The following is a 57,671-nucleotide window of genomic DNA, read 5'->3' on the forward strand; positions in this document are numbered from 1 at the left end:
GCCCAAGACCTTCGAGGGTTTCGACTTCTCCAGGATCCAGGGCCGGGACGCGGCCGCGCTGGGCAAGCTCCCGTCGCTGGCCGACCTCTACGCGCACCGCAACGTCGCCTTCGTCGGGCCCGGCGGCATAGGGAAGACGCACCTCGCACAGGCCTACGGGCGCGAGTGCTGCATGCGGGGGCTCAAGACCTACTACATAAAGGCGACCGAGCTCAGGGACAGGTTCCAGAAGGCCGTCCAGCGGGGAAACACCTCGCGTGTCGTCTCCTCGCTCGTCAAGCCGTCGTGCCTCATCGTTGACGAGGTGGGAAGATGTGTCTACGACAGGCCGTGCACCGACCTGTTCTTCGATGTCGTCGACAGGCGCTACGAGAAGGAGGGGCCGAACGCGATGGTCCTTACGAGTAACATCGCCCCGAGCGGGTGGGATGAGTTCTTCACGGGCGACGACACGCTCCTCTGCGCCCTCGACAGGCTGTTCGACAAGGCGTCGGTGTTCGTGATGCGGGGCCCGAGCTACCGCGGCAGGGGGCTTGACGCCTACTCGGTGGAGGCCGTCCCCCAGGCGGTGAAGGTGAGGGGGATCCAGCCCGAGGGGATGTAGGAATGCGATAGGAAAGTCATAGATGCGGGCGTGTTGGCTAAAATGGGTCGGCCGGGATTGGTCAATCTCGGCCGACTATATTTGGCTAAATTATTCCGACGCTAACAAGGTCCGGCACGGCAAACTGCACGTAACCCCTCTGTGGTGCCTGAATAACCTCTCTTTGTAGCAACTTGGCTCTAATAGAGCTGATCTCATTGGTCTTTTTACCCATGCGCTTAGCAATCTCGGACGATTTAGTCTGCTGCTTATCCTCGCACATGGCCAAAAGGTATTTGATATCGTTGAGCCCCAGTCCAGAAATCGCGGGCTCGTGAACAACATCGTGAAAACGGGCCTCTGCCAGCGCAATACCTTCGGTTACGTCGCGCTCGCTCACAATGGCACTTTTAGCACGATGCAAGTTGGCGCGCTGCCAAATGGAATAACCGACCAGTTGCACCAGATAGGCATAGCCCTTAGTGGCCTTAGCGGCTCTCGACAGAAGATCGTCCTCTATGGTCAAACCAGTCGCGACAAAGCTATCGCCCATAGAGAGCGCTACCTCCACCTGGTTGATAGGCGCCAGATCTTCGGGGAGGGCACGACGCAAGAACGTAAGCGCCTTGCCGTTAATAAGATCCATAACGCCGGCGGGTAAGCCGGCAAAGGCAAGTGCGATATCTACTTATATCGGATAATATCGAGTTATATAAGCGTGTATAAACTTATCGCGAAAGTATCGACCTTTCGTAATTCGTCTTAATAAGTAGTCCAACGTTACTTTCTTCCAAGCTCGTAGCGAAAGAAAGTTAAGGACTTCCTAAAAACCATTGCCTTAGACCGAGAAATACTCGCTCTCGCTGCTAAGATTCGACCCCAACCACGGATCGCCCGTCAAGAAGAGCTCCGGCCAGCGCTTCATGAACAGCGCCTGCTCGCGCTTCCAACGACACATCTTTTCCTCGTTGGCCTCTTCCCTGCCGCGCGAGGTGAACTCGTAGTGGTACAGCTCGGCATAGGGCGTAAAGATGGTGCAGTAGCCCGCCTCCCACACGCGCAGGCAAAAATCTGCATCGTTAAAGCCGACGGCGAATTCCTCGTTATAGCCTCCGACCTGCTCAAATACGTCGCGGCGGACCATCTGACAGGCGCCCGTCACGGCACTAAAGTTACCGGGGCGCACAGCGCGGGCAAGATAGCCCTCGCGCTTAGCCGAGAAGTCCTGATTGGCATGAGCAAGTGCGCCGCGCACGCCAACCAAAATGCCAGCGTGCTGCACCAGATGATCGGCAAAATAGAGCTTGGCACCCACCACGCCCGCATCGGAACGCTGCAGATAACCCATCATCTCTTCAATAAAGTCCGAGCTTATGACCTCGGTGTCGTTGTTCAGCAGCAGCAGGTAGTCGCCCTTGGCGTGCTCCACACCAAAATTGATGATCTGGGAGTAATTGAACTCGCCCGGCCAGTACACAACGCGTGCGTCACCCTTGCCTTCGGATGCTGCAGCCACGCGCTCCGGCAGGGTTTCGTAATACGCAAACGTCTCCGGGGCCTCGCTGTTGTTCTCCACCAAGACGATCTCGTAATTGGTATACGTGGCCTTCTGGGCGATCGACATCACGCAGGCATCGAGCGTCTCAACGTGGTCCTTGGTGGGGATCACAATACTCACCAGCGGCGCAGACTCCGGCAGCGCATAGCGCATGCGGTAAACAAACGGCGTCTCGGTCTCCTCGACCGCTCCATGAACGCCCAGTGCGTTAAAGTGGCGCTGAAGCGCAAGGCGCCCGGCCTCAACCGCATACGGCTTGCTATCGGCAGAACCGTCGGCGGTGGAACCAGGGTGTACGCGCCAGTGATACAGCACGTGGGCAATATGCTCAAACCGTGCGCCCGATGCAAGGCAGCGAAGCGTCAGATCATAATCCTGGGCGCCCGCGACGTCTTCTGGCGACATGCCAATGCGATCGATAAGCGCCTTCTCCACCATCAGAAAATGCGTCACGCAGTTATGGCTATAGAGCAGGTCAACGTTGAGGCGCGTCTTAAAGACCGGCTGACCCCACTCCCCCGTTTTCTGAAACATGTCCTCGTCACAAAACAGGACCTGCGGACGCTCCCCCTCTGCCGCCTTGTTCAACGCGGCGACATAGCGGAACAACGCATCCGGCTCCAGAATATCGTCATGGTCCAAAAATGCGATGTAGTCGCCCGACGCCTGTTGAATGCCAGCGTTGGTGTTGAGCACAATGCCGCCGTTGCCAGGCAGCTCAATACGATGAACCCGCTCGTCATTGGCGGCGGCCGCAAGCTTGGCCACCGCATCCCATTCGGGCGAGGCGTCCATAAGCAGCAATTCCCAGTTGTCATAGCTCTGGGATACCACAGAGTCCAGCAGCTCACGTAGGTAAACCTGATCGGTCTTATAGCACGGCACCACAATGCTCACGAGCGGTCGGTAGGCGAATGCCGCCGCTGCAACGCACTGACACGCCAAGTCGCCCGGCTTCGCGCGATGCTGCTCAAACCAGCGTCGATAGGCCGCGTCATCCGCACGCGCATCTTTCATGCGGTTCCAACTGTCGTCGACCATGCCATTGTACAGACGACCATCCATGGCGCAAAATCCGCTCTGGGTTAGGCCCGTGGGATCAGCCGCAATCGCGACAAAATCGCGTATATCCTCGGGCATCTCAACGCTCAGATACGTTTTATTGACGCGACATCCGTTTTGCTGGAGAACATCGACCTGCGACTCAAACACATGCACGGTGGCATCAATCGCATTCATGTGCGTATCGAAGATCTGGAGCCCAGGGACGCACTGGGGATCTCCCGCCCACTTGACCTCATAGCGCCAGACAGCGCCCTCATCTGCCGGTAAATAACGAACGGCATCGATCTCGTAGCGACCGCAGCACTCGCCGCGCTGCGCATCGCGAACGAGCGCGCACATCGCAGACTTTGCTTTGTAGTTAATCTTAGATTCCAGCTTGGCAATACAACTATCAAGGCGAATGGAGCCCAGCCTTTTGCCGCCGGGCGCAAATGAGACATCAATTGTAGAGCCGTCCATAAACGGAAGCACCAAAACGACGAGTTCGCGCTCATAATCGGCAACGGAGGGACAAAGCGCAAGCACGCGGCCATGATCGACCGGCAGTGCCAAAGACGGCACGCAAGCGCGATTGGTCGTCGCGCGAACAAAGGCCTGGGAACCCTCCTGCTCAATAAGCCCCGCGATATCCTGGCCGACAAAGCGAAGCAGGACAAACAGACGACCCTGACTGCGGCAAAGCGCCAAACGCTTGATACTCATCTACACTTCTCGCTTTCCCAGAGCGTTCGCAGCCATGCGCTTGCACGCGCCCAGGCGCCCAAACCTCAAGACGTCGTAATCGAACATGAGTTTTTTGCGCGAACGAGCAGCAGGAGCCTTACCGACAAGCGCCGCACGCACCATAGCAGCAACAGAAGGAGCGCATTGTGCGAGCGCAGCATCGCTGCCCACGGCAGAACCGGCAAGCGCCGTGGCAACGGCAGCAAACACCTTGCCGCAGTCCGTACCCAACAGCCTGAGCGCATCGTACAGCACCAGATCGCAGAGGAAGTACGCCAGGTCATCGGCATGCTGGGCATCGAGACCGTCGCGTTGCCAGTCAGCCAGCACCGCGGAGTAAATCTTCACGTGCTCCAGCAAGCGCGTCTCGTCGTCGTAGCGCATGGTGTCCATGAGCGAACCTTTGCGTGCCACGCGATAGTCGTACAGCTTGTTCGAGATAAGCGCGGTCTTACGCGAACGACCGTACACGGCAAAATCGAAGACCTGGTCCTCGCCATACCTAACGGTTTCATCGAACACGATCCCGCTACCCAGCAAAAAAGCGCGCTTGCAAGCGGTGCGCCATGCAAAGGGGCGAGACGCTTCCTTAAACAGCAGGTCGGAGCTATAGCCCACAAACGACACGTCGCGAGGGCTCAACACATAGTTAAGCCACGGATACCCCGCCTCCAAGGGATACGGATTTGCGCCAAAGGTCAAAACGTCGCAATCCTCACGCTCAAAGGCATCGACGATCACACGGCATGCATCGGGCGTAAAGCGGTCGTCGGAATCCAAAAACGCGACGATAGGCGCCGTGGACGCAGCGATACCCGCATTTCGGGCGCTCGACAAACCACCGTTGGGCTTATCGACCAGCTTAAAGCGCGTATCCTTTTCGCAATAGGCAGCGGCGATGTCGCGCGAACCATCCGGCGAGCCATCGTTAACCAGCACACCTTCCCAATCGGACATATCCTGCGCGAGCAGGGAGTCCAGGCACCATGCCAGGCATTCCTCCACCTTGTAGATGGGAACGACAACGGAAATCTTTGGGGTAGCCATGGTCACGCGCTCCTACTGTGCCGTCGGCACGTCATCGGGATGCGGGTTATCACCGTAGGTACGCTGATACGTCAGCACACGCCAAACCAGCGGCAGACCGCCAATCTTAAAATAATGCTTAAACGTATTGAGCTTGCCCGGCTTCTTAAAATCAAAACGCGAATCGATATAAGCACGGGGCGACTTGATCATCAGTCGCAAATCGGTCTCGCCGCGCGGATCGAAGAGCGACAGGTCAAAACGACCGGCATCCCAGTCGGCCTTGAGCTCGGGAGATGCCTTCTCCCAAAACTGCTCGCGCAACTCATCAACCAGGCGCTCATCATTCCAGCGATACGTATCGACCTTCATGCGCATTAAAATGCCCTGAAGCCGAGCCTTAAGCTCGGGGCGTTCATCCAAAAAGCGCTGCATCTCGGCATATTCGTCGCACACGCAAAACACCTTGTTGGGCGAATTAACGGAGCTCTTCTCGTTATCCTGGCGATAGCACAAAATGGGGTCCGCAATAAACGCGGCACGCTCGGCGCATGCCCAGACCTTAAAGTTAAAACCCGCATCCTGATACGAGGCACCCGGCGTGGGAAGGAACCGAATCTGATTGGCGTTGAGGAACTCGCGTCGATAGATGGCAGACCAAATGGAAGGCTTGCGGTAGAAGATGCCCGGGCGATCGACGGGGCGATACGCGGCGCCCGTCATATGCTCGTCGATAATCCCAAACAGCTCACGGCGCTCGCTGGGCGCAGACCAGTACAAGTAAAAGTCGCCCTTAACGACATCGGCATGCTCAGCGTCGGCCTTGGCGACCAGCTTTTGGAGCGAATCCTCAAACATAAAGTCGTCGGACTCAAGGATGCCCACGTACTCGCCGCGTGCCATCTCCAGGCCGCGATTCATCGAGTCGCCGTAGCCGCTGTTGGCCTTGTCGATCATCTTTACACGGGGGTCGCGCTCCATGTACTCGCGGATAATATCCGGCGAGCTATCGGTAGAGCCATCGTTGATGCAAATGATCTCAATGTCCTTGAGCGTCTGCGCCACGGCGGAATCGAGGCACTCGCGCAGGTAGCGCTCAACATTGCAGATGGGAACAAGCAGCGAAACTTTAGGGGTATCAGAGTTCTGCAAGAGAACCTCCTGTTGAATAGCGTGTAACAGGGTTATTTTAGCAGCCGAGTTGCGGCGGGCGGCAGCGCCCAGAATTAGATAAAGCGTTCAAGGCAGGCCTTAAGACCGCGGGTCGAAAGATAGAACAACGTGGCGTCTGCCATCGAAACGCCCGAGGTCGCCACTACGAGCTTTTGGGCAACACGGCGAACGGCGCCCTTAGCAGGCATATCCGCCCACTCCGATCCCAAAAACGTCGTGAAATCCATATTGACGCGACCGGTCACGCGACGGAAACCATCGGCGTCCAAGCGCGCCAGGTCGAACACAATGAGGTCCAAAAACCAAGTGATCAGCTCGCCGGGACACAAGTCCAAAAGACCGTAGGCAGCCCAATCCTTCAAGACCTCCTCGAGCATCCTCATATGGGCGTCGAGCTTTTTAGCGCGGGCCTCGGCGCTGTTGAACTCGTGCGTTGCCGAGTCGTTCTCCATCACGTAGTGGTAGAACTTGTCCGGCATGACAACGGTCTTGCGGGCAAGCGCATAGGCCGCAAATTGGAAGACGACGTCCTCGCCCAAGGCCAAGCCGGGAGCAAAGCGAATGCCTTCGCGATTGAGCAGCTCGCGCGAAAAAGCCGCACGGCACGCATACGGCTGCGCATTCGCATGGAACAGCAGCTGGGGATCACGAGCGCCGAAGGTACTAGCTTTGGGACCCATGAGTTGCTGGACGCGTTTGGGTGCGGCGTCGGACGGCTCGCAGACGCCGCCAAAAACGGCAACCTCGGCATCCGACGAGGCCATGGCCTGTAGCACGCGCTCGACTGTCTGGGCGTCGATGTAATCGTCGGCGTCCACAAAGAAGATGACCTCGCCCTCGGCCGCATCGATACCGGCATTTCGAGCGCACGAGACGCCCGCGTTTTCCTGGTCAATCACCAGCACACGGTCGTCGGCCTGCGCAATTTGACGCAAGACGCTTAGCGTGCCATCTGCGGACCCGTCGTTAACGCAGATAACCTGAATCGAGCGCTCCGACTGCGCCAAAAGCGAATCGAGGCATCGCTGAATGGAGCGCGCCGAGTTGTATACGGGAACGACAATAGTCGCTTTGGGAATCGAGGCCTCTCCCATTTCGCCTACCCCCTCAGCGATTCGATAAGGAAGGCGGCGACCACGCCTGGGCCTCCAACCGAGGCGTAATACTTAGCACGCCCCAAGGCACCATCCGTCGCGAAACTCGGATGTTCGTCAACCCAGCCCTCAGGATCTTTGAGGATGGCAGCGAGATTCGCGCGCTTCCACGGCTTGAGGTCGTCCAGCGAAAACTCCCCCGCGTCCAAGGCCGCCTGAAATTCCTTGGCCATCTGCACCAGGAACTCCTTATAGAACTTAGGCGCCAGGCGCACGTAGTTCCACATGTACGAATCGTACTTAATGAGCTGATTGAACTTGAGCATGCGGGCGACGTCATCACTTGCGTGATCGCGGGCATAATCCTCTCGGATCCAACGCTCGATCTCGGCATACTCGGTATTGACGCAAAAGACCTTGGCCGAAGAATTGACCGAAGAGCTCTCGTTGTCCTGACGATACGAAAGCACGGCATCATGCAGGTAAATAGCCTTATCGGCACACGCGATCACCTTAAAGGCGAATGACGTGTCCTGAAAGGATGCCCCCGGAGTCGGCAGGAACTTGATGCCGTTGCGCTCAAGAAAATCGCGGCGGTACACGGCCGACCAAATCGACGGCTTCTGCTTAAAGAACTGCGTCGTGTCGCTCGGATGCACCGGCTTGTCACAGTCCCTTGCCTTAAACATCTCGTGCAGCGAGCGGCGCTCCTCGGGCTTAGACCAGTAGAAGTCAAAATTCGCCTTCGCAAAGTCGGCGTTACTGCTCTCGGCTGCCAAGACCAGCTTCTCCAGCGCATCAGGCGCCATAAAGTCATCGGACTCTAGAATGCCCACGTACTTGCCGCGCGCCATATCGAGCCCGCGGTTCATGGAGTCGCCGTAGCCGCTGTTGGCCTTATCAATCATCTTCACACGCGTATCGCGCTCCATGTACTCGCGGATGATATCCGGCGAGCTATCGCTAGAGCCGTCGTTGATGCAAATGATCTCAATGTCCTTGAGCGTCTGCGCCACGGCGGAATCGAGGCACTCGCGCAGGTAGCGCTCAACGTTGTAGATGGGAATAAGCAGCGACAGGACGGGGCTGCCAGAGGAATTAGTAGACAAATGTGCTCCTTAGGAAATACCTGTCGTTAATGGTATCAAAGGGTCGTCCCGCCCGCGGGCGTTTATATAATCTATGGAGCCTCTTACGGGCAAAGCAGCCCCACGCCACTCGTCGCGCACATATCAGGTTCCTGCGTTTTATTCAAACCTTGCCAACATGGCGCAGCGACCCTTTACAATAGGTGCCGTCCAACGGACGCATTCGATAGCTTCCGCGCAGCGCTCGCCCGCCGCGCGTGAAAGGATATATTCCCCATGACTTCTACCCTTCCCGCCCCCATCGACAAGCTCGCCATCGTCGTCGTTACGTACAAGCGCCAGGAACTCCTGGCCAACTTGTTCGACTCCATGACCGAGCTCACGGCAACGCCTTGGCGTATCGTGATCGTCGATAACGAAAATTCGCGCGAGACCGAGGCCATGTGTGCCGCATTCAACGAGCGCCTCGCCAACCTGTGGGGCATCGACGCCGATCAGCCCGACGCGCAGGGCGGAACCGACCGCGTCATCTACGCCCCGCAGCTCGAAAACGGCGGCGGCGCGGGCGGCTTTTCCGCCGGCACCAAATGCGCCTACGACCTGGGCGCCCAGTGGTTTTGGGTCATGGACGACGACGTGCTCGTCATCCCGGAGGGCATCGAGCGCCTGGCCAAGTGGACCGACCGCTACGACGTCATCCAGGGTTCGCGCCTGGACTTTGACGGCGGCGCCTTCTTTTGGCAGTACCAGCTCATCCTTTCGCTTGGTATCCCCAACCCCATCGCTAAGTGGGACCTGGGCCCCGAGGGCTACCGCGCCATGAACCAGTTGTGCTTTGAGGGTGGCCTGTTCTCACGCCGCGTTGTCGACAAGATCGGCCTGCCCGATGCGCGCTTCTTTATCTACGGCGATGACGCCTGCTATGGCTATGTCGCCAGCCAACACTTCCCTGCCGTCGTAGTCGCCGATGTGGTGCTCAAGCGCGCCCGCGCCGTCTCCAACTGGGATATCGCCGGCAAACGCCAGCTCAACTCCACCAGTGACACCAATCGCTACTACATCATGCGCAACCGCGGCTACTTGGCCCGCTACATGCAGATCTACGGTGATTACCACCCCATTTTGTTCCGTTTGGGCAATGTGGCGACCTTCTGCAAGGAGTTTATCCGCCTTGCCGCCGTCGACAAGTGCTTTAAGACCGGCATTCCGGCGCTGCGCCGTGGCATGAAGGATGCCCGCAAGATCGTACGCGACCCCAACTGGAAGCCCATGCCGCCCATGAAGGAAACCGAGTAAAGCCGGCCCTCCTATAACTTCTGACATGAGACGGCAACTCGTTGTCCATCAAAGCCAAACCCCCAACGCACGCGGCCCACGGCAGGACGTGGCACGCGAATGTCGTCGAGACCGCTCCGCTCGATATCGAGCAATGCCTGTACTGACAGAAGCTCTAGGCCCAACGCATCGACATCGGGGTCGTACAGCATGCTGACCGAGATAAGCGGGCGGCTATCCAATATGCCAAGTGTATCCACCGCATCAAAGGTATTGGCGGTTGGAAATACTTGGAAACCCCCAAACTCCGAACCGTGCGCTCGTTTTGTAACGGGATCGGCATACCCAGGCAACCCAAAACAAAGACCCTGCAGTGCCAAACGAAAAGCCAGCAGCAAATCCGACACGTCTCCATCGACGCCCAAGTCATTAATAATTACGCCCAAAGCTCGCCTAACTGCACGCTCGTCCCCGCGGCAAAGACCCTCTTGGAAGTCATCGATAGTCTCGGCACTCTCGGCAGCGCACTCGAACCATTCGATAATCACAAGACGCAGCGCATACCGGAGTTCGTTATTGGGAAGGCGCAGGGCGCGGGGCAGACTGCCGTCCGTCTGGTGATCGGTCGCATCTGTCGTCAGGAGTCCACTCAAATACAAATCGGTCCAAATACCTTCCGCTGTCCCGGCATCAGGCTTCACGGCGTCTATGCACAGCGGCGCCTCAACACAGCCATACGGATTAAGCAAATCAAACATTGCCGCAAGCCATCTCAAATCCCAGGCGCCCACAGTCTCGTTCAGACAATCGGCATAGCAACATAGATCAAAGCGCGTTGGCGGCAGGCAGCCCCGAGCCAAGAACTCAACCACACGAGCCGAGTTCGAACAATAGAACCCGCCAAACCGGTAGCCTTCGAACCATTCGCGCGCGCAAGCCAGTCTGTCGCTCTGACCAGTGCAATCTAGCAGCGCCCTGTTTTCGGCATCCGAAAAACCAAACCAGCGATCGCACCAGCTCGACAAGGGAGAAGCCAAACAATACGGGCAGCTGCGATGCGCAAGTGCCGCCTGTGCGGGGCCGGGTCGCTCCCCCATCAAGCAAACCAGCCGCAAAGAATCGATCGAGGAGACAATGACGTCAAAGAGCAGGCGGTCAAGCAACTCGACAAACCACGAGCCATAGGCGCCCTTCGCCTGCATATGATTCGTAAACGCCGCGTCATACCCATCAACCAGCAGCACAACCTGTTCATCACATGCCATACGGAGGAGCTCGATTAACACGCCAAGAGCCGAATCGATTTCATCAGAACCGGCAACACCGCGCGCTACGCGCTCGATATGGCGCACGTCGCCGCGCGCTAAATCGGGAACGTCCAGCAGCGGCAACAGACGAGCGCACTCACGAGCGACGACATCGCGCATGGCGGCCTCGGCATCGGCGCCTCGATAGGAGGAAGTAGAAAAATCCAAAACAATGACCGGATAGCGTGCATACTCATCACGATAGATGCCATCTTCTGCGTCCCATATTTGGCTACCGATGAACAGATTCACGCTCGACGAGCCGGGCACAGGACGCTCCAGATAACATTTGAGCATGGAGAGGTTCATACTCTTGCCAAAACCATGAGGCCGACAACAGAGCGCCACAGTCGATTCGCAATCTAAGATATCGGCAATAAACATGGTCTTATCAACTAAAACACAATGATCGGCGGCGTCGGCAAAATCATGAATATCAATCGGCAGAACAGCATTTCCGCCGGGATTGAGCAACTTTACGTCAAAGGTGTTATCAATATCATACATTGCCTGTTCAGACACCGTTTTATCTCCCCTTTTATAATAACGATGCCATTTTAGCGACCATCTTGATAACAATTTTATTGTTCAACAAATGATTCGGGTAACGGTAGAAATGACTCCATAAGGGGGGCATAACAAAACGATTCGCAACAAATAGGGGTCCGGTGCTATCGCATCGGGCCCCTATTTGAATCGCTAAGGCAAAACGCTCGCTGAGAGCCTACTTTTGGGCGTCTTTCTCCGCAGCGTCTTTGTTTTGCTGATCAAGTTTATACTTACCGCTCACAATAGACGTAGCGCCCAATGTGGCCAAGCTCGCGCTGGCAAGGCTCGCCATCAAAATCAAGTCACCCGTCTTGGGCATGCTGCCCTTAGAGGACTCAGTCGTCGTGGCTGAGGCAGTCACAACCTTGGTCTTACCCTGGTTCTTGTCGGCGCCATCATCAGCCAGGCCCTTGGACCCATTGTCGTCCGCGTGCTTGCCATCCTTACCAAGGCGGGGATCTTTCGATTCCGCACCGTCGACTTCCGTGCCCTTGTCGGAATCAGACCCCTTAGAACCCTCGTCCTTCGAATCGCCCTTAGCTTCTTCGGTCTTTTCCGTAGCGCCCTGGTCGGAGCCATCCTTCTTGGAAGACGAGCCGCTGTTGATGCCAGACATCAGCGAGAAGCCAAACATGGAGCCAAGCTGTTCGCTCGCAGAGGGTTTGCCATTCGTCGACGAGTCGCTCGAGCCGGCAGTCGATCCACCGGCGGAAGAACCAGACCCTGCCGCAGCATCTGCGGAATTCGAAGGCGAGGCAGACCCCGCGCTGCCGGCCGAAGCGACATCGCCATTTCCATCGCTTGCTCCGGCATCGTTCGAAGGAGCATCGACGGTATCCTCGTCAGCACCATTGGTATCGGCACTAGACCCAGAGGGAGCAACGGGAGCGGCGGGCACCTGGCTGGGTGCCGGAGTCACGGGCTCGGGCTCAGGCTCGGGCTCAGGCTCGGGCTCAGGCTCGGGCTCGACCGGCGGCGTCGCCGCGGCCTCGTCCTCGGTAATATAGACCAGGCAATCCTTAAGCTCGTTCTTGTAACGGTTCTTCCAGCCCTCGTGATATTGCGGCTGGCTCGAGTACTTACGGGCAACGTTATTGACCACGCTGCTGGAAAGCGCCGTCACAAATTCACGGTCGGTCATATCGTTTGTAAGATTTGCCCAGCGGAAAAAGTCCTGGCAGCCATAGGTGCCGCACATGTTGGTGATGCTCCACACCATACCCTTGACGCAATCGGCGCGGCCAGAGATATCAATACCAAGCGCGCTCTTGAGCCAGGCCTCGGTCACCGCGTAATAGGAGTTGTATGCATATGAATCTTGCAGCGCCGAGAACTCAGCCGGGTCGGCGTTATAGGCGCCCTGGAAGGCCTCCTGTGCAATGCGGCCCAGCTCCGTCAGCTGACCGTTCGAATACATGGGGTTGCTTGCGTTGGAGATATCGCTCCCGCGGTCAATTGCAGACTTAAGCATGCCGTACTTGGCAGGATTGTAGTTATAGACCTGCTTCATAAACGGGACGAGCGACCAACGACGGTCGAATTGGTAATAGCCCAGCGCGTTATAGCCGTCGCCATACGAAAAGCCCTGGTTATAGTTGCCGTGGCTCTCATACTTGGTAAAGTACTTCATCTCGCTGGTCACATTGACAAACGAGACGCCTTGGACCGACCTCAGCACGCCCGAGAAAGACTGCTGGGTATAAAGGCCCTTATCGATATCGGTGGCATCCGAGGCAACGCCCGGCGTGGGCTCATCCGCAGCAGCGGGCGTGGGCGCGGAAACGGCGCCAAACGAAAGAGCCAGCGTCAATCCGGCAACAATCGCAGAATTCTTGGGCTGCATAAGATCCTCCTTGCATTGGTGTAGTTAAAGTGCAGTTTGCAAAGATAGATTTAAGTATCGCAGCAAGACCGATGTCGTACAACAGCAACTCGACAAACGGTAACGCCCTCCGCGAAATCTTGAGGAATTGCGCTCGAGTTACAGCTTGATATCGAAGTTAATCTCGGGCACGGCCGCCAAGTCGGCCAACGTCACGCCGTCGACGTACTTTTCAATCACGTCGTCCAGACCGCGCCAGAACTTCACAGTAGAGCACAGATCGCTGCGAGTACAGTTGTTGTCGATGCCATCGCATGCGACGGGCGCCGTGCTGCCCTCGACGGCACGCAATATATCGCCGGCACGCACCTCGGCCGGGTCCACGGCCATCATGTAGCCGCCGCCCTTGCCGCGCATACTCTTGAGCAGGCCCGCCTTCATAAGCGGACGGACCAGCTGCTCCAAATACTTTTGCGAAATATGCTCACGGTCGGCAATCTCGCGCAGGGCGATTTTGCCCTCGGCGTCACCGAGCGCCGCGATATAAATCATCAAACGGAGGGCATAGCGGCCCTTAGAAGAAATGAGCATACCTACCCTCCCGGTGCGCTTGAGAAAAAATCATCAGCAGAGTTTGCCCCAGATGCCAAGCGTGTGGGACAGACGATCCCGACTATTATGTCCCACATCTGAAAAGTCGAGTGGATTAGTCGGGTTTTCCCTTGACTAACGCCGAACCCATAGTAACTTTATTCCGAGAAGATTCCTAGGGTTTAGTACACCTATGAGTACACCATAAACAGAGAGGGACAGCATGAGCGCAAATCCGCTGCTTTCCATCGAAGGTCTGACCGCCTCCGTGGACGAGAAGACCATCCTCCACAACGTCAACCTCAACGTCGCCGCCGGCGAAACCCATGTGCTGATGGGGCCCAACGGCGCCGGCAAGTCCACCCTCGGCCACCTGGTCATGGGCGACCCCGTCTACACCGTGCAGAACGGCCGCATCGTCTTTGACGGCCAGGACATCACCGAGCTCACCACCGACAAGCGTTCGCGCGCCGGCCTGTTCCTGAGCTTCCAGGCTCCGGTCGAGATCCCGGGCGTGCCGCTGTCGAGCTTTTTGCGCGCCAGCATCGCCGGCCGCCCCGGCCTGGAGATGAAGGGCAAGGAATTCCGCCGTCGCGTCAAGGAGCTCGCGGCCGAGCTCAACATGGATACCGCTTACCTCAACCGCGAGCTGGGCGTAGGCTTCTCGGGCGGCGAGAAAAAGAAGGTCGAGATGCTCCAGCTTCTGCTGCTGCAGCCCAAACTCGCCATCCTGGACGAGACCGACTCCGGCCTGGACGTCGACGCCCTGTCCACCGTCAGCCACGGCATGGACGCCTACCGCAAGAGCTGCAACGGTTCCATGCTCATCATCACGCACAACACGCGCATCCTGGAGCACCTAGATGTCGACCGCGTCCACGTTATGGTCAAGGGCCACATCGTGCGCGAGGACGACGCCTCGCTGATCCCCTGGATCGACAAGAACGGCTTTGAGGCCTTCGAGCGCGAGGCCGCCGAGCAGCGCGCCCAGGCCGAGGCAGCCGCTGCCGAGCAGCAGGCGTAAAGGGGCGACGCAATGACCAAGAACCGCACCGAGGTCGCGGACATCGACCGCAGCCTCTACGACTTCACCTATGGTGAGGAGGGATTCGAGCGCCTCGACGCCGGCATCACGCCCGACATCGTGCGCGAGATCAGCGCCAAAAAGGACGAGCCGCAGTGGATGCTCGACCTGCGCCTCAAGTCCCTCGAGATTTTCAACCGTTTTCCCGACCCGACGTGGGGCCCCTCCATCGAGGGCCTGGACATGGACAACATCGTCACCTACGTCAAGCCCAACACCGACCAAAAGCACGACTGGGAGTCGGTGCCCGACGACATCAAGAACACCTTTGAGCGCCTGGGCATCCCCGAGGCCGAGCGCAGCTACCTGGCGGGCGTCGGCGCGCAATACGACTCCGAGCTCGTCTACCACAACATGCAGGACACGGCGTCCAAAATGGGCATCGTCTACTCCGGTATCGAGGAGGCCCTGCACGACCCGCGGTGGGAGCCGCTCATCCACGAGAAGTTTATGACGCTCATCCCGCCCACCGACCACAAGTTTGCGGCCCTGCACGGCGCCGTATGGTCGGGCGGCTCGTTTGTCTACGTGCCCAAGGGCACCAAGCTCGATTTTCCGCTGCAGAGCTACTTCCGCCTCAACGCCAAGGGCGCCGGCCAGTTTGAGCACACGCTCATCATCGTCGAGGACGATGCCGACCTGCACTTTATCGAGGGCTGCTCCGCGCCCAAGTACAACGTGGCCAACCTCCACGCCGGCGCTGTGGAGCTCTTTGTGGGCAAGCGCGCGCACCTGCGCTATTCGACCATCGAGAACTGGTCCAAGAACATGTATAACCTCAACACCAAGCGTGCGCGCGTGGACGAGGACGGCGACATCGAGTGGATCAGCGGCTCCTTCGGCAGCCACGTGGGCTACCTCTACCCCATGAGCGTGCTCAACGGCCGCCGCGCCCGCTCGAGCTTTACCGGCATCACCTTTGCCGGCGCCGGCCAGAACCTCGATACCGGCTGCAAAGTCGTACTCAACGCGCCCGATACCTCGGCAACCGTCGAGACCAAGGGCATCTCCAAGAGCGGCGGCATCCAGACCTTCCGCAGCTCCATCGTGGCCACGCCCAAGGCCGAGGGCTCCAAGGCAACCGTGAGCTGTCAGTCGCTGATGCTCGACGACCAAAGCCGCTCCGATACCATCCCCGCCATGGACATCCGCGCCAAGAATGTCGACATCGGCCACGAGGCCACCATCGGCCGCATCGGCGACGATAAGGTGTTCTACCTGATGAGCCGCGGCATCTCGGAGGAAGAGGCCCGCACCATGATCGTCAACGGCTTTGCCAACCCGGTCTCCAAGGAGCTGCCGCTGGAGTACGCCGTCGAGATGAACAACCTGATCAAGCTCGAGATGGAAGGAGCGATCGGATAATGAAACAGACCATCAACACGCCGAACGCATTTACGTCATCCGAGCTTCTGCAGTGCGACGTATCGGGAGCGACGAGCCCGACGACGCGTACTAAAGGTACGCGAGGAGGGTCGGAGCCCCGAGACGGCGTGCTGCAGGAGATCGGGGGCGTCAACGCGATGCCGGCCGCCACATGGGGCTGGCTCAAGATGAACCAGACTAAGCTCGAGCTTTCGGACGAACTTGCCTCCGCTCCCGCCGAGGCCGTTGAGGTCGAGGGCCTGGACGAGCAGATCCATGGCGCGGCCGACGCCTTCGACGCCGCCATGGAGGCCATGGCCGAGCGCTTCCCCGAGCGACGCACCTCAGCCCCCGGCGACGCCGCCGACCGCGCCCGCATCACACCCGAGACCGAGCTCGACGTGCCCGCCACTTCCGTCTACCAGGCCGGCGCCATCAAGCTCGAGGAGGAACTCTCCCCCGCCGAGGCCTTCGAGACCGGCATGGGCGAGGCCGCCTACACCTATCTGGCCGACCATGCCACCAAGCGTATCGTCATCGACGTGCCCGCCTACGGCCGTGCCACGGTCACCGTGCGCGTGAGCGGCGTCGATGCCGCGGCTGCCATCGCCGCCATCGATGTCGTCGCCCGCCCGCAGGCAACGCTCGACCTGCAGATCGCCCTGGACTCCCCCGTTACCGGCGAGGGCGTCGTGGGCTCCGTGCTGCGCGTGTGTGCTCACGAGTACGCCACCGTCAACGTGACCTGCACGCAGACGCTCGACGATAGCTGGATCGCGCTCGACGACACCGGCCTGTTCCTGGACGAGGGCGCGCGCGTCAACGTGCAGCACACCGTACTGGGTGCCGGCGCCAGCGCCACCGGCCTTGCCGGCGACCTGCTGGGCGACACCGCCAAGGTGACGATCGATACCGATTACCTGGGTGCCCGCCAGCAGGTACGCGACTTTAACTACGAGCTTCGTCACCGCGGCCGCAAGACCGAGTGCGAAATCGATGCCAACGGCGTGCTGACCGGCACGTCCAAGAAGGTCTACCGCGGCACTATCGATCTCGTGCATGGCTGCAAGGGTGCCGTCGGCACCGAGCGCGAGACGGTGCTCTTGGCCAACAAGGGCGTCGACAACAAGACCGTTCCCGTCATCCTCTGCGACGAGGACGACGTCGCCGGCAACCATGGCGCCACCATCGGCCACGTCCGCGACGAGCAGCTGTTCTACCTCGCCTGCCGCGGCCTTGACCAAAATGCCGCCGAGGACCTGTTCATCCGTGCCAAGCTGGAGGACGCCGCACTTTCCGCCGCCGACGAGCGCACCCGCGCCGCCGTCGTCCGCCTGGGCAACAACCTGATCGATAACTTTGAGGAGGAGCTCGCATGATCGACACCGAGCACGTTAAATGCGATACCTGTACTGCCCCCGAGCCCATGGAGTTCGACGCCAGCGATGAGGCCTCGCGCGGCTGGCCTACCGTCGACATCGAGACCAACCCCTACAAGGCGCAGTTCCCGCTGTTCCAACAGCACCCCGAGATCGCCTTCCTCGATAGCGCCGCCACCGCGCAGCGCCCCGCCTGCGTGCTCGACGCCGAGCGTGACTTCTACCAGCGTATGAACGCCAACCCCCTGCGCGGCCTGTACTCGCTGTCCGTCGAGGCCACCGAGGCCATCGCGAAGGTGCGTCAGCAGATCGCCGATCTCATCGGCGCCTCCCAGGCCAATGAGATCGTCTTCACCCGCAACACGAGCGAGTCGCTCAACCTGGTCGCCAAGAGCTTTGCGCCCACGGTGCTCGAACCCGGTGACGAGGTCGTCATCACCATCATGGAGCACCACTCCAACCTGATTCCGTGGCAGCAGGTCTGCCGCGAGACCGGCGCCAAGCTCGTCTACCTCTACCCCACCAAGACCGGTCAGCTCACGACCGAGGAAGTGCTTGCCAAGGTTGGCCCCAAGACCAAGATTCTGGCCGTGGGTCAGGTCTCTAATGTGCTGGGCGTCGAGAACCCGGTCAAGAATCTCGGCAAGCTCGTGCACAAGTACGGCGGCTATCTGGTCGTCGACGGCGCGCAGTCGCTGCCGCACATGCCGGTCGATGTGGCCGATCTGGGAGCCGACTTCTTTGCCTTTAGCGCGCACAAGGCCATGGGCCCCATGGGCATCGGTGTGCTGTGGGGCAAGATGGATCTGCTCAACGCCATGCCGCCCATGCTTACCGGTGGCGAGATGATCGATTCGGTCACCGAGCAGGACGCCGCCTGGGCGCCCGTCCCCGAGAAGTTCGAGGCCGGCACGCAGGACGCCGCCGGTATCTTCGCCACGGGCGCGGCGCTTGATTACCTGGTCAATACGGTGGGCTACGAAAACATCCAGGCACGAGAGCAGGCACTCGTCCACTACCTGATGGGCGAGCTCATGCAGCTCGACTTTGTCCAGATCATCGGCTCCATCTATTGGGACAACCACCACGGGGTCGTGAGCTTTAACGTCAAGGGCATCCACCCTCACGACGTCGCGAGCATCATGGACATGGACGGCGTCTGCATCCGTGCCGGCCACCACTGCGCGCAGCCGCTGCTCACCTGGCTGGGCGTCGAGAACCTTGCCTGCTGCCGCGCCAGCGTGGCCTTCTACAACGACAAGGCCGATATCGATAAGTTCATCGCCGGCCTGTATCACGTTTGGAGCACGTTCAATGGGTAATCTGTACACCTCCACCACGTTTATGGAGCACAACTCCCACCCCGACTACAAGTACGAGATGGATGCCCCCACGCACGAGCACGACGGCATCAACCCCAGCTGCGGCGATGAGCTCACCCTGCAGCTGCGTGTCGAGAACGATGTGATCGAGGAGGCCTCGTTTACCGGGCACGGCTGCGCCATCAGCCAGGCCAGCGCCGACATCATGGCCGACCTCATCACGGGCGAAACGGTCGAGGAGGCTCGTCGTCTGGCAGGGCTTTTCCTCGCCATGATCCGTGGCGAGGAGCTCTCCGAGGAAGACCTGGAAGACTTGGACGAAGCCGCTCAGCTCCAGGACATCTCACACATGCCCGCCCGCGTCAAATGCGCCGAGCTCGCCTGGCGCACCCTCGACGGCATGCTCGAGGGTCAGGCTAACCAGTAACGGATGCCCCGAATCCAAGGTTTTTGATTGCCGAGCCGCCCGATACGGGCGGCTCGGCTTTTTCATAACGAGCGCACGCGCAGCCACGCTTCCGGCGCCCAATCTGTCATTTATCGCACGGCCAACCGCAAGCACAAGCGTTTTTCACAGTACCAAAGGCTTGCCACAGGGCCACGGGGCACGCCGAGCAAAACGCCAGGCACCGTCCTACTAGGCTCCGGCTCGCCTCCTGCCTGCCGCAGACGGGTCCCATAGGGTGCGGCGTGCATTTTTGCGAGTATTCAGCACGCCAAGCTATGTGCATACAAATCACGAGCATAAATTAGCGCCTTCGGGCGCGTATATATTGCGTTTTAGAACAGGCATTACGGTCTACGGGGACGCAAACGCGTGCTTCGGGGCGTATTGGCAGACAAATAATTGTCTCGGGGCCCGCAAGTTGCAAGGTTATAGCAGTTCCGACAGCACTACGATGCTGAAAACTCCGCTTTTTGCACGGCGTGGACGGGGGTAGGCACGGGCAAAACCGGACTGAGCTATTGTTTTATGCAAGACGGCAATCATTCTATGCATATTTAGAAGTGTAGTTAACGTCCAAGCATTTAGAATGATGGTCCCAGTGGGCAGACAGCCCTATCCCAGGCTGTCATCAGTCCGCACCGCCGTTCGAGCACGGGCGCGCGCAATACGAGAAGCGGTACTTTTGCTTATCCCCGTATACCGCTCAATCTGGCGCACCGTAAAACCAGCATCGTGCAAGCCAAGAATAACGATATTGCGCTGCGCCGGCGGCGCCGCTTTAACCCCCTGGAGCGCAACCCCGCATCCCTTCGCCAACTCGTCGGCAAAGGCGCGCCGCCCCAACTCCATCTCTACTAAATCGCGCATCGCCGGATCTCCTCCGTCGGGCATCGAAAGCGAATAGGCAATAAAGGCTTTGGCAGAACCAAAAAGCTCAAGCACGCAAGAAGGATCGGAAAATCCCCTCATAGCATCTGCCTCGTCACCGTCGTAAACGCGCAGATGCTCCGCAAAGCTGCTCCAGGGATACCGCTCAATTAGGTTGATGCCCGCATCCTGCGGATCGGCGTGAACGGAGCGAACAGCCTCCATCACCTGCCGGTCGGTATCGAGCGAACAGCGCTCAAAACGTTCCCGGAACAGGCAGCCCGAACGCCCGGTACGCTTATTAAACCGACGAGCATACGTCAACAGCAGGCGTTGCATGGCTGCACTCATGTTGTCCTCATAATCCAAAAGTACCAGATCCACATGGTCGCCCATGAGGCACCACGCCACAATCGTTACCTGGGCATCGCGGCAGCAGTCGCGCATCAGCTCCAAAAACTCCCACCGGTCCTCGTCGCTCTCAAAGATCAGCTGACTGCCCATACCGCGGGCACAGACATGGTAAAAACCGGTGATCGTTTTCCAAACACGCTGCATGGCGCTCCCTTCGCCGGGACCTGCTTACTATCCAATACATCACGATTGAAACGTGCCATCAAAACATTCACGCAAAATGGCATCCGTCGACGGTAAAAGGCGGCAAACCAACGGCGAATGGCATCATAACCACAGGCTAGACACCGCAACATGGACAAGAACTAACCAAAAACTTGACCAAAGCTGACCCCCTATAACGTATCGCATAACCGCAACCAAGCTTGTTAAATCGTTTCAATTGAAAGTTCCGCGCTTCTCGTTACGAAAACTGCGCCGTTCGCCGAATATTCCGTGCATTTCGCGGTATTATAGGGGTTGCATGTCATGTCCCTTTCGAAGGGTCGCCCGGCAATCACCAGCCACGACCTCCAGACGGGACGCCAACACGATAGAGAGGAGAGGCATGCAGTACTCACAGGAAGTGGAGAACATGTGCCCCGTTGCCAAGGGTGCATACCACGGCCCCGCACCCATCCCAGAGGAGGGCAAGTGGGTCCAGGCTAAGGAGATTTCCGACATCTCCGGTCTTACGCACGGTGTGGGTTGGTGCGCACCTCAGCAGGGCGCCTGCAAGCTCACGCTGAACGTCAAGGACGGTATCATCGAGGAGGCCCTCGTTGAGACCATCGGCTGCTCGGGCATGACCCACTCTGCTGCCATGGCTTCCGAGATCCTTCCCGGCAAGACCATCCTCGAGGCCCTCAACACCGACCTCGTCTGCGACGCCATCAACGTTGCTATGCGCGAGATCTTCCTGCAGATCGTTTACGGCCGCAGCCAGACCGCGTTCTCCGAGGGCGGCCTGCCCGTGGGCGCCTCCCTCGACGACCTCGGCAAAGGCCTTCGCTCTCAGGTCGGCACCATGTTCGGCACCAAGGCCAAGGGCGCTCGTTACCTCGAGCTCGCTCAGGGCTACGTCACCCGCATGGCTCTCAACGACAAGAACGAGATCATCGCGTTCGAGTTCCTGAACCTCGGCAAGTTCACCGACGCCGTCAAGGCCGGCAAGACCCCCGAGGAGGCCATCGCTGGCGCCATGGGCCACTATGGTCAGTGGGAGAACGCTGCCAAGTACATCGACCCGCGCACCGACGAGGAGACTCACTCCGTCGCCAGCGTGTTCCCGGTTCACGAGTAGAAAGGGAGGGAAATAACTATGACTGTTACGTTCGAAGGTTACGAGCGCCGCGCTGACAAGATCAACAAGTGCCTCGCCGACAACGGCATCGCCTCCCTCGAGGAAGCTCTGCAGATCTGCACCGACAAGGGCTTCAACCCGCGTGAGATCGTCAACAACACCCAGTCCATCGCCTTCCAGAACGCCGAGTGGGCCTACACCCTCGGCTGCGCTCTCGCTGTCAAGCGTGGCGCCAAGAACGCTTCTGAGGCTGCCGCCATCATCGGCGAGGGCATCCAGGCCTTCACCGTTCCCGGCTCCGTCGCCGAGGACCGCAAGGTCGGTCTGGGCCACGGCAACCTGGGCGCTATGCTGCTCTCCGACGACACCGAGTGCTTCGCCTTCCTGGCCGGCCACGAGTCCTTCGCTGCCGCTGAGGGCGCTATCGGCCTGGCTCTGAACGCCAACAAGGCTCGTAAGAAGCCGCTGCGCGTTATCCTCAACGGTCTGGGCAAGGACGCCGCCCAGATCATCGCCCGCATCAACGGCTTCACCTACGTGAAGACCCAGTTCGACTACTACACGGGCGAGCTCAAGGTCGTCGAGACCATCCCCTACTCCGATGGTCCCCGCGCTGCCGTTAACTGCTACGGCTCCGACGACGTCCGTGAGGGCGTTGCCATCATGTGGCACGAGAACGTCGACATCTCGATCACCGGCAACTCCACCAACCCCACGCGCTTCCAGCACCCCGTCGCTGGCACCTACAAGAAGGAGCGCATCGAGGCTGGCAAGAAGTACTTCTCCGTCGCCTCTGGTGGCGGCACTGGCCGTACCCTGCACCCGGACAACATGGGCGCCGGCCCTGCCTCTTACGGCATGACCGACACCATGGGCCGTATGCACTCCGACGCCCAGTTCGCCGGTTCTTCCTCCGTGCCTGCGCACGTCGATATGATGGGTCTCATCGGCATGGGCAACAACCCCATGGTCGGTGCCACTGTCGCCTGCGCTGTCGCCGTCGAGGAGGCCCTCAAGGCCTAATCGCGCCCGCGCGATGCTCATATAGTTGAGCTTTGGAGCCGCTATCCACCCGGGTAGCGGCTCTTTTTTATTCCAAAACAGCCAATCGCTTTGGATTGCTCCACGAAAACGGCCCATCTACTACGTTTAACCCGCGCAGGTCGACCATAGCCGGGTTTTTGAAAATCAATAAGCCGTCTACCTGCGGTTTTAATTTTGTAATTCTCGGTATGGTTGGGGGTGACCGCTCAGACGTAGTAGATAGGCCCATTTCGTGGCGAGCGGATCGACCCGAGGCGCAGGACAGCTCGTAAAGCCCCGTCTCAAATTGACTACTCCAAAATAAATGTCCGATATATCAGTTGCAGCGAAATATGAGATGCCCGGAGACGAAGCCAGCGAATGCGTATGACGTCCACCTGCCATATTCGCCCTTTACCGAATAGCGCGGCCTTTGCATCGCATTAGTCGATCACCCGTGCGAAAATGCGCCGGACGAGAAAGGAATCCCATGGAATCGACTGATGTACTGGTAATAGGATCTGGCATTGCGGGCCTTTGTGCCGCCATAGAAGCGGCACGCGCGGGCGCGACCGTTGCCGTCGCAAGCGCCGGCAAGACCATGAGCGGATCGAGCTTTTTCCCGGGCACCTGGGGCCTTGGCCTTATTGGCCCCATCGACGAAGACGACGAACAGGACCTCATCGACACCATCCAAGCCGTCGGCGGCGGCGTCGCCGACCCTACGCTCGTCCAGACGTTCGTCCACGGTATTCCCCAGGCCATCCAATGGCTCGAGCAGGATCTAGGTGTTGAGCTCCAGCGTCCGCAAAGCGCCGAGAGCGCCCAGCAAAAGCAATTTATCCCCTGCTTCGACCATAAGACACGCAATTGGCGCGGCCTCACCCGCAAGCCCCTTGAGGACGCGTGTGCGGCCCAGATCAAGTCTCTCGGCATTCACCTGCTCCCCAGCCACGAGCTTATCGACCTTGTTGAGGATACAACCGGAAAGATTATCGGCGCCGTACTCTACGACCGCACAAACGAGCATCTCGTGCCTATGGCAGCCAAGGCCACCATCATCGCTGCGGGCGGCACGGGTGGCCTGTTCGAGCGAAGCCTCACTTCCGCCGACGTGCTCAGCTCCTCGCAGGCCATCGCGCTGGCACACGGCGCAACGCTCACTAATATAGAGTTCATGCAGATGATGCCGGGCTTCATCGAGCCCAAGCGCAACCTTGTCTTTAACGAGAAGACCTGGCGCTACGTACATGTAGACCAGCCGGTCGATATCGCCGACGACAAGCTGGACGATCTACTTGAGCAACGCTCCGGATATGGTCCCTTCACCTCGCGCTTGGCCTCCCGCGCCATCGATCTTGCCATCGATCAAGCGGGTGCTGAAGGTCTGGCGCTCCACTACGACTTCCCCCGCGAGGACGTCCCCGAGTTTGTGCAGACCTTTGCCACCTGGCTACAAAACGAGCACGGCATCGCGCCGACCGACGAGATGCGTGTGGCGATGTATGCCCACGCCGCCAATGGCGGCATCAAAATCGACAAGACCGCGTACACGGGCGTTGAGGGCCTCTATGCCTGCGGCGAGGCGACAGGCGGCATGCACGGGGCCGATCGCATTGGTGGCCTGTCAAGCGCCAACGGCATCGTGTTTGGGCGCATCGCGGGCGCCTCGGCAGCCCAAGCAGCACAGAATGCACCTGAGGTGGCCCCAAAGGCGGATGTCGCCCTCCCCCAGCATGGCATTGCCACAACAGACGCCGAGCGCCTGACCCGCGGCCTTAAGCACACGATGAGTACCTATTGCATGATCAACCGCACTGAAGGGGGCCTATCCAAGGCACTACACGAGCTTGAGGGCTTGAAGACGGAGGCAACGACCTTGAGCACGCAGAAAGCCCAGGACAGCGAAATCGCAGCCCTCGCCCGCCTGCAATCGCAGATTCAGCTGGCAGCGGAAATGGTCAAAGCCATGCGCAAACGGACCGAAAGCCTCGGATCGCACTATCGAGCGGACTAAACTAGACACCCATCTAAAGCAGAACACAACTAATCGATATCTATGGGCCCCGTGAGCTCGAGGTGGCACGGGGTCCATTCGTGTCCGCACGGCAGCGTATCCTTATTCTGAATACAGAGCAGGCAAAGCCCGCACAGACAATAGACCAGCGGGGAGAAGATATGGACAGTCGTGATATCGAGAAGTGCCGTGTCAAACTTGATAGCAACGCCAATGTGGAAGCCGACGTTGAGTATTGGCTCGCACGAGATTTAATGGAACCCATGGGGTACACTCGATGAGAGAACTTCGCCGAAGTTATTAAGAGGGCAAAAGTCTCGTGCGAAACAAACAAAACTCCAGTTGATTCCCATTTTCGTGATACCACGAAAATGGCAACAGCCGGTGTCGCCACTCGCGCGGTTAAAGACTACAAACTTACTCGCTATGCATGCTATTTAATCGCACAGAACGGAGATTCAAACAAGCCAGAGATCGCGCTCGCCCAGGCATACTTTGCCGTGCAGACGCGCCGCCAAGAGCTCATGGAACAGCGCTTCGCAGAGATTCAGCGCTTGCAGGCGCGCCACTCGCCATCCGATTCAGAGAAACAGCTCTCGGGTATTGCGTTCAAACGCGGCGTGGACTCCAAAGGATTCGCGATCATCAAGTCGAAGGGCGATGAAGCGTTATTCGGCGGCAGAAGCACGGCGGAAATGAAGCAGCAGCTCGGCGTACCCAAGAGGGCAGGCTCGACTTGTAAAGCGTCTGTGCCCTTTCGGGTTCGACCCCATGTATGGTTAACAAAAAGCGACTAGCCGAAGCCAGTCGCTTTAACATGCTTTGGTGGGCCGTCAGGGGGTCAGCCTGCTACGCAGGCGGCCGCTGCGGCGCTTCGCGCCTTGCGCGCTGCGCTGGTAAATGCTCACGCATTTCCTCGGCTCCGCGCCCTTTCGGGTTCGACCCCATACAAGGTCAACAAAAAAGCGACCAGCCTAAGCCAGTCGCTTTAACGTGCTTTGGTGGGCCGTCAGGGGGTCGAACCCTGGACCTTGGGATTAAGAGTCCCCTGCTCTACCAACTGAGCTAACGACCCAAAGCTAAAGTCCGTAGTAGCGGACTTTAGAGGAGATATCGTGTGGTGGGCCGTCAGGGGGTCGAACCCTGGACCTTGGGATTAAGAGTCCCCTGCTCTACCAACTGAGCTAACGACCCGATATCAACACGAAGCAAGAACTGGGGTGGGTAAAGGGACTCGAACCCTCGACCTACGGGACCACAACCCGTCGCTCTAGCCAACTGAGCTACACCCACCGTGTCCTGTGCGCTTCGCGCTCGACTATTATTGCAAGGAACGCCACGCGACGCAAGACCCAATTTTCAAGAATTTTGAAAAGAGTTTTTCGGATCCATTTCGAGCAAATCCCACCGGTTCCATAGGAGTAAACTTGCCCCGCCCCGATGTTCGAAAGGACAAGCATGAAAGAACTCTCCAATCGCACGGCAACGTTTACCGATTCGGTCATCCGCCGCATGACGCGCATCTCCGATATGTACGGCGCCGTCAACCTCTCGCAGGGCTTCCCCGACTTTGATCCCCCAGCGCAGCTGCTCAAGAGCCTGGGCACCATCGCCACTGATCCCAAACCGCTCTACCACCAGTACTCCATCACCTGGGGCTCCCAGGCCATGCGCGAGGCGCTTGCCGCCAAACAGGAGCACTTTATGGGCATACCGATCGACCCCAACCAGAACATCGTGGTCACTTGCGGCTCCACCGAGGCCATGATGGCTGCCATGATGACGGTCACCAACCCCGGCGACAAGGTCGTCATCTTCTCGCCGTTCTACGAGAACTACGGCGCCGACACGATCCTTTCGGGTGCCGAGCCCATCTACGTGCCGCTCAACCCGCCCACATTCGACTTTGACCGCGAGACACTCGAGGCGGCCTTCCGCGACAACGACCCCAAGGCCATCGTCCTATGCAACCCTTCCAATCCCTGCGGTAAGGTCTTTACACGCGAAGAGCTCACCTTTATCGCCGACCTCTGCAAAAAGTACGACGCCTACTGCATCACCGACGAGGTGTACGAGCACATCGTCTACGCGCCCCACGAGCACGTCTATATGGCCACGCTGCCCGGCATGTTCGAGCGCACTATCAGCTGCAGTTCGCTATCCAAGACGTACTCCATCACCGGCTGGCGTCTGGGCTACACCATCGCCCCGGCCCAGATTACCGAGCGCATCAAGAAGGTCCACGACTTCCTCACTGTGGGCGCCGCCGCTCCCCTGCAGGAAGCCGTTGTCACCGCCCTCAACTTCGACGACAGCTATTACCAGGAGGTCCTCGATCTCTACACAGCCAAGCGCGATCTGTTCTGTCAGGGGCTCGATAGCATTGGTCTTGAGCATAACGTGCCGCAGGGCGCCTACTACGTCATGATGGACATCTCTGAGTTTGGCTATGACAGCGACCTCGACTTCTGTGAGGACCTCGCATCTAAGGTGGGCGTGGGCGCCGTGCCCGGCTCGAGCTTCTTCCGTGAGCCCGTCAACCATCTGATTCGCCTCCACTTTGCCAAACGAGACGAGACGATTAACGCGGCGCTGGAGAACCTCAAGTCGCTACGCGATAAAATCAAGCCTCGCGGGCAACGACGGCCCGGCAACTAAAGCACCCAAAGAAGCCCCGCACCGCACGCGCGTTGTGGGGCTTCTATTTATAGCGCTTTCTTAATTTGTTTAAAGCGCTATACTTTAGTCACGGAGCAACTCGTCCTAGGGGGAGGAATACTATGGCAGAGCAGCAGCTTATCGGAGCGCTCGAGGCCGGCGGCACCAAGATGGTCTGTGCCACGGGCTATGCAGACGGTACGGTCCTGGAGCGTGAGCAGATCGCAACCACGACCCCGCAGGCGACCGTTGAGGCCGTCAACGCATGGTTTGCAAACAAGGGCATCGCCGCGCTGGGCATCGGCGCCTTTGGCCCCACCGCAGTCAACCCTGCCTCGCCCCAATACGGCAAGATCTTGGAGACGCCCAAGACGGCATGGCGCTACTTTGACCTGCTGGGCACCATCCAAAACGAGCTCAATATTCCCTGTGACTACGACACCGACGTCAACGTCGCCTGCTTGGGCGAGGTCACCTTTGGCTGCGCCCAGGGCCTCACCGACGTGGTGTACCTGACCATCGGCACCGGTGTGGGCGCCGGCGTGCTCTCGGGCGGCCAGCTCGTTCATGGCATGATGCATCCCGAGGCAGGCCATATCCTGGTCACACGCGATCCGCGCGACACCATCGGCGAGCACAGCGGCTGTCCTTTCCACGACAACTGCCTCGAGGGCCTCATCGCAGGCCCCGGCATTAAAAAGCGCTGGGATGGCAAAAGCGCCGGAGACATGGCCGATGACCCGGAGGCCATGGACCTGCTCGCAGGCTACCTGGCACAGGCGCTCGTGACCTACACGCTGTGCTATGCGCCGCAAAAGATCATCATCGGCGGCGGCGTGGCCGACCACACCCCCATCGTGCCGCTCGCCCGCAAAAAGTGCGCCGAGATGCTCAACGGCTATATCGTCACGCCCGAGGTCAACGACATCGATACCTACATTGTCAACAACAGCCTCGAGGGTAAGCAGGGCATCATGGGTTGTCTGGCCCTTGGCGCACAGGCGCTCCAGTAAAGGGTGCACCAACGACACACGGTATTGCCGAGCTCGTATAACGCGCAGACAACGCTATCGCGCCCTGCAGGGCCCCCAAACGCACAAGGCCGCCTAGGACCAAGCAAAACGTCCTAGGCGGCCTTTTTGGTGCATACAAGCGATCGGAGGAGATATCGGAGCACGACGCCGGTAGCCGCTCCGCAGCAGTCAATCATCACGTCGGTAATCATGCCGGCGCGCCCCGGCACAAATAACTGAATCGTCTCGTCGATTGAGGGGACCAGCAACAGAAAAACCACCGTGGGAAGCAGTCTGTCAAAAGTGCGTCGACCCTCGATATCAAAGGCATGTGTCACCAAAACACCGAGCACCATATACTCGGTAAAATGTGCGCACTTGCGGACGACAAAGTTGGTTACCCATTCATACGGCAGGCTCAAGCTATGCAAAAACCCGCGGACGTCCTCCATGATCGCCAAGCTCAGTGAGCCGGACCCCGTGCCGGGAACCAGTGAATTGCCCCAGATCAGCAACACCATGGCGCAGGCCGCAACCGCCCACTTACGATCGATCTTAATCATGCAGAACTAGGCCTCGGCACGAAGCGGCGTAAAACTGGCGGTACCGCCCTCGATAACGCTCAAATAAGCACGACCCGTACGCTTGGCGGTAGAGGACTGCAGGCGCTCGATCTCTTCCTCAAGGATCTGATTGACACGCTCATGGCGACGGTTTTCCATAACGCCGGCGGCGATAGCCTCGGCGCGCTCGATACTCTCGCGCGAGATACGCGCGGTATCCTCGGGAAACACGGAGCTGTGGCGGCCGACATAGACGGGAGCAACAGACACAGGTGAGGCCGCAGGGTAGGGCATCGGCGCGGGGGCGGGCTCGGCGACCTCGGCCATGATCGCCATAGCGGCGGCCCACATGTCCTCGTGGCCCGAATAATCGGCCATGGGGATATCTTCCTCGAGGGAGGCATCGGGGAGACTGTCGGTATCCACGCGATTCTGGGCATCGATAGAGGCAGTGATGGCGGCGGGCTCGTCCAAATCGGTGAGATCCACACCCTTGGCATCGGAAATGATGGGCATGCTGGCGAGCTTGGCGTTGTACGGCACCGCCTCCGCGGCCTGCATTTGGGCCGAAGCACCCCAAAGCGAGCTTTCGGCAGCACGACGAGCGGCGATGGTCTCCTCATCAACAACCAGGGGCTCATCGGCAAAGGGGTCGGCGACAGGAGCCGGCTGAGCCGCGCCCTGCTGGCCGGTCGAAGCGGCCGCCGCGGCAGAGTCGTACGCAGCCGAAGAAGCACCGTTAGAGGCGGCATTGTTGGCAGCGTTGGCCACAAGCGCCACGAAAGCTGCAGTGCTGCCCGCAGGGGCGGCATGAGAGCCCGAGACGGCACGTGCGGCAGCAGCGATGTCGTCGCGGTTATAGGAGCCAGTCTTTTCACCGTTTGTGAGCTCGTCAATTGCGACCTGGTAGATATCGCGCGAGCGAGCGGGATCGCAGCTAACCGGCGAATCGTCGTCGAGCATGCTATCGATCATAGCCCAGGCATCGGCCTCGTCCATGGCGTTGGCGGCACGGGCGATGGTCGGAACGCCATCATCGGCATGACGGCGTTGAAACGCGCCGGTCAGACCGGAGAGAAGCGAAGAGGATTGACCCTGCTCGTCCAAAGTGACAGGCGCAGCAGCCCGGGGAGCGGCCTCCTCGTGCTGAGCGGGAATAGAGGCGGTCTTGAACTCGTTGTAGGTCCGACTAAACTGAGCGGCGCCGCCCACGGCATCGGGCTCAAACAGGCGGCCATCGTGCTCCGCACGATACTCAGAGATACCCAGCGAGGCGGCATAGATACCCACGCCGGCCACCGCGCCCACGGCAAAGGGAACAGCACCCGCGACAACCGTCTCGTTGATTGACGAAAACGGCAGTGTAGCGGCATACACGACCACGGGTGCGGCAAGGCCGATCCCGCAGGAAAGTCCGGCAAGGACTGCTCGTTGTGTTGCATCAGAAGAAGCCATGAGCTCTCCCCATCTTCCAGCACCCAAATCGCATCATTCAGTTGGCTGCGCGAGAGAAGATGAAGCGGGGCCTGAGCCCCAAAGCAACGGTATAAGGTTCGTTTCATCTGCGTTTTCCGTCGCGAAGCTTAACTGCTATTATGCGAAACCCCCTTGGGGATTGCAAGCGACGAAGCGGAATTGAAACGGGAAAATCGCTGCTTGCCGGTCGTGAGGTCAATAATCGTTGGCGAGCGGCTATACGAAAAGGGCCAGGATCTAAACCCCGGCCCTTCTGGCATGTCTATGGTTGCTGTCGCATGCAGCGGACAAACTAGAACATCTGCTCGTAGTCGCTGTGCTTTTTGGCCGAACGCACCAAAAATTCCTGGTTGGTATTGGTGCCCTTGAGGCCCTTGATAAACGATGCTGCCGCGCGCTCGGTATTGTTCATGCCGGCGAGGATGCGGCGCAGGCCAAAGACAAACGGACGCATCTGCTCGTCGACCAGCAGGTCCTCGTTGCGCGTGCCCGAGGCAACGGGGTCGATGGCCGGGAAGATGCGGCGGTCGGCCAGATCGCGATCGAGCTTGAGCTCCATGTTGCCGGTGCCCTTGAACTCCTCAAAGATGACCTCGTCCATCTTGGAACCGGTATCGATAAGGGCGGAAGCAAGGATGGTGAGTGAGCCGCCGTTTTCGATATTGCGGGCAGCACCCAGGAAGCGCTTGGGCGGATACAGGGCCGCCGAATCGACGCCGCCCGAAAGGATGCGGCCCGAGGCGGGCGCCGCCAGGTTGTACGCACGGGCAAGACGCGTGATGGAGTCGAGAACCACCACGACGTCGCCGCCCAACTCCACGATGCGCTTGGCGCGCTCGATGACGAGCTCGGCCACGCGGGTATGGTTGTCGGCGGGCATATCGAAGGTGGAGGCCACGACCTCGCCCTCAATGGAGCGCTGCATATCGGTGACCTCTTCGGGGCGCTCGTCGACGAGCAGGCAGATGAGGTGCACCTCGGGGTTGTTGATCGAGATAGACTGGCAGATCTTCTTGAGAATCGTGGTCTTACCGGCCTTGGGCGGTGACACGATCAGGCCACGCTGACCCTTGCCGATCGGCGACACGATATCGATGGCGCGACCGGTAATGGAATCCTTGCCATGCTCCATGCGCAGCGGCTCATTGGGGTAGACCGGCGTGAGATCGCCGAACTTGGGGCGGTTACGGGCCTGCTCAGGATCAAGACCGTTGACGGTCGTAATTTTGGCGAGACCGGCACGCTTGTCGCCGCCGCGCGAGGGGCGAAGCGAACCCTCGATCACGTCGCCCGTGCGCAGACGCGCGGAGCGGATGAGGTAGGCGGGCACGAAGGCGTCGTCATTGGACTTCATGTAGCCGTGGGCATGGATGATGCCGGAGCTGTCCGGGCGAATCTGCAGGATGCCCTTAATATCGCGGAAGCCCTCGGCCTTCGCGGCTGTGGTGTAGATCTCTTCGACGAGCTCGGCCTTCTTCTTGCCGGTCGTCTCGATCTCGAACTCCTTGGCCTTCTCGCGCAGCTCGGCGACCTTCATAGCCGCGAGCTCCTCGCGCGAAAGCGTTGGCTCGGTCGGAGCTGCGTTGCGCTCCTTGTTGCGCTGTTTGCGGTCGCGCTGACGGCTGCGGCGGTCGTTGTTGCGATCATCCTTGCGCTCGCTGCGCTCATCGTTACGCTTGTGCTGACGGCGGTTGGGGCGGGAACTCTCTTCGGCCTCAGCGCTCTCGACGGCAGGCGTCGTGGGCGCATCGGCGGTCGCCGGGGTCTCGCCGTCCGACTTAGCGTCGGACTCGGGCTGTTGCTCAGCATCCCCCTGCTGTTCGGCAGACTTGGTCTTGGAAGATTTCTTGCGCGTGCGCTTGGGCTTCTCGCCTGCCGACCGATCGGTGCCCTCCGTCTCGGGAGTCGTGTCGACACTCGCCTCGGTAGACTCAGCTGCCGCAGATTCGGCGCCGGACTTCGCCTCTGCCTTAGCTGGGCGTTTGGCTGCGGTGTGACGGCTGCGCCCGGGACGAACGTCGGCAGGCTCGGCAGCGGCAGAAACAGCGACCTCAGGAACATCAGCGCCCTCGGCCGAAACCACGACAGCCGCTGTAGGCTCGACGAACGCCGGGGCATCTTGGACAGAAGCCGCGGCAGCGGCCGCCTTCTCCGCCTCGACAAATGCCTTGGGCTTGCGGCCGCGGCGATGCGGGCGCAAAGCAGGATCGACGACAAATGCACCGCCGGCCTCGGCAGACACGACAGACTCAGCAGAGGAAGCGTCCTCCTCCGCCGCAGAGCGAACCGGGGTCTCGGCGGCATCGGACGAAGCCTGCTCGGCAGCCTGCTGGACCTTGGCCGCCGTGCGACGGCGCGTGCGCGGAGCCGGCGTTTCTGCTACCTGCTCGGGAGCCGGAGCCGAAGGCGCCTCGGGGGCGGACGAAGCCGCGAGTTCGGTCAGAGCCGCGGCATCGCGCTCGGCGGCACGACGGCGAGCACGAACAACCTGGGCTTCGCTGATCTGCGCAAGCGCGCGGGCCTGCGCAACCTCATCTGAAAGCGGCGCCGAAACCTCGGCGGAAACCGGACGCTTGGCACGCGTCGTGCGCGTGGTGCGGCGTTTGGGCTTTGCAGCCTCATCGCCATCCGCAGCGGGCTTGGCCACACGACGCGTGCGCTTGGGCTTCACGGGCGCAGCCTCCTCCCCGGTAACAGGTGCGACGGGAACAGGGTTCTCACTCGAAGCCGAGGCAGCGTTCTGGTGTGTCTCGGGGACCGACGCCTGCGACGGTGCGGGTTTCGCGATTTGGTCCAACGCAACCGGCGCAGCGGGAGTGGTTTGTGCCGTGCTTATTTCATTTTCTTGCTGTTGATCAGACACAGTGTTTGCTCAACTTTCTTTTAAAGCCCTGTGATCACATGCTCCCTGCATAAACCTTCAGGGCGGCTAAACAGTCTAGCTCCGTTCAAAACACAACGGGCATCATTGATCTGTATCGAGATGATTACGTCAAATACGCAGCGTTAGTGTAACACAACCGCCACCACCTGCAACTTAGTCATTGGACGTTCTTATACAACTGGTCAAAAGGGACACTCTCCCTCAAAAGCGCTTCCTCTGTCGCACCAGAGGAGTGAAGCCGTGGCATCCGGAATAGCCGCGCCACGAAACGCGCCTATCTACTACGTTTGACCCGCGACCCCTGACCATCCCCTCGATCTTCCTAAAATCGCAAGCCCGCTACCTGCGGTTTTAATATCGTACTTTTCGGCATGGTTCGGGGTATGCGACTAAACGTAGTAGATAAGCCCGATTCGTGGCGGACGGTTTCGCACCGCTCTCCCACCGGACAAAAATAATCCGTTTTCCTCCGTCCCCAAGGGGTCGTTTTCAAAACGATCGCGGATTACGGTGCAAGAACGGCGTAAGCCAACCATACCCTGCATTTTTAATATTCGGCAAGCCGTCTACCTGCGATTTTATTTTCGCTGCTGTTGCTATGGTCGCCAGGCAGCGATTCAGCCCCGTAAACCGGTATAGTTGCGTTTTTGTAGCATTTTTCAACACGCCAAAAAGCCCCGCCAAACGCAAAAAGCCCGACCTCCGCATGGGAGATCGGGCTTATAGGGCTCAGCAAAGCCAAACCTACACGGTCAAACGACCCGTAGATTACATCTGCTCGGGTGCGGAAACGCCAACCAGAGTGAGCACCAGGGCGAGCGTCACGCGGACGGCGTCGCAAGCGGCCAGACGGGCGCGCGAAAGCTCGGGGTCGACGGGACGGCCCTCGCTCGGAAGCACCTGGCAGGCAGCGTAGAAGCTGTGGAAGTCGCCGGCGAGCTCCTCGGCAAAGTGCGTCAGACGGAACGGGGCGCGGTCGCGAGCGCAGCTGGCGATGAGGTCGGTGAGCTCGTTGAGCTTACGCGAAAGGGCAAGCTCGGTGGGGTCGGTCAGCAGCGAGTAATCGACGTTCTCGCCGATGGCCTTGGCGGCGACGGCCTTCATGCCCATCTCGTCAGCCTGCTCGGGCGTAACGTCAGCGGCACGGCGCAGAATGGAGCACACACGAGCGTGAGCGTACTGCACGTAGTAGACCGGGTTGGAGTTATCGCGCTTCTTAACGGCCTCGATGTCGAAGTCGACCATCTGGTTGGAGCTCTTGGAGATGAGCGTGTAACGGGCGGCGTCGGAGCCGACCTCGTCAACAAGCTCCTGCAGGGTCACCATGGTGCCCTTGCGCTTGGACATACGGACGGGCTTGCCGTTGCGCAGCAGGTTGACGAGCTGGCCCAGCAGAACCTCGAACTTGCCGGGATAGCCAAGAGCGTCGCAGACACAGCGGACGCGGTCGATGTAGCCATGGTGGTCGGCGCCCCAGATGTCGATGACGTGGTCGACGCGCTGGAACTTGTCCCAGTGATAGGCGACGTCGGAGGCGAAGTAGGTGTACTCGCCGTCGGACTTGATCAGGACGCGGTCCTTGTCGTCGCCCAGGTCGGTGGAGCGGAACCACAGAGCGCCGTCCTTGGTGTAGAGGTAGCCCATCTTGTCGAGCTTCTCAAAAGCGCGGTCGACGGCGGAGGTGCCGGCGGTCTCGCCCTCGGTGTCCTTCACGTACAGCGAGCGCTCGGAGAACCAACGATCGAAGTCGCAGTTGACGGCGTGGCAGAGATTACGCATGTTGTCGACCATCTTTACGTAGCCGCGCTCGCGGAAGCTCTCCATACGCTCCTGCGGATCGGCGTCGACCCACTTGTCACCGTCGGTGCGCCAGAACTCGGCGGCCTCGTCGATGATGTAGTCGCCGCCGTAGGAATCCTTGCCCAGAGTCTCGGCAAAGTTGTCCTGATACGGATGGGTCTCGGGATGCTCGTCGTTCTCGTCGGCAACAAAAGCATCGCGGTCGGCAATCAGCAGCTTGTGAGCCTCGTCGATATCCACGCCCTGCTTGGCGATGATGTCGGCAAGCTGCATATAGCGCGTGCTGATGGAGTTGCCGAAGGTGTTCATCTGAGAGCCGTGGTCGTTGATATAGAACTCACGCTGGATATCGTAACCGGCATGGTCCATAACGCGGCAGAGGGAGTCGCCCAGAGCGGCCCAACGGCCATGGCCAATATGCATGGGGCCGACGGGGTTGGCGGAGACAAACTCGACCTGGGTCTTCAGGCCGCCGCCGACGTTGGACTTAGCGAAGTCCATGCCCTTCTCGCGAGCCTCGCCGAAGATAGCGTTCTTGACGGCGACGGAGAGGTAGAAGTTGATGAAGCCAGGGCCGGCGATCTCGACCTTCTCGATCGCGGGATCCTCGGGCATATGGGCTACGACGGCCTCGGCGATCTTGCGCGGGGCGCAGTGAGCCAGCTTGGCGGACTTCAGGGCCATGGTGGAGGTCCACTCGCCATGAGAAGTGTCAGCCGGTCGCTCGATAGCGCAATCGTCAAGTTCAAATGCGGAAAGGTCGCCGGCCTCCTGGGCCGCAGCAAGCGCAGCGCGTACCAGCTCTTCAATCTTCTCGGGCATAGATCCTCCTTGTGTTAAAGCCCCCGAGCTCTTGGTCACTCGTAGGGCAAAAGCCAGAGTTTGCAGCACTCTATCACAAGCGGTAACTACTGTCGCAGGGTAAAGTCAATCGATATTGCATATGCACATAATTGACCACAGTTGTCGCAAGGCCATTCAAAGATGGCGGTCTGCCTGCTGGTTGTGCACCCGCCGAAAATGCATAAACATCTGCATGGGCAGCTCAGAATATCGAATACTCTTACCTATCAGATTTGTGTGCTTTTCCTGCATAAAGTAAGGGTTTGCGCACGTCAGCGTGGTATTCTAGACATACGTAAATTCGTATAAGTTGGAGGTAGCATGTTCTCAATCGGTCAACACGTCATTCATCCGGGTCAGGGAGTCTGCACCGTCGTCGGTTTTAGGGAAGACACACCGCAGCCCATGCTGTTGCTCGAGACCAAGCAGGGACATGCGCAGACGATCCTCATGTACCCCGTGGCGCAGGCCGACCGTCTGCATGCCGCCATCTCCCAGCAAGATGCCGAGCACCTACTGAGCCATTACGACGAGCTGGAGTGCGACACCTTTACCGAGCGCAACAGCTCGCTCGAGGAGACGCACTTTAAGCAGCAGCTCAAGCTGGGTGCGCCCGAGACGGTCCGCGTGGCAAAAACAATGATGCACCGTATTCGCCAGGCCGAGGAAGCAGATAAAAAGCCCAGCTCTTACTACATGCGCGTACTCAAGGAAGCCAAGCGCCGCTCCATCGAGGAGATTGCCGTGGCCCTGGGCGTCACCGAGGAAGACGCCGAAGCCCGCCTAGCCCAAGCCGCCCTCAACTAACCTGCCAAAAAGGGACAGGTTTATTTTGGCAGGTTAGGCCTGGAAGGTGTCGCGGTCGGGCGCGAAGGATTGCATGGCCGCGATGGTGCGGTCGAAGAGCTCGGGGAGCTCCCAGCCCAGCATCTCGGCGCCCTGCGTAATCACGTCGCGCGAGCAGCCGGCGGCAAAGCGCTTGTCCTTGAACTTCTTCTTGAGCGACTTGGTCGTAAAGTCCATGACGCTCTTGCTCGGACGCATGATCACGGCAGCCCCAATCAGGCCGGTAAGTTCGTCGCAGGCAAACAGGATCTTTTCCATCTGCAGCTCAGGCTTGGGCAGCGAGGCATTGAAGTCCGAGGTATGCGTCTGGATGGCGCGGATGAGCTCGGGCGATGCACCCTCGCCCTCCAGAATCTCGGCCGCATAGATGGTGTGGTTCACGGGGTCGTCCTCATGCTCCTCCCAATCCAAGTCGTGCAGCAGTCCGACGATGCCCCAAAACTCCTCGTTCTCGGGGTCGAACTCGCGCGCAAAGTAGCGCATGGTGCCCTCGACCGTCTCGCCGTGGGTGATGTGGAACGGATCTTTGTTGTGCTCGTTGAGCAATTCGAACGCACGGTCGCGGGTGATTCCGGCGGAAAGCGTCTGAGACATGGCAATACCTCCAGGTGAGTCGGTGCTAAGACACGGTGTCACTATCGTATATCGCCGCGGCTCAAGCCGAAAGGCAGAAAAGGCATACGGAGAAAAAAGCCGGGCGAACGCGTCGCCCGGCAAAACCGCAGATAAAACCTGCCAAAATAAACCTGTCCCTTTTTGGTAGGTTTAGGGGCGGACCTGGCCGGTGCCGCGGAGCTTGTATTTGTAGGTGGTGAGGGCCTCGGCGGCAAAGGGGCCGCGGGCGTGGAGCTTTTGGGTCGAGATGCCGATCTCGGCGCCCAGGCCAAACTCGCCGCCGTCGGTAAAGCGCGTGCTGGCGTTGGCATACACGGCCGAGGCATCGATCTCATCCAAAAAGCGCTCGCAGGCGTCCGCGTCCTCGGCGATGATGGCCTCGGAATGCATAGTGCCATAGCGGTTGATGTGCGCGATGGCCTCGTCCTCGTTCGCCACGACCTTCACGCTCATCTCGAGCGCCAGGTACTCGCGGCCCCAGTCCTCCTCGGTCGCGGCCACGTAGTCGTCGCCCTCGGCAAGACCGGCGTCGGCGCATGCGGCACACGCGGCCTCGTCGCCGTGAATCAGCACGCCGTGGTCGTGCAGCACGGCCACGACCGCCGGCAAAAACGAATCTGCCACGGCGCGGTCCACAAGCAGCGACTCGGCGGCATTGCACACGCCCACGCGCTGGGTCTTGGCATTAACGATAATGTTGAGCGCTTTATCAAAGTCGGCCGACTCATGCACGTAGATATGGCAGTTTCCCGTGCCCGTCTCGATAACCGGCACAAGCGACTCGCGCACGCAGCGCTGGATCAGGCCCGCACCGCCACGCGGAATAAGCACGTCGACGATGCCGCGAAGCTTCATGAGCTCGCCGGTGGCCTCGCGATCGGCGGACTCGATCATCGAGATAGCCTCGCGCGGGAAACCCTTGGCCTCGAGCGCATCGGCCAGCAGTTCGGCAATCATGGCGCACGAGTGATAGGCCAGCGAACCGCCGCGCAGAATGCAGGCGTTGCCGGTGCGGATGCAGATGCCCGCGGCATCGGCCGTCACGTTGGGGCGCGCCTCATAGACCATGGCGACCAGGCCCAGCGGCACGCTCACGCGGGTGAGGTCCACACCACTTGCAAGTACACGGTGGTCGAGCACGCGGCCGACAGGATCGGGCAGCTCAGCGAGCTTCTCCAGGCCGGCGGCCATGCCCTCGACGCGCTCGGTCGTCAGCAGCAGACGGTCGAGGAGCCCCGCCGAGGTCCCCGCATCGCGCGCAGCGGACATATCGAGCTCGTTGGCGGCGACGATGGAATCGACGCCATCGCGCAGCGCCGCGGCCATGGCGCGCACGGCCTCCTGGCGCTGCTCGTCGCTCGCCGTGGCAAGCGAGGCCGACGCTGCCTTGGCGGCAACGGCAAGATCGTGGACATACGTGGCTATATCGACCGACATGGGCGGCCCTTTCTCTTAGAAGTTTGCCAACCATGGTAGCCGATTTGTGCATGCCCTCGCGCATGGCGGTAGAATTGGTCAACCCGAAACACCGCAACGAACGGAAGTACCGCATGGCCCTCATCACTTCGTACCACGTCCCCGGCCTCTATGTCGAGGACCACAGCATCGACGTCCCCTTGGATTGGCGCGGCCTGGAGCCGATGCTTTTGGCCTTCGGCAGCACCATGCGCCGCGGCGCCATGCCGGCGCCCATCGCCGGCGCACCCGAGAGCATCAAGCTTTTCTACCGCGTGGTTTGCGCTCCCGACCGTATCAACGACGACCTGCCACTCCTCCTCTTTTTGCAGGGCGGCCCCGGCGGTGAGAGCCCGCGTCCGCTGTCGCCCACAAGCGACGGCTGGATCGAGGAGGCCGTCAAGCACTTTCGCGTCGTCCTGCCCGACCAGCGCGGTACCGGGCGCAGCAGCTGTGTAGACGGGCGCACGATTGCCGCACTGGGCGAGCGCGCCGAGGCGGCAGGCTCCGATGCGGCCCGCTCGCAGGCGGACTTCCTCAAGCGCCACCTCGCCAGCTCCATCGTGCGCGACTTTGAGTACCTGCGCCTGGTGGGCTTTGGCGGCAAGCCCTGGGTCACACTCGGCCAGAGCTACGGCGGCTTTTTGACGTTGAGCTATCTGTCGCTCTTCCCCGAGGGCGTGGCGGCGAGCTTTACCTGCGGCGGCATTCCGCACGTACCGGCAAGTGCCGGCGAGGTCTACGCGCACACCTTCCCGCGTATGGCGGCCAAGACTCAGCAGTATTACGACCGGTACCCCGCCGACGTCGAGCGCGTGGCGGCCCTGGCAGATGCCCTCGAGGAGCAAAAGCCCGCGCTGCCCGACGGCTCGCCGATGACGGTCGAGCGCCTGCAGCTCATGGGCAGCGACTTTGGCATGAAGCCGAGCTTTGAGCGCATGCACTGGATTATCGACCACGCGTTTGTTAATGGCGACGGTACGCTGAGCTGCGGCTCCTCGGTATCAGACAGCTTTTTGATGCGCGCCTTCGAGCGCACCAACACGCGCACGAATCCGCTGTACTGGACGCTGCAGGAGTTCATCTACGCCGATGGCGACACGATGCCTATTGGCTGGGCAGCCGCCGAGGAAAAGGCCCATCGTGCCGAGTTCGACACCCTCGCGCGCCCGCTCATGTTTACCGGCGAGGCCATGTTCCCGTGGATGTTTGAGCAGATGCCCGAGCTCAAGCCCTTCAAGCCCGCCATGGACCTGCTGATGGAAGACACCAGCTGGGACAAGATCTACGACCCGCAGCGCCTGGCCTGCAACGAGGTGCCGCTCCAAGCCGCGGTGTATTTCGACGACATGTACGTGGATTCGGGCCTGCAGCTCGACACGCTCAGCCGCGTGGGCAACTCACATGCCTGGGTGACGAACGAGTTCGAGCACGACGGCCTGCACGGCAGCGTGGTGTTCAAGCACCTCTTCGACGAGGCCCTCAACCGCGGAGACCTGCGTCGAATCTTCTAGCAAAGGAGTGTCCCCACCTGCCGGCGCAAAAGGAACGTCCCCAAGTGCCGGCACGAGAAAGACAGCGCTGCGGGAAACGATCCGCAGCGCTGTCTTTCTTTATGCAAAGACGATCAAGTTGTCTCGGTGGATCGCGGGCTTCTCGGCCAAGTCTGCCAGCAAGCGGTTGCCGGCAATCTGGTCCTGGCGGCGTCCGGCTGCAAGCTCCAGCACGTCCGAATCGGCCTCGGCGATACCGCGGGCGACAACCATGCCGCTCGGATCGCACACGTCAAGCACATCGCCCTCGGCAAACGTGCCATCGACCTCGCGAATACCCACCGCAAGCAGGGAAGAACCGCGGCTGACCAGCGCCTTCGCGGCGCCGTCATCGACCGTCACCGAGCCATGCGCCTTGTCGCCCAGTGCAATCCACAGCTTGCGGGGCGCAATGTCCAGGCGCTCCGCCGGCGGATCGAACAGCGTACCCACGCTCTCGCCGCGGGCAAGGCGCACGAGCGCATCGGGCTCCTCGCCCGAGCAAATCACGCTCTGAATGCCCGCCGTCATCAGGATGCGGCTCGCGCGGATCTTGGTAATCATGCCGCCCGTGCCAACCGATGTGGAAGAATCGCCCGCCGAGGCGATGATCTTGGCATCGATCCTATGCACGACCGGGACGAACTCGGCCGTGGGGTCCTCGTGCGGATTGGCGGTATAGAGGCCATCGATGTCCGAGAGCGTCACGCACAGGTCGGCAGAAACCAGGCAGCCCACAAGCGCCGCCAGCGTGTCGTTGTCGCCAAACTTGATCTCGTCGACGGTAACGGTGTCGTTCTCGTTGACGACCGGCACCACGCTCAGTTCCACCAGACGCAGCAGCGCGTCGCGCGCGTGCAGATAGGACGTGCGACGGGCCGTGTCGTGACGCGTGAGCAGCACGAGCGAGGTGAGCAGGTCGCGCGCATGGAACTCCTCGTCGTAGGCCGACGAGATGATGCACTGACCGGCCGAGGCGCAGGCCTGCAGGCTCGGCAGGTCACCGACCGGTTTGCGGTCAAAGCCCAGCACGGGATAGCCACAGGCAATGGCGCCCGAACTCACCACGACCAGACGCCAGCCGAGTTTGCGCAGGGCAGCAGCCTGATCGGCAAGCCCGCCGATAAAGGCGCGGTTGACCTTGCCATCGGCGCCCACCACCGTGGACGAACCGATCTTTACCACCATCGTTTTATAAGAAGTCGTCATACGTCAAACCAATCAACTGTTGAGGGTTCGGGCGAGCTGACGGCCGAGGGAACGTAATTCCACCCTACACCCAAGAAAATTAGCGAGCCCAGGGGAAAGCAGAAGCCGCGGCCATGTTCTTGCGCACGAGGTCGTCGCGCACCTGCGCCAGGCCCTGCTCCATGCCCACCACATAGGTCTGCGGGTACAGGAAGCGCTTGTAGACCGGATCCAGATGGTCCAGCGCCCAAGCGCAACGCTCGCGTGCGGCCTCGATGCTCTCGCGCGGGGCAACAGCACTGCCATCGCGCACGATCGGCGCCAGCAGCTCGCGATACTCAAGCTCGGACACGTCGGTCACTAGAGCGGCATCGTTCACGGCCACGAGGGTATTGCCGCGCGCGGCGCCCTCCCCCGCCAGATGGTCCTCGTCATAGATCATGTCGCAGACCGGGCCGCCAAAGCCGTCGTAATAGCGGCGCACGCGCTGCACGCCTGGAATCGTGCGCTTGTAGGGCTGCTCGGAGAGCTTGACCACCGGAGTCCACGGGTCCGCCTCGCTCGCACGGCGGGCGGAAAGCTTGTACACGCCGCCCAGTGCCGGTTGGTCGTAGCAGGTCGCGAGCTTAGTACCCACGCCAAAGCTGTCGATGGGCGCGCCCTGGTCGAGCAGCGACTGAATCGTGTATTCATCCAGATCGTTGGAAACCGAGATCCCCACATAGGGCAAGCCCTCGGCATCAAAACGGCCGCGGACATACTTGGACAGCTTGGCGAGGTCGCCTGAGTCGATGCGAATGGCCGACAGACGCTCGCCCACCGCCTCCATCTCCTTGGCAACCGTAATGGCATGCTCGCAGCCCTCGCGCACGTCGTAAGTGTCAATGAGCAGCGTGCAGTTCTTGGGGCTCGACTTGGCAAAGGCACGGAAAGCCTCGAGCTCGGAATCGAAGCTCATCACCCAGCTGTGCGCATGCGTGCCAAAGACGGGAATACCGTAGCGGCGACCGGCAAGCACATTGGACGTAGAGGAACAGCCGGCAACGTAGCTCGCGCGCGCGACGGCCAGACCGCCATCGGGACCCTGGGCGCGGCGCAGGCCAAACTCGGCCACGGGACGGCCGTCCGCCGCCAACACCACGCGCGCCGTCTTGGTGGCGACAAGCGTCTGGAAGCCGACGATGTTGAGCAGCGCCGTCTCGAGCAGCTGGCACTCCAGCGCGGGGCCGGTGACGCGCACCATGGGCTCGCGCGGAAAGACGAGCTCGCCCTCGGGGACGGCGTCGATGTTTACATGCGCACGAAAATCGCGCAGGTAGTCGAGGAATTCGGGCTTAAACATCGCGCCGCCGGCCGGGGCCTGGAGCGATGCGAGGTAGTCGATATCCTCGGGCGTAAAGCGAAGGTTCTCGACCAGCTCGGGCAGCTCGGCGGTGCCGCACATAACGGCGTAGGCGCTGCCAAACGGATGGTCACGGTAAAACGCCGTAAAACAGCCCTGCTCATTGGCCTTGCCGCTCTCCCACAGGCCCTGGGCCATAGTGAGCTCGTACAGATCGGTGAGCATTGCGATGTCGGTGGGATGCGAGATGTCGGTCAAAGCCATGGGGCGACCTTTCGGATGCGTTGTGCAGAGGTTGAGGGTTGGACGAGAGCAGAGCATGCGGACATGACGCCCGATGCAAATCGGTTAGAGCAGGCCCATGCTGGTCATGATCGTGTAGCCCATAAAGACGACAAACGCGACCAAGGCGAGCGCGATGATGATCTTTTGAGCCGGAGCCATACCGGGGATCTCGCCCTCGGCCGTGGGCTCCTTGGAAGTGACCATGCGCTGGGCAAACGTCATCTCGTCACGGCTCGGCTTGGAATCGACGGGCTTGGGACGAGCGGCTTTTTTAGGCTGAGGCTTGGGTGCAGCAGGCGCAGGCTTCGCAGCAGCGGGCCTGGGCGCGGGCGCGGGCTTGCGCTCGGATGCGGCGCTCGCAGCGGCCTCCTCGGCCTTCGCATGCTCGGCACGCAGGGCGGCCAGCTCCTCACGCTCGCGACGGGCCTCTTCCTGGGCCTCGCGGCGGGCCTTCTCAGCGCGGAGCTCTTCCAACTCGGCGCGCTCCTCGTCGGACAATGGTTGGGAATCAAGCTCGGCCATGGTGCAGCCCTTTCTTTCAAAAAAAGCCGCCGACACAATGTCAGCGGCTTATCAAATCCAAGGGTGGAGACGAAGGGAGTCGAACCCTCGGCCTCTGCCATGCGACGGCAGCGCTCTCCCAACTGAGCTACGTCCCCAGGACAAGTTGTTATTTTACCTACGGCTCGCCAACTGTCAACGCCCAATACCCAGTCTTTTTGGGACGGGGCTTTTTTGACTACTTTTCGGATGTAGCTCGACCCCCACCGGGAGCAGTCTTTTTGGGACGGGGCTTTTTTAGCTACCCAGGCAGATAGCGAAAACGATTTGGACGATTAACGGCAGGGGCAGCTAAAATAGCCCCGTCCCAAAAAGACTGCTCAAAAGAGCTACTTTGCGCTGGTGAGGACGCCAGTGGTGTCGAACGCTGGGGTAAAGCTCTCGTCTACCGCGCCGCCCTCTTGCCAGAACATCGTCGTAAAGCCCAGGTCGTCGGCATGGTCGAGCACCCGCTCGTACTCCTCGCGCGTCACGGCTCGCGCCAAGTCGCCGCCCCGCTCGCGCATGAGCGCATTGGGCGTGTACTGGTTCATGACCGAGATCGGCACATCACCCACCGTCTGCCACACCAGGTCCAACACGCGACACGAATCGTCCGCATGTCCCGGCAACACCAGGTGACGCACGATCATGCCGCGCTTCATGAGCCCATCCTCGTCCACCAGCTCTCCCCCACGGCGCTCAATCTCGCGCGCCATTTGCGCCAAACCCGACACGGCCACACGCGGGTAGTCCTTAATGTGGGAGAGCGACTGCGCAAGCCCCGCATCGGCATATTTAAAGTCGGTTAGCCACACATCGACCAGATCGCCGAGCGCCGCCACGGCACTCGCGCGCTCATAACCGCTTGTGTTGTAGACGATTGGAACAACCAGTCCGCGCGCCCGTGCCGCGGCAATCGCAGCCGGCAGCAGGTGCGCGTAGTGCGTCGCCGTCACCAAGTTAATATTGTTTGCACCCTGGTCCTGCAGCTCCAACATAATCTCGACCAGGCGCTCGGGCGAAATTTCAATCCCAAAATTGCCCGTCGAGATCTCGTGGTTCTGGCAATAGACGCATTTGAGCGAGCAGCCGCTAAAGAAAATCGTGCCCGAACCGGCCTCGCCCGAGATAGGCGGCTCCTCCCACATATGAAGCGCCGCACGGGCCACCTTGAGCGTGTCGTTAGCACCGCATACGCCGCGCGCACCCTCATCGCGCGCCGCACCGCAACGGCGCGGACACAAATGGCAGGCGGGCGAAAAAAGTTCGGTCAACGACGTCGGCATAAAAACATGCTCCAAAACAACGATTCAGCAGCTCAAACGCAAAAGGACCAACCGCGCAGACGGCTCGAGCCCAAGGCGCCGTAATCGTCCGACACGATTTTTGTAATGTCAAGACTGGAATCGATAAAGTGCAGCTTTATGATGTAGGTATTCCGCCCCCCGCGGAGCAACTGGGTGAACCGTCGCGTTTATTTAGGGAGCCCACACAGTCGTACGTAGTACAGGTATCCTTCGTTGTTAAGGACGCTGGAACGGTCGATGAGGGCACCCACCTGTTTTAGGTGGGTTCATTTTCGTAACGTGGGGGGTGGTTTTCTTTTGCCGTTTTTGCCAAAAATAGCCATCGCAGATCCCGTATGACACCCAACGGCACTCGGCAGAACCCCCGCCACCATCCCAATATCTGGTAAGCGCGTGATTATCGATCGGCGCGATTCCCCGCACCCCCTTTGGTCGAGTATCATGGGTCAGCTATACCCTTTGCGGCATGGCATCCTTTGACCTTTTCCTTCGACGCTTGGCGGTTTTTGATACATGGCTTCATCCACGAGCTACATACCGTTCCTTTGCGTGGCAGCCGCGGCATATATCACGACCTTCCTTACGGTGCCCCTGGTTAAACGTCTGGCAATCAAGCTCGACGCCGTTGACTATCCTTCAAAACGCCGTATCAACACCAAGCCCATCCCGCGCTTGGGAGGTACGGCGGTCTTTTTGGGCCTGGTCGTTGCCTGCATCGTTCAGATTATGGGCACCTGGCATCTGGGCTGGCCGCCCGTCTTGGTCCCGCATCCGCGCCTGCACATTAGCTACCCCATGCTGGCGCTTTCTTTTACCGTCATTTTTGCGACCGGCGCGATCGACGACGTCTTCCAGCTTAAGCCCAAGCAAAAGCTCGCCGGCCAGGTCCTCGCCGCGCTCATCGCCTGCGTGGGTGGCCTAAAAATCGGCGTCATCGTCAACCCGGTTGCCCCCGGCGAGATTATGCTCGGCTGGCTCGCCTATCCCATCACCGTGGTCTACCTGGTGGCGTTCACCAATATCATCAACCTCATCGACGGCCTTGACGGCCTGGCCACAGGCATCTGCGGCATCGCATCGTTCACGATGTTCTCGATGGCCGTTCTCTCGGGCCGCATCGATGCCGCCGCGCTCTCCATCGCGTTGTTTGGCGCCTGCCTGGCCTTCTTGCGCTACAACTTCAACCCCGCGAGTATCTTTCTGGGCGACTCGGGGTCGCTGCTGCTGGGCTTTGCGCTGGGCTCCATTTCGCTGCTTAATGTGAGCCGCACTGCCGCGCTCACCTCGCTTATCATTCCGCTCATCGTTGCCGGTGTGCCCATCATCGACACGTTTAGCGCCATCGTGCGCCGCAAGCGCGCCCACATTAGCATTGGGCAGGCCGACAAAGGCCACATCCACCACCGCCTCATTCAAGAGGGCTATAACCAAAAGCAGGCTGTGCTGCTTATCTATGCCTGGTGTGTCCTGCTTTCGGCCGGTGCGGCCGCCATCAACCAGGTCGAAGTCCCCATGCGCGTGCTCATCTTTACCGTCCTTGGCATTGGCTCGGCAGCCTTCGCCAAGCACCTGCACCTGTTTGAGCCCGTGCTACGCCACCATTACAACAAGCGCACGCACGAAGACGAGCTGATAACCCCCGACGACCCCGCCTTTAAGCAGGAGGAGCAAGCGGCCGAGGAGCGTAAGGGAGAGCGCCACCACAGGTATTAAGGTTTGCTGCAGAAGGTTGTTCTGCTTACCGTCGGCCGCTCGTGACCGCGCCTCGACCGCCACGCATGCCTCGCCTTACCACCCCCTTGCTCACTTTCGCCCGCCCCTCTCAATAAACGCGTTATTATCTTGACCCATGAACATACGTTAGGAGCAATCATGCCAAACGAGAACAGCTACGAAGTCGCGCTGCAAAAGAGCAACGCCATTCGCGAGGGCCTGGCCAAGACGCCCGAGAAGTTCACCATGCTTTCCGGCGACCGCCCCACCGGCCGTCTGCACCTAGGCCACTACTTTGGCACCCTCAAGGGCCGCGTGGAGTTGCAGAATATGGGCGCCAAGACCAACGTGCTCATTGCCGACTACCAGGTCATCACCGACCGCGACACCACCGAGCACATCCAGGACAACGTGTATAACATGGTCATGGACTACCTTGCCTGCGGTATCGACCCCGACAAGACCATGATCTACACGCACTCCGCCGTGCCCGCCGCCAACCAGCTCATGCTGCCGTTCCTGTCGCTGGTCTCCGAGGCCGAGCTGGCGCGCAACCCCACCGTCAAGGCCGAGATGGAGGCCTCGGGCCACGAGCTCACCGGCCTTCTGCTCACCTATCCGGTACACCAGGCCTGCGACATCCTGTTCTGCAAGGGTAACGTTGTGCCCGTCGGTCGCGACCAGCTGCCGCACATCGAGCTCACCCGTACCATCGCCCGCCGCTTTAACAACCGCTACGGCAAGGTGTTCCCCGAGGTCGACGCGCTGCTGTCCGATACGCCGCTGCTGCCCGGCCTGGACGGCCGCAAGATGAGCAAGAGCTACGGCAACGCCATCAATATCTCGATGACCGCCGAGGAGACGGCCAAGCGCATCAAGAAGAGCCAGACCGACTCCGAGCGCATGATTACGTTTGATCCCGAGAACCGCCCCGGCGTGTCCGGCCTGCTTTCGACCGCCGCCATCTGCACCGGCCGCTCCGAGGTCGAGATTGCCGAGGAGATTGGCATGGGCGGCTCCGGCCAGCTCAAGAAGTACGTGACCGAGGCCGTCAACGAGTACTTCGCACCGATCCGCGAGCGTCGCCAGCGCTACGAGAACGACCTGGACTATGTGAAGGACGTCCTGCACGAGGGCAACCGTCGCGCCAACGAGATTGCCGAGCAGACGCTGGCCGAGGTTCGGGACGCCATGGGCATGGTGTACTAGTCGAGAGCAATAAACAACACTCAAACTAAACCGCCGCGATTGGCACAATCCTCGTTGCGGCGGTTTTGTTTTCTTCAGAGGTCGGTCGCCGAGATATTCAGCCGCTTGGCAGAACCCCTAAGTCGCAAGCACCTTGAGGCTATATCCTGTTAAGCAATGACACCCTATTGTTTAACATGCGGCAGCTTTTACGGCAGACCCGACCGACCGGAAGGAGTCCCATGAGCTCAGTTGCGTTTTGTACCTGCAACGACCGGAAATGCCCATTTAACCCTGTCAACCACGAGAAGGGCTGCACACCGTGTATCGCTAAGAATCTGCACGAGCACGAGATTCCAACGTGCCTGTTCAACGCGATTTCTCCCGATCGGCTTGAGGCCGATAAAGACGAGTGGTCGTGGCAAGCGTTCGCGCGGCATGTAGAAGCATATCTGGGAAGCGACAGCCCAAGAATCCCCGCAGGCGAAGAAGCGCCGCAGGGATTTACCAAGATCGGTTGCTGTAAGCGGGACTAACAATCAAAGTTAGTGCCCCCCCTAAAACCAAACGTCAGTACCTCATTATGGGATAACAGACCTGATGGGTTTGCCCCATGCTTACAGGAAAGCGCCCGCCGACCATGGCAGCCGACGGGCGCTTTCCTGAAGTACACCGTTGAATCGCACAGAGGGGAGGAATGCGAATCAAACTCAACAGGGCAGGCTTTTTCATCGCCTATTGCCTGCTCCGTTGTTGAATACAATATAGTTCGCCTTTGTTTACTTTACAGCGTCAAATCGTGCCGCCATACCTTCTCCATAAGTTAGCCACGGTAAACCTAACAAATAGGGACTGATTTATTTTGGCAGGTTTTTTCTGGAGAAACGTCAACGGCGCCGGCGTTCCACCGCAAAGGGGACAGGCACCTTTGTAGTGGTTTTAGCGCGAACGAGTCGCTATAACCCAGCCGGCCAACGACAGGCAGCCAAGTCGACGTGCATGGGATCGGCAAACACCACGCCCTCCCCCAGCAGGAGCTCGCGCTGAGCGTCGGGACCGCCAAAGGCAAAGCCCTCGCAAATGCTGCCATCGGCAAACACCACGCGGTGACAGGGAATCTCGCCGGGGCGCGGATTGCTGTGCAGCGCATAGCCCACATACCGCGCACTTCGTGGACGGCCGGCGAGCAGCGCCACCTGGCCGTACGTGGCAACCATCCCCTCAGGGATCTGCTCGACTACCTCGTACACCCGCTCAAAAAAGCCCTCAGACGCCATCGATGCTCCTTTCCGCCCGCAACAGCATAAATCAAATGATCCCTCGGGGACGGCAGGGTTGCGGATCATCTGCGGCCTCCGTGCGGCCGATGGTCCGCAACCCCGTCATCGCCGAGGGATCACATGGCATGGCAGGTAGCGTTTGCCCAGATAAAACCTGCCAAAATAAACCTGTCCCTTTTTGGCAGGTCGGTTAGTTGGCAGGCTGGAAGAAGGCTACGGCTACGGCACCGGGGCCTACATGGGTGCCGATGGTGGCGCCGATGGTGTGAACGGGCAGCTCGCCCTCGGTGTGGCCAGCCCACAGCGTCGCACTATCCTCGATATACTTCTTGAGCACCGCATCCGAAAGGCCCGTATAGCCGAGCGCCAGCGGCATGGAGAAGTCGACGCCGCCCGCCTTTTCGACCTTTTGGTTCAGCAGGTTGCGACCGTTCTTGGAACCGCGTGCCTTGCCCAGCTGCACGATCAGACCGTCCTCGGCAGCCACCACGGGCTTTACGTTGAGCAGCGTACCCACGGCGCCGGCCGCAGCAGACAGGCGACCGCCGCGTACCAGGTACTCCAGCGTCTCGAGCAGGCCGATAACCACCACGCGGTCGCGCACGGCCTCAACCGCCGCCGCGATCTGGGCCGCGCTACGGCCCTCGTCCACCAAGCGCAGGGCATACTCGACCAGCACGCGCTCGCCCAGGGTGACGTTGTTGCTGTCTACCACGAACACATCGCCGCCCGGTGCCTCGGCAAGTGCGGTACGGGCACTCTGATTTGTGCCGGAAAGCTTAGCGCCCACGGTAATAATCACGGCCTCATCGCCGGCTTCACGAACCTCGGCGATAGCCTGCGAAAACGCGTACGGGTTGACCTGACCGGTCTTGGGCAGCTCATCGCGCTCCACGAGCATCTCGTAAAAGCGCTGGTGATCGATATCGACGCCATCCATGTACACATCGGTACCAAAGGTGACGGACAGTGGCAAAACAGCCAGTGCCGGGTGCTCCGCCGGCGACATATCGCTTGCGGAATCGGTAATAATGCGGACGGACATAGCGAATCCTTTCTTGCGCAGGTCCCGCGCAGGGAATTTTGACAGCAATGCCCCGGCACGGTATACGCGCTCAAACGGGACGATGCAGTTGTTAGTGGGAAGCAAATGCCTAGGCGGCCCTACAGCTCGCGCAGGGTGTCGAGAATCGTACGCAGCGACGCGTACATCTGCTCGCGCTGCTCCACGCCCATGGCCTTGCCGGTGGCGTCGAGCACCTCGCGAATAATACGATCGGCCTCATTCATGCTCTCGCCGCCCAACGTGGTCAGGCGAACCGGGGCGCGATACTTAACGGCGGCATCGCCCGAATCGTCGACCTCGACGTAGCCGCCCTCTTCCAGATGCGCCAGCGTGCGCGAGACGGCAGCGCGGGTCACGCCTGCCATGCGGGCGAGGTCGGCACCAGTCAGGCCGTCCTTGCTGCGCTCAAGATAGTACAGGCACATGATATCGGAACCCTTAAGGCCCAGCCTTGCGCCCTCAGATGCCTTAATGCGCTGGATCTCCTTGTAGAGCCCGCTGATCAGTCCGACAAAATCCTCAAAACGTGTCTCGTCGTTCTGCTGCATGGGAGACGACCGCCTTTCGCTTGCATGATGCTAACGGGTAAACATCTTAGCCGCATGCCCGAACCCCCGTACCCAAATATCGCAATTGTTAACCCATCAACATAAAAATCACCACAAAGGGGATAGCACCTTTGTGGTGGTTTGGGGCATCAAAAGGTTCTAGGCGCCGCTACAGCTCCACGCAGGGATTATCGCGGGTCACAAGCGTCTTAACGACAACCGTCGCTCCCAGATAGCGCTCAAGCAGCTCGGCTAAGCGATCGATCGCGGCCTGACAGTCCCCCATTCGCTCGGGCTCAACACACTCAATCGCCAGGAACGCATCGGCAGAATCGTCGGACAGAGCCGTTCGAACGCCGTCGCGCCAGTTCCAGCAGCGGCACACGGCACCCGCATCATCGATGTAGGCGAGCTCGCCGGGCAGCGTCGGGTCATCCGCCTCCTCGCCAAGCGGCAGGAACGCATCGCCACCGTCGGTCACCTTCAAGCGAAGGTCTCCCTCAATCGCGTGCAAATCCTCGCCTCCCACGGGCAGCGCGTAGGTCAGCGACACCGTGTTGTAAATATCCACCGCCGGTGTGATATGACCGACCGGTTTGCCCTTGAGCACGCGCTTGAGCAAGTTCTCGATTGAGCAACGCGCGCCCTTTTTAGTCTTGAACAGGCGATAGGCCTCGCGCCACGCCTTGACCGGCGCGTTCTCGCTGATGGTATCGCTTGTCAGGTGGCGCTCCGCATCGATATTGGCGCGATCGAGCAGCGCCGCAATCGCGTCCACGTCCTCTTGAGGAATCGTAGCCGCGGGCTTCATGCCCTCCACGACCACAACACCGACCGCCGCCTGTGGAAATAGCTCCCAAAATGAATCCTCGGCAACAAAGCCCTTCATACGTGCTCCTTTCGCAATTCGCGCCAACGCGAGCGCCTAAACAAAAAGCGCCCTTACAACGGCCACCTTCAAAGTCCTACGGTGCCGTCACAAGAGCGCTTACGCTGTCCCCATCCGGAGAAGGGGACGATATGTCAGGCGTATTGTAGCCCGAGTCATCCACACGAGCAAAATCACCACAAAGGTGCCTACCTCTCTGTGGTGGATATGGACTCGAGGCGACGCTAGTGGCGGAGTCCCAGCAGGCCGCGGCCGCGATGACGGGCCTCGGCGGACACCTGAGCGTGCGGGCCGGCGGCCTTGACGGACTCGGGCAGGTGCGAGTACTTCTTCTCGAAGTTCTCCTCGAACATCACCGCCAGGTTGTGCGCGGCCTCGTCGTAGCGCGCTGTGCTCTGCCAGTACTGGCGCGGCACCAGGATGCCGTCGGGCACACCGTGGCACGTGGTGGGAATGTCGACATTAAAGATATCGTCGTGCAAGAACTCGCTGTCCTCGATGGTACCGTCGAGGGCGCGTGCGACCAGGGCGCGCGTGTAGGCAAGCTCGATGCGATGGCCCACGCCATAACCGCCGCCAATCCAGCCGGTGTTGAGCAGATAGACGCGGGTGCGACCGTCGGCGATACGCTCGCCGAGCATCTTGGCATAGACCATGGGGTCGAGCGGCATAAACGGCTCTCCGAACAGCGAGGAGAACGTAGGCGTGGGCTCGGTGACGCCGACCTCGGTACCGGGGATCTTTGCGGTGAAGCCCGTCACAAAGTGATACATGGCGGCATCGGCCGTCAGGCGCGAGATAGGCGGCAGCACGCCAAAGGCATCGCAGGTCAAAAATAGCACGACGCTCGGGGTGGTGCCCATGCCCTTGGTCCACGCGTTGGGGATATGCTCGACGGGATAGGCAACGCGCGTGTTGTGCGTGATCGAGACGTCATCGTAGTTGGGCTTGCGGTTCTCGTCGAGCACCACGTTTTCGCAGATCGCGCCAAAGCGAACGGCGTTGAAGATCTCGGGCTCGTGAAACTCGTCCAGGCCCTCGCACTTGGCGTAGCAGCCTCCCTCGATGTTGAAGATGCCCATGTCGGACCAACCGTGCTCGTCGTCGCCGATCAGCAGGCGCGTGGGATTGGCCGAAAGCGTGGTCTTGCCGGTGCCGGAAAGGCCAAAGAACACGGCAGTCTCGTGCGTGACGGGATCCATGCTGGCCGAGCAATGCATGGGCAGCACATCGTCCTCGACGGGCAGCAGGTAATTCATGACGCTAAAGATGGACTTTTTGATCTCACCGGAGTAGCCGGTGCCGGCAACCAGAATCACGCGCTCCTGGAAGTTGATGACCACGGCGGCGCTGGAGTTGAGGCCCTTGATGGCGGGGTCGCACTGGTACCCGGGTGCCGCGAGCACGCAAAAGTCCGGCTCGCCGGTGCGCGCAATTTCGCGAGCGAGCGGACGGGCGAGCATCTGCTTAATGAAGAGCGCCTGGCTCGCGCGCTCGCAGGCAACGAGCAGGCGACGCGTGTGGTTGCGGTCGGCACCGGCCATGCCGCGGGTGACGAACACATCGCGCTCGTTGAGGTAGTCGACGATGCCGGCCTTGATGGCCTCGTAGCTCTCAATCGAAAGCGGGCGGTTGACGGCGCCCCAGGCGATCTTGTCGTGAACATCGGGGCTGTCAACGATAAAGCGGTCGTTGGGAGAACGGCCGGTGCGCTCCCCCGTCTCGATCACCAGCGCGCCGTTGGATGCCATGCGGCCCTCTTCACGGCGGATGGCGTGCTCGACGAGCTCCGCAGCAGGTAGATCGACCAGCAGACGCGGCTGATTCTCGGCGGGATCTTCGACCAGCGTAATACCAAAGTTGGACAGAACTTCTGCAGGGGTAACACCAGGCATGGGGCCTCCTTTAAAAGCGCGTCACGCGGGCGCGGCGCGCACTTTACTCACGTAAAGCCCGTTGTACCCGATATGCAAAAACGTTTTTGTGGCAAGGGCGGCAAGCCCGCCCAACGGTCAAAAATCGCAGGCAAGCGGCCTAGTCATTGGGTAGTCATTGGGGACGTTCTTAAACGACGAGTCGTTGGGGACACTCTTGAACAGGCAACATTCAAGGAGTGTCCCCGGGTGCCAGCACTTAGGGACGTTCCCAAAGCGCCAGCACAAAAGGAGCGTCCCTAAGTCCCGACTATAGCGGCAAGCCTTGGCCGAGCATGGCGATGGCGCTCATAAGGACCAGCATGCCGGCGGCGTAGGGCAGGACCGCGCCCAGGAGCTCGGCATCCTTGCCGCGCACGAGCACGGCGGCCAGGCCGATAGCGAGCGTCTGCGGCGAGATCATCTTGCCGGCGGCGACGCCAAGCGCGTTCAGCGCGACCATCCAGTAGTCGCTCACGCCCAGCGCGGTGGCAGCCTGGCTCTGGATGGGACCAAACAGCATGCCAGAAGACGTGCCCGAACCGGTCACGAACGCACCGACCGCGCCGATCCACGGAGCCAGAATCGGGTACAGGCCACCGGCGACCGCAATGCAAAACGCACTGATCGAAGAGATCATGCCCGCATAGCCCATAACCTTGGCACAGCCCAGAACCGAAAGCATAGTAATGACCGTCGGCATCATCTGCTTGACGGTCGCGGCCAGCACCTTGCCCATCATGCGCGGCGAAGCACCCTGAATGGCGCCGCCGACAAACGCCGCCAGGAAAATCCAGACGCCCGGCGTGTTGATCCACGAAAACGTGAGCGTGCCGGGGTTCTCGCCGCAATACACCTGCACCTGGCTCGCAAACGGTGCGAGCGCAGCATGCACGGCAGGCACCAGGTTAGACGTTCCCAACAGCAGCACAAAGATCAGGATGAAGCACGACCAAGCCGAAAGCGCCGACTTAGCGGTGAGCTGCTCGCCGGCCTCGATATTCATGTGGAAGCGTGCGTCCAGATGCCCCGACTTCTCGGCACGCATGGCAAGCGCAGCTGTCAGCGCGAGCGAAACGATGGAACCGACGACGACGGCAAGCTCGGGACCCACAAACATAGCAACGACAAGAGCCGCACCGGCAAAGGACACGCCGGAGAGCACGGCGATGCCCGCCACGCCGTTCAGGCGCTCGGCAACGCCCGCAACATTACCCTGGTCATCGGCGACACGACCCGCAACCAGCACGATAAACAGCGGCATCATCGCAAAGAAAGGCGCCAACTGCACCATCTGAACGGTCGCCAAATGTAGCGGGTCCAGGCCCACCAGACCGGCAACGGACACCGTGGGAATGCCAATGGAGCCGTAGGGCGTGGGCACGCCGTTGGCCAGCAGACAGATGAGCACGGCGGGCACGGCCTCAAAGCCCAGGCCCGCGAGCATGCCGGCGGGAATAGCAACGGCGGTGCCAAAACCGGCCATGCCCTCCATAAAGCCACCAAAGCACCAGGCCACAAGCAGCGCCAGCAGACGGCGATCGCTGCTGATGGAGGTGATCATGCTGCCGATCACGTCCATGACGCCCGTGCGAACGCACAGGTTATACGTGAACACCGCGGCGATGATTACCAAAACGATGGGCCACAGGGCCATCAAAAAGCCTTCGAGCGAGGCGGTCGCGATCTGCGCTGCCGGCAGGTGCCACCATGCGAAGGCAAGCACGCACGAGAGGACAAACGATCCGATGGCGGCTTTCCAAGCTGGCCATTTAAAGCACAGCAGCATCACGACAAGCCAAATGATCGGCACAAGAGCCAGCAAGAATGCGGCGACGTCCATAGGTAGAAGCTCCTTGGTGCCGCGCGGGCGGCATCGGGGTATCACATAACTTCAACAGGATACCGCACGCTCACCGACAATTTACTGCCGCCCCCCGAAAATATTGAACAATCCGTTCAAAAACATGAGTGACACCGTCGCGTCTATACTAGAACGCAGCAATAGAAAGGACCCCGCCTTGAGCATCTCGCCCCTCGATAGCATCCGCCGCGCCATCGCCCGCCGCAACGGCATCGCCAACCCCGCTGTATCGGGCGGGGCGCACGGACAGGGCGGACGCATCGAGAACGGCCTGTTCCCCGCCTCGCACACCGCCGAGGAGCTCGCGCGCATCCAAGAGCTGAGTCAGCGCAACGCCGGCGGTCCAAATAGCGGCCAAGCCACGCGTCGTCGGCGCGAGCGCGATCGCGAGCCCGGTCCTGTCCGCCGTATGGTCAACGCCTGGTGGAACCGCCTGCTCGGCGCCGTCTACGGCGGCGGTTTCTCCATGCAGGAAGCCGAATACGAGGAGCACGCCACCAGCCGCGACTACCTTTGGAATACCCTCGGCACCGCCGTGTGGGGCATGGCGTTTCCGCTGCTCACTATCGTGTCCACGCAACTCGTGGGGGCCGAAGAAGCCGGCAAGTTCTCCATCGCCTTTGTCACCGGCACGCTCATCATGATCGCGTGCAACTACGGCGTACGCAATTTTCAGGTCTCGGACATCGACGAGAAGACGTCCTTTGCCTCCTACCAGCTCAACCGCTGGCTTTGCGGAGCTCTCGCCCTAGGCTGCGGCCTCATGTACAGCAGCGCCCGCGGCTATGACGCGCAGATGGCGATGATCGGCCTGGGCGTCTACCTCTATAAGGTGATCGACGGCATCGCCGACGTGTACGAGGGCCGCCTGCAGCAGGCCGATAAACTCTACCTGGCCGGCATGAGCCAAACGCTGCGCTCCGCCGGCGTCATCGCGGTCTTTAGCGTGGCGCTGTTCCTTACGCGCAGCATGCCCATCGCGGCCATGGCTATGGGTGTCACAGCGATCGCCTCGCTTGTGCTGGTCACCGCCCCGCTCGCCCTGCTCGAGACCGAAAAATCGCGTCGCGTGAGCATACGCGAAGTCGGCCGCCTTTTTGCGCAGTGCGCCCCGCTCTTTGGCGCGCTCTTTTTGTTTAACCTTATCGAGAGCATGCCCAAATTTGTGATGGAAGGCACGCTGGCCTACAAATATCAGCTGTATTTTAATGCCCTATTCTTTCCGGCGCAGGCCATTTTGCTGAGCATTGGATTTATCTATAAACCGCAGCTCTTGCGTTTGTCGAGCATTTGGGCTAACCCGCGCAAGCGTCGCCGCTTTGACTTAATTATTGTCGCCGTCATGGCGCTGATCGTGGTTATCACTGGCGCATGCGCCGCGTTTATGGCAGGCCCCGGCATTCCCCTTATGAGCTTTATGTACGGCCTCAACTTTGAGCGCTACCACACATTGGCGCTGCTGATGGTCGTCGCCGGCGGTATCACCGCAGCCATCGATTTTATCTACGCCATTATCACGGTGCTGCGCCACGCAGGAGACGTCACCAAGATCTACCTGATCTGCTTTGCCGTGAGCGTGGCGCTCCCGATGATCCTCATCAACCTACTGGGGCTGATGGGTGCCGTCGTGAGCTACCTGGCTATCATGGCCCTACTGCTGGTGCTGTTGATTATCGAGTACGCCCACATTCGCCAGCGCATAGAACGAGCCCGCAACCCGTACGGTGTCTAATTAGCTGCCTCGGCCACCGGAATTTGCGATGGAATTACCCGGGCTGGGGTCTTGTTGCGGACAATATGCATCA

General features: G+C 60.2%; 45 protein-coding genes and 4 tRNA genes. 19 read left to right on the plus strand and 30 right to left on the minus strand.

What is annotated here, in order from left to right; genetic code table 11:
- Window positions 1–604: ATP-binding protein (locus tag ACQRAQ_RS04815; RefSeq protein WP_427794098.1), on the plus strand; the 604-nt coding region annotated here is incomplete at its 5' end.
- 85 nt (window positions 605–689) lie between these two features.
- On the opposite strand, the gene ACQRAQ_RS04820 is transcribed toward ACQRAQ_RS04815, so the two are convergent.
- The 6 genes from ACQRAQ_RS04820 to ACQRAQ_RS04845 all read right to left on the minus strand — a co-directional run bounded on the left by ACQRAQ_RS04820 (window position 690) and on the right by ACQRAQ_RS04845 (window position 8,331).
- Complete coding sequence (locus tag ACQRAQ_RS04820) at window positions 690–1,229, minus strand: hypothetical protein (RefSeq protein ID WP_427794099.1); 540 nt, start codon at window positions 1,227–1,229, stop codon at window positions 690–692.
- Window positions 1,230–1,421: 192 nt separating this feature from the next.
- Window positions 1,422–3,908, minus strand: a complete 2,487-nt coding sequence (locus ACQRAQ_RS04825) for a glycosyltransferase (RefSeq protein ID WP_427794100.1) — start codon at window positions 3,906–3,908, stop codon at window positions 1,422–1,424.
- Complete coding sequence (locus ACQRAQ_RS04830; protein ID WP_427794101.1) at window positions 3,909–4,976, minus strand: glycosyltransferase; 1,068 nt, start codon at window positions 4,974–4,976, stop codon at window positions 3,909–3,911.
- Between the two features lie 12 nt (window positions 4,977–4,988).
- Window positions 4,989–6,107: a glycosyltransferase family 2 protein gene (locus tag ACQRAQ_RS04835; RefSeq protein ID WP_427794102.1), complete on the minus strand. Its 1,119-nt coding sequence runs from the start codon at window positions 6,105–6,107 to the stop codon at window positions 4,989–4,991.
- Window positions 6,108–6,181: 74 nt separating this feature from the next.
- Entirely contained in the window at window positions 6,182–7,222 is a 1,041-nt protein-coding gene (locus tag ACQRAQ_RS04840) for a glycosyltransferase family 2 protein (protein ID WP_427794103.1), read from the minus strand.
- Window positions 7,223–7,227: 5 nt separating this feature from the next.
- Window positions 7,228–8,331 carry a glycosyltransferase gene (locus ACQRAQ_RS04845; protein ID WP_427794104.1) on the minus strand — a complete coding sequence of 368 codons (1,104 nt, stop codon included), beginning with the start codon at window positions 8,329–8,331 and terminating at the stop codon, window positions 7,228–7,230.
- 255 nt (window positions 8,332–8,586) lie between these two features.
- On the opposite strand from ACQRAQ_RS04845, the gene ACQRAQ_RS04850 reads away from it, so the two are divergent.
- Window positions 8,587–9,606, plus strand: a complete 1,020-nt coding sequence (locus ACQRAQ_RS04850) for a glycosyltransferase (RefSeq protein ID WP_427794105.1) — start codon at window positions 8,587–8,589, stop codon at window positions 9,604–9,606.
- 11 nt (window positions 9,607–9,617) lie between these two features.
- Here ACQRAQ_RS04850 and ACQRAQ_RS04855 read toward each other — a convergent pair whose 3' ends face one another.
- The 3 genes from ACQRAQ_RS04855 to ACQRAQ_RS04865 all read right to left on the minus strand — a co-directional run bounded on the left by ACQRAQ_RS04855 (window position 9,618) and on the right by ACQRAQ_RS04865 (window position 13,854).
- Entirely contained in the window at window positions 9,618–11,414 is a 1,797-nt protein-coding gene (locus tag ACQRAQ_RS04855; protein ID WP_427794106.1) for an AAA family ATPase, read from the minus strand.
- A gap of 202 nt (window positions 11,415–11,616) precedes the next feature.
- Window positions 11,617–13,284, minus strand: a complete 1,668-nt coding sequence (locus ACQRAQ_RS04860; RefSeq protein WP_427794107.1) for a hypothetical protein — start codon at window positions 13,282–13,284, stop codon at window positions 11,617–11,619.
- Between the two features lie 138 nt (window positions 13,285–13,422).
- Complete coding sequence (locus tag ACQRAQ_RS04865; protein ID WP_427794108.1) at window positions 13,423–13,854, minus strand: RrF2 family transcriptional regulator; 432 nt, start codon at window positions 13,852–13,854, stop codon at window positions 13,423–13,425.
- A gap of 223 nt (window positions 13,855–14,077) precedes the next feature.
- Here ACQRAQ_RS04865 and sufC point away from each other — a divergent pair, with 223 nt between their 5' ends.
- The 5 genes from sufC to sufU are packed head-to-tail and all read left to right on the plus strand — an operon-like array spanning window position 14,078 to window position 19,431.
- Window positions 14,078–14,878, plus strand: a complete 801-nt coding sequence (sufC, locus tag ACQRAQ_RS04870) for a Fe-S cluster assembly ATPase SufC (RefSeq protein ID WP_427718800.1) — start codon at window positions 14,078–14,080, stop codon at window positions 14,876–14,878.
- Between the two features lie 12 nt (window positions 14,879–14,890).
- Window positions 14,891–16,303, plus strand: coding sequence for a Fe-S cluster assembly protein SufB (gene sufB, locus ACQRAQ_RS04875; protein ID WP_154518287.1), 1,413 nt, complete (start codon window positions 14,891–14,893; stop codon window positions 16,301–16,303).
- Entirely contained in the window at window positions 16,303–17,682 is a 1,380-nt protein-coding gene (locus ACQRAQ_RS04880; RefSeq protein WP_427794109.1) for a SufB/SufD family protein, read from the plus strand. The genes sufB and ACQRAQ_RS04880 overlap by 1 nt, the downstream gene beginning before the upstream one ends.
- Window positions 17,679–19,004, plus strand: a complete 1,326-nt coding sequence (locus ACQRAQ_RS04885; RefSeq protein ID WP_427794110.1) for an aminotransferase class V-fold PLP-dependent enzyme — start codon at window positions 17,679–17,681, stop codon at window positions 19,002–19,004. The genes ACQRAQ_RS04880 and ACQRAQ_RS04885 overlap by 4 nt, the downstream gene beginning before the upstream one ends.
- Window positions 18,997–19,431 (plus strand): Fe-S cluster assembly sulfur transfer protein SufU, encoded by a 435-nt coding sequence (gene sufU / locus ACQRAQ_RS04890; RefSeq protein ID WP_427718807.1) that lies wholly within the window; start codon window positions 18,997–18,999, stop codon window positions 19,429–19,431. Before ACQRAQ_RS04885 ends, sufU begins: the two co-directional genes overlap by 8 nt.
- Window positions 19,432–20,064: 633 nt before the next feature.
- On the opposite strand, the gene ACQRAQ_RS04895 is transcribed toward sufU, so the two are convergent.
- Window positions 20,065–20,877, minus strand: coding sequence for a transposase (locus ACQRAQ_RS04895; RefSeq protein ID WP_427794111.1), 813 nt, complete (start codon window positions 20,875–20,877; stop codon window positions 20,065–20,067).
- 403 nt (window positions 20,878–21,280) lie between these two features.
- On the opposite strand from ACQRAQ_RS04895, the gene ACQRAQ_RS04900 reads away from it, so the two are divergent.
- The 4 genes from ACQRAQ_RS04900 to ACQRAQ_RS04915 all read left to right on the plus strand — a co-directional run bounded on the left by ACQRAQ_RS04900 (window position 21,281) and on the right by ACQRAQ_RS04915 (window position 25,852).
- Window positions 21,281–22,015 (plus strand): iron-sulfur cluster assembly scaffold protein, encoded by a 735-nt coding sequence (locus ACQRAQ_RS04900; RefSeq protein ID WP_006235554.1) that lies wholly within the window; start codon window positions 21,281–21,283, stop codon window positions 22,013–22,015.
- Between the two features lie 18 nt (window positions 22,016–22,033).
- Window positions 22,034–23,038: a GGGtGRT protein gene (locus tag ACQRAQ_RS04905; RefSeq protein WP_154518278.1), complete on the plus strand. Its 1,005-nt coding sequence runs from the start codon at window positions 22,034–22,036 to the stop codon at window positions 23,036–23,038.
- A gap of 490 nt (window positions 23,039–23,528) precedes the next feature.
- A complete protein-coding gene (locus ACQRAQ_RS04910; RefSeq protein ID WP_427794112.1) occupies window positions 23,529–25,055 on the plus strand; it encodes an FAD-dependent oxidoreductase in 1,527 nt (508 codons plus the stop codon).
- Window positions 25,056–25,426: 371 nt separating this feature from the next.
- A complete protein-coding gene (locus ACQRAQ_RS04915; protein ID WP_427794113.1) occupies window positions 25,427–25,852 on the plus strand; it encodes a hypothetical protein in 426 nt (141 codons plus the stop codon).
- A 202-nt stretch (window positions 25,853–26,054) separates the two neighbouring features.
- Here the strand turns inward: ACQRAQ_RS04915 and ACQRAQ_RS04920 are convergent.
- The 3 genes from ACQRAQ_RS04920 to ACQRAQ_RS04930 form a co-directional block, all read right to left on the minus strand.
- A tRNA-Lys gene (locus tag ACQRAQ_RS04920) sits at window positions 26,055–26,130 on the minus strand.
- Window positions 26,131–26,173: 43 nt separating this feature from the next.
- Window positions 26,174–26,249 (minus strand) — tRNA-Lys (locus tag ACQRAQ_RS04925).
- Window positions 26,250–26,271: 22 nt separating this feature from the next.
- Window positions 26,272–26,348 (minus strand) — tRNA-His (locus tag ACQRAQ_RS04930).
- A gap of 165 nt (window positions 26,349–26,513) precedes the next feature.
- On the opposite strand from ACQRAQ_RS04930, the gene ACQRAQ_RS04935 reads away from it, so the two are divergent.
- Together ACQRAQ_RS04935 and ACQRAQ_RS04940 are read left to right on the plus strand one after the other, a co-directional pair.
- A complete protein-coding gene (locus ACQRAQ_RS04935; RefSeq protein WP_427794114.1) occupies window positions 26,514–27,713 on the plus strand; it encodes a pyridoxal phosphate-dependent aminotransferase in 1,200 nt (399 codons plus the stop codon).
- Window positions 27,714–27,835: 122 nt separating this feature from the next.
- Window positions 27,836–28,726, plus strand: a complete 891-nt coding sequence (locus ACQRAQ_RS04940) for an ROK family protein (protein ID WP_427794115.1) — start codon at window positions 27,836–27,838, stop codon at window positions 28,724–28,726.
- 113 nt (window positions 28,727–28,839) lie between these two features.
- On the opposite strand, the gene ACQRAQ_RS04945 is transcribed toward ACQRAQ_RS04940, so the two are convergent.
- From ACQRAQ_RS04945 to argS, 4 genes are all read right to left on the minus strand, one after another.
- Window positions 28,840–29,289, minus strand: coding sequence for a VanZ family protein (locus tag ACQRAQ_RS04945; RefSeq protein ID WP_427794116.1), 450 nt, complete (start codon window positions 29,287–29,289; stop codon window positions 28,840–28,842).
- A gap of 6 nt (window positions 29,290–29,295) precedes the next feature.
- Window positions 29,296–30,744 carry a hypothetical protein gene (locus ACQRAQ_RS04950; protein WP_427794117.1) on the minus strand — a complete coding sequence of 483 codons (1,449 nt, stop codon included), beginning with the start codon at window positions 30,742–30,744 and terminating at the stop codon, window positions 29,296–29,298.
- 313 nt (window positions 30,745–31,057) lie between these two features.
- Window positions 31,058–33,436 carry a transcription termination factor Rho gene (rho, locus tag ACQRAQ_RS04955; protein ID WP_427794118.1) on the minus strand — a complete coding sequence of 793 codons (2,379 nt, stop codon included), beginning with the start codon at window positions 33,434–33,436 and terminating at the stop codon, window positions 31,058–31,060.
- Between the two features lie 981 nt (window positions 33,437–34,417).
- On the minus strand, window positions 34,418–36,271 hold the full coding sequence (gene argS, locus ACQRAQ_RS04960) for an arginine--tRNA ligase (RefSeq protein WP_427727932.1): 1,854 nt from the start codon (window positions 36,269–36,271) through the stop codon (window positions 34,418–34,420).
- Window positions 36,272–36,613: 342 nt separating this feature from the next.
- On the opposite strand from argS, the gene ACQRAQ_RS04965 reads away from it, so the two are divergent.
- The gene (locus ACQRAQ_RS04965; RefSeq protein WP_154518254.1) at window positions 36,614–37,099 is read left to right on the plus strand and encodes a CarD family transcriptional regulator; all 486 of its coding nucleotides are present in this window, start codon (window positions 36,614–36,616) and stop codon (window positions 37,097–37,099) included.
- Between the two features lie 33 nt (window positions 37,100–37,132).
- On the opposite strand, the gene ACQRAQ_RS04970 is transcribed toward ACQRAQ_RS04965, so the two are convergent.
- The gene (locus ACQRAQ_RS04970) at window positions 37,133–37,732 is read right to left on the minus strand and encodes an HD domain-containing protein (protein WP_427727938.1); all 600 of its coding nucleotides are present in this window, start codon (window positions 37,730–37,732) and stop codon (window positions 37,133–37,135) included.
- A 171-nt stretch (window positions 37,733–37,903) separates the two neighbouring features.
- A complete protein-coding gene (locus ACQRAQ_RS04975; RefSeq protein ID WP_427794119.1) occupies window positions 37,904–39,190 on the minus strand; it encodes a glutamate-5-semialdehyde dehydrogenase in 1,287 nt (428 codons plus the stop codon).
- Window positions 39,191–39,303: 113 nt separating this feature from the next.
- On the opposite strand from ACQRAQ_RS04975, the gene ACQRAQ_RS04980 reads away from it, so the two are divergent.
- Window positions 39,304–40,722, plus strand: coding sequence for an alpha/beta fold hydrolase (locus ACQRAQ_RS04980; protein ID WP_427794120.1), 1,419 nt, complete (start codon window positions 39,304–39,306; stop codon window positions 40,720–40,722).
- 99 nt (window positions 40,723–40,821) lie between these two features.
- Here the strand turns inward: ACQRAQ_RS04980 and proB are convergent, their stop codons facing one another.
- From proB to ACQRAQ_RS05005, 5 genes are all read right to left on the minus strand, one after another.
- Window positions 40,822–41,949: a glutamate 5-kinase gene (gene proB, locus ACQRAQ_RS04985; protein WP_427718838.1), complete on the minus strand. Its 1,128-nt coding sequence runs from the start codon at window positions 41,947–41,949 to the stop codon at window positions 40,822–40,824.
- A gap of 79 nt (window positions 41,950–42,028) precedes the next feature.
- Complete coding sequence (locus tag ACQRAQ_RS04990) at window positions 42,029–43,534, minus strand: nicotinate phosphoribosyltransferase (protein ID WP_427718840.1); 1,506 nt, start codon at window positions 43,532–43,534, stop codon at window positions 42,029–42,031.
- 84 nt (window positions 43,535–43,618) lie between these two features.
- On the minus strand, window positions 43,619–44,077 hold the full coding sequence (locus ACQRAQ_RS04995; protein ID WP_427718842.1) for a hypothetical protein: 459 nt from the start codon (window positions 44,075–44,077) through the stop codon (window positions 43,619–43,621).
- A gap of 64 nt (window positions 44,078–44,141) precedes the next feature.
- A tRNA-Ala gene (locus ACQRAQ_RS05000) sits at window positions 44,142–44,214 on the minus strand.
- A gap of 231 nt (window positions 44,215–44,445) precedes the next feature.
- Window positions 44,446–45,384 (minus strand): radical SAM protein, encoded by a 939-nt coding sequence (locus ACQRAQ_RS05005; protein WP_427794121.1) that lies wholly within the window; start codon window positions 45,382–45,384, stop codon window positions 44,446–44,448.
- Window positions 45,385–45,918: 534 nt separating this feature from the next.
- Between ACQRAQ_RS05005 and ACQRAQ_RS05010 the strand changes: the two genes are divergently transcribed.
- The 3 genes from ACQRAQ_RS05010 (at window position 45,919) to ACQRAQ_RS05020 (ending at window position 48,842) form a co-directional block, all read left to right on the plus strand.
- Window positions 45,919–47,118 carry an MraY family glycosyltransferase gene (locus ACQRAQ_RS05010; RefSeq protein ID WP_427719528.1) on the plus strand — a complete coding sequence of 400 codons (1,200 nt, stop codon included), beginning with the start codon at window positions 45,919–45,921 and terminating at the stop codon, window positions 47,116–47,118.
- A 159-nt stretch (window positions 47,119–47,277) separates the two neighbouring features.
- Complete coding sequence (gene trpS, locus ACQRAQ_RS05015) at window positions 47,278–48,327, plus strand: tryptophan--tRNA ligase (RefSeq protein ID WP_427794122.1); 1,050 nt, start codon at window positions 47,278–47,280, stop codon at window positions 48,325–48,327.
- A gap of 221 nt (window positions 48,328–48,548) precedes the next feature.
- The gene (locus tag ACQRAQ_RS05020; RefSeq protein WP_195838532.1) at window positions 48,549–48,842 is read left to right on the plus strand and encodes a DUF6485 family protein; all 294 of its coding nucleotides are present in this window, start codon (window positions 48,549–48,551) and stop codon (window positions 48,840–48,842) included.
- Window positions 48,843–49,262: 420 nt separating this feature from the next.
- On the opposite strand, the gene ACQRAQ_RS05025 is transcribed toward ACQRAQ_RS05020, so the two are convergent.
- From ACQRAQ_RS05025 to ACQRAQ_RS05050, 6 genes are all read right to left on the minus strand, one after another.
- A complete protein-coding gene (locus tag ACQRAQ_RS05025) occupies window positions 49,263–49,583 on the minus strand; it encodes an MGMT family protein (protein ID WP_427794123.1) in 321 nt (106 codons plus the stop codon).
- Between the two features lie 193 nt (window positions 49,584–49,776).
- Complete coding sequence (locus ACQRAQ_RS05030) at window positions 49,777–50,631, minus strand: DegV family protein (RefSeq protein ID WP_427794124.1); 855 nt, start codon at window positions 50,629–50,631, stop codon at window positions 49,777–49,779.
- Window positions 50,632–50,750: 119 nt separating this feature from the next.
- Window positions 50,751–51,200, minus strand: coding sequence for a MarR family winged helix-turn-helix transcriptional regulator (locus ACQRAQ_RS05035; RefSeq protein ID WP_154515655.1), 450 nt, complete (start codon window positions 51,198–51,200; stop codon window positions 50,751–50,753).
- Window positions 51,201–51,369: 169 nt separating this feature from the next.
- Entirely contained in the window at window positions 51,370–52,089 is a 720-nt protein-coding gene (locus ACQRAQ_RS05040) for a B3/B4 domain-containing protein (RefSeq protein WP_427794125.1), read from the minus strand.
- A gap of 224 nt (window positions 52,090–52,313) precedes the next feature.
- A complete protein-coding gene (pckA, locus tag ACQRAQ_RS05045; protein WP_427794126.1) occupies window positions 52,314–53,984 on the minus strand; it encodes a phosphoenolpyruvate carboxykinase (ATP) in 1,671 nt (556 codons plus the stop codon).
- 289 nt (window positions 53,985–54,273) lie between these two features.
- Window positions 54,274–55,845: an L-lactate permease gene (locus ACQRAQ_RS05050; RefSeq protein WP_427794127.1), complete on the minus strand. Its 1,572-nt coding sequence runs from the start codon at window positions 55,843–55,845 to the stop codon at window positions 54,274–54,276.
- A gap of 178 nt (window positions 55,846–56,023) precedes the next feature.
- Between ACQRAQ_RS05050 and ACQRAQ_RS05055 the strand changes: the two genes are divergently transcribed.
- The gene (locus tag ACQRAQ_RS05055) at window positions 56,024–57,598 is read left to right on the plus strand and encodes a lipopolysaccharide biosynthesis protein (protein WP_427794128.1); all 1,575 of its coding nucleotides are present in this window, start codon (window positions 56,024–56,026) and stop codon (window positions 57,596–57,598) included.
- Window positions 57,599–57,671 lie beyond the last annotated feature (73 nt).

This window comes from Collinsella sp. SGI.178, from assembly GCF_050313495.1.
Taxonomy (GTDB): Bacteria; Actinomycetota; Coriobacteriia; order Coriobacteriales; family Coriobacteriaceae; genus Collinsella.

Coding starts and splice junctions, on each gene's coding strand:
- ACQRAQ_RS04965 (WP_154518254.1), top strand. CDS start 36,614: ATGTTCTCAATCGGTCAACACGTCATTCATCCGGGTCAGGGAGTCTGC.
- sufC (WP_427718800.1), top strand. CDS start 14,078: ATGAGCGCAAATCCGCTGCTTTCCATCGAAGGTCTGACCGCCTCCGTG.
- ACQRAQ_RS04825 (WP_427794100.1), bottom strand. CDS start 3,908: ATGAGTATCAAGCGTTTGGCGCTTTGCCGCAGTCAGGGTCGTCTGTTT.
- ACQRAQ_RS04935 (WP_427794114.1), top strand. CDS start 26,514: ATGAAAGAACTCTCCAATCGCACGGCAACGTTTACCGATTCGGTCATC.
- ACQRAQ_RS04880 (WP_427794109.1), top strand. CDS start 16,303: ATGAAACAGACCATCAACACGCCGAACGCATTTACGTCATCCGAGCTT.
- ACQRAQ_RS05050 (WP_427794127.1), bottom strand. CDS start 55,845: ATGGACGTCGCCGCATTCTTGCTGGCTCTTGTGCCGATCATTTGGCTT.
- sufU (WP_427718807.1), top strand. CDS start 18,997: ATGGGTAATCTGTACACCTCCACCACGTTTATGGAGCACAACTCCCAC.
- ACQRAQ_RS04990 (WP_427718840.1), bottom strand. CDS start 43,534: ATGGCTTTGACCGACATCTCGCATCCCACCGACATCGCAATGCTCACC.
- ACQRAQ_RS04945 (WP_427794116.1), bottom strand. CDS start 29,289: ATGATTAAGATCGATCGTAAGTGGGCGGTTGCGGCCTGCGCCATGGTG.
- ACQRAQ_RS05025 (WP_427794123.1), bottom strand. CDS start 49,583: ATGGCGTCTGAGGGCTTTTTTGAGCGGGTGTACGAGGTAGTCGAGCAG.
- ACQRAQ_RS04850 (WP_427794105.1), top strand. CDS start 8,587: ATGACTTCTACCCTTCCCGCCCCCATCGACAAGCTCGCCATCGTCGTC.
- ACQRAQ_RS04840 (WP_427794103.1), bottom strand. CDS start 7,222: ATGGGAGAGGCCTCGATTCCCAAAGCGACTATTGTCGTTCCCGTATAC.
- proB (WP_427718838.1), bottom strand. CDS start 41,949: ATGACGACTTCTTATAAAACGATGGTGGTAAAGATCGGTTCGTCCACG.
- ACQRAQ_RS05030 (WP_427794124.1), bottom strand. CDS start 50,631: ATGTCCGTCCGCATTATTACCGATTCCGCAAGCGATATGTCGCCGGCG.
- ACQRAQ_RS04830 (WP_427794101.1), bottom strand. CDS start 4,976: ATGGCTACCCCAAAGATTTCCGTTGTCGTTCCCATCTACAAGGTGGAG.
- ACQRAQ_RS04885 (WP_427794110.1), top strand. CDS start 17,679: ATGATCGACACCGAGCACGTTAAATGCGATACCTGTACTGCCCCCGAG.
- sufB (WP_154518287.1), top strand. CDS start 14,891: ATGACCAAGAACCGCACCGAGGTCGCGGACATCGACCGCAGCCTCTAC.
- ACQRAQ_RS05005 (WP_427794121.1), bottom strand. CDS start 45,384: ATGCCGACGTCGTTGACCGAACTTTTTTCGCCCGCCTGCCATTTGTGT.
- ACQRAQ_RS04995 (WP_427718842.1), bottom strand. CDS start 44,077: ATGGCCGAGCTTGATTCCCAACCATTGTCCGACGAGGAGCGCGCCGAG.
- ACQRAQ_RS04865 (WP_427794108.1), bottom strand. CDS start 13,854: ATGCTCATTTCTTCTAAGGGCCGCTATGCCCTCCGTTTGATGATTTAT.
- ACQRAQ_RS04910 (WP_427794112.1), top strand. CDS start 23,529: ATGGAATCGACTGATGTACTGGTAATAGGATCTGGCATTGCGGGCCTT.
- ACQRAQ_RS05020 (WP_195838532.1), top strand. CDS start 48,549: ATGAGCTCAGTTGCGTTTTGTACCTGCAACGACCGGAAATGCCCATTT.
- ACQRAQ_RS05010 (WP_427719528.1), top strand. CDS start 45,919: ATGGCTTCATCCACGAGCTACATACCGTTCCTTTGCGTGGCAGCCGCG.
- ACQRAQ_RS04895 (WP_427794111.1), bottom strand. CDS start 20,877: ATGCAGCGTGTTTGGAAAACGATCACCGGTTTTTACCATGTCTGTGCC.
- ACQRAQ_RS04970 (WP_427727938.1), bottom strand. CDS start 37,732: ATGTCTCAGACGCTTTCCGCCGGAATCACCCGCGACCGTGCGTTCGAA.
- ACQRAQ_RS04905 (WP_154518278.1), top strand. CDS start 22,034: ATGACTGTTACGTTCGAAGGTTACGAGCGCCGCGCTGACAAGATCAAC.
- ACQRAQ_RS04980 (WP_427794120.1), top strand. CDS start 39,304: ATGGCCCTCATCACTTCGTACCACGTCCCCGGCCTCTATGTCGAGGAC.
- ACQRAQ_RS04860 (WP_427794107.1), bottom strand. CDS start 13,284: ATGCAGCCCAAGAATTCTGCGATTGTTGCCGGATTGACGCTGGCTCTT.
- trpS (WP_427794122.1), top strand. CDS start 47,278: ATGCCAAACGAGAACAGCTACGAAGTCGCGCTGCAAAAGAGCAACGCC.
- ACQRAQ_RS04975 (WP_427794119.1), bottom strand. CDS start 39,190: ATGTCGGTCGATATAGCCACGTATGTCCACGATCTTGCCGTTGCCGCC.
- ACQRAQ_RS04940 (WP_427794115.1), top strand. CDS start 27,836: ATGGCAGAGCAGCAGCTTATCGGAGCGCTCGAGGCCGGCGGCACCAAG.
- ACQRAQ_RS04915 (WP_427794113.1), top strand. CDS start 25,427: ATGGCAACAGCCGGTGTCGCCACTCGCGCGGTTAAAGACTACAAACTT.
- ACQRAQ_RS04820 (WP_427794099.1), bottom strand. CDS start 1,229: ATGGATCTTATTAACGGCAAGGCGCTTACGTTCTTGCGTCGTGCCCTC.
- ACQRAQ_RS04900 (WP_006235554.1), top strand. CDS start 21,281: ATGCAGTACTCACAGGAAGTGGAGAACATGTGCCCCGTTGCCAAGGGT.
- ACQRAQ_RS04950 (WP_427794117.1), bottom strand. CDS start 30,744: ATGGCTTCTTCTGATGCAACACAACGAGCAGTCCTTGCCGGACTTTCC.
- ACQRAQ_RS05040 (WP_427794125.1), bottom strand. CDS start 52,089: ATGAAGGGCTTTGTTGCCGAGGATTCATTTTGGGAGCTATTTCCACAG.
- pckA (WP_427794126.1), bottom strand. CDS start 53,984: ATGCCTGGTGTTACCCCTGCAGAAGTTCTGTCCAACTTTGGTATTACG.
- ACQRAQ_RS05035 (WP_154515655.1), bottom strand. CDS start 51,200: ATGCAGCAGAACGACGAGACACGTTTTGAGGATTTTGTCGGACTGATC.
- argS (WP_427727932.1), bottom strand. CDS start 36,271: ATGCCCGAGAAGATTGAAGAGCTGGTACGCGCTGCGCTTGCTGCGGCC.